The following is a 56,003-nucleotide window of genomic DNA, read 5'->3' on the forward strand; positions in this document are numbered from 1 at the left end:
GGGCCGGGGCGGAAAGACAAGATCGGGCGGGGCGAGCAGCGGCGGGGGGGGCGCCGGGAGCCGCTCCCGCCGGTGCGGCGGGAGCAGCCGCCCGGTGAGGAGGTCGCCCATCAGCATGCCGAGGGAGCCGACGGCGAAGAGCAGCCCGGCGTGCCGGGGCGCATAGGGCACGAAGAGGGACTCACAGCCGACGATCAGCCCGTTGGGCACCCAGAGCGCGTAGTAGACGCGGCGGCGGGGCGCGGAGGACCACAGCCGCGCGTTGACGCGCCAGGTCTCGGCGACCGAGGGCCGTCCGCCGGCCCGCGCCGGACGCCCGCTCAGCCCGAACCGGGCGGTGGCCCCGGCCAGCACATACAGCGCGGCGGCGGTGAGCAGGGTGCCGCGCGCCGAGAGGGCGGTCACCAGGAGGCCACCGGCCGCGTATCCGCCGATCTGCATGGTGCCGCCCGACATGTTGAGCACCGAACGGCCCAGCAGATAGCCGTCCTTGGGCAGGATCTCGGTGAGCAGCCCGTAGCGGACGGCGCCGCCGAGAGAGGCCGCCGCGCCCAGCCCGAACACGATGGCGAGGACGGCCGCCACGGGCAGTCCGGGGATGGCCAACGCGGAGGTCCCCACCGCGAAGAGCGCCGACAGCCCGGACAGCGCGGCGCGCGGCGGCAGCCGGTCGGCCGCCGACAGCAGCGCCAGCGCGCCCGCCACCTGGGCGAGCGAGGGGCCGAACATGCTGAGCGCGGAGAGCAGTGGTGAGCCGGTCGCCGCGTAGACCAGGGTGCCGAGGGCGAGTCCGCTCGCCGTCGAGGCGGCCACCTGGGTGGCGGAGACCAGGAACAGCGGGGTGAACTCCGGGACCCGGAACACTTCTCGATACGTGCGCATGACCTTCAGACTCGGGAGTCGCCGCGCGGCGGCGTTAATGTTTCGCGCGGACGCGAAACAACGCGAAACAACGAAACAACGAGGCACGACACGCGACGACGCAAGGCGACGCGCGACGACACGCGACGACGCGCGACCACGGGGTGGCGGCGGGGGTGGCCAGGTGGGGCTGTGGCTGGTGGACGCGGATACGCTCGCGGGCGGCCGGTTCGTCCGCTCCGCCCTGGCCGAGACCACCGCCGCCCTGATCACCCTGGAGCGGGCGAGCGCCGCGCACCCGGGCGAGCGGGCCTGGCTCGACGCCCATCTGCCCGCCTACCGGGCGCGGTTGGCCGACGACCCGGTGACCGCGCTGCTCGTACGGGCCGCGCTCGGCCGGACCTGGCTCGCGGACTTCCTCACCCAGGCGCCGCCCGGCGAGGGCGAGCCGTCCTTCGAGGAGGAGCTGGCCCGGATCCGTACGACGGCCCCCGCCGCCGCCCGCCGCGACCTCACGGTCTCCCTGGGCCGCACCCCGCTCCCGCCCGCGCTGCGCCGCGACGATCTGCCGGGGCGGCTCGCGGAGCTGCTGGAGTGGGTGTGGACGGAAGCCGTACGGCCCACCTGGCCGCGCCGCCGCCGGATCATCGAGGCCGATGTGGTGGCGCGCACCGGCCAGGTGAGCCAGGGCGGCTGGGCGGCCGTCCTGGACGGTATGCGGCCGGGGATGCGCTGGCTGGGCGGCAGCCGACTCCAGATCAACGCCCACGACAACCCGCCCCGCGCGGTCCACGGCGCCCAGTTGCTCTTCGTCCCCGTCACGCCCGCCGCCGGATGGGTCTCCTGGGACGCGCCGCACCGCTACGCCGTGGTCTACCCGTGCGCCGGTGCCCTCGCCGGGTCCGATCCGCGACCGGCCGCCGGCCCCCTGGCCCGTCTGCTCGGCCCGGCCCGCGCGAGCGTTCTGCTCCTCCTCGACACCCCGAAGAGCACCACCCACCTGGTGGCCCTCACCGGCCAGACCCTGGGCTCGATCGGCCGCCATCTGCGCGTCCTGCGCGAGGCCCACCTGGTCCGCAGGCACCGGGTGGGGCGATCGGTTCTGTACAACCGGACGGCGGCGGGCGAGGTCCTGGTGAAGGCGCAGCGCGGCGCCGGGTAGTGCGGACGTCGCAACGAACATCCCGATAGCCATGTTGTCCAGCGAGATGATCGGTCATGATGGTTCTTGATCGGTCGTGATGGGTTGTCACGTTCGAACGTCATTCGACGCACAACCATTGACACCCCTGACGGGCCCTTACTACCGTCACGTCAAGATTTCGAACGAGTGACGAAATATCGAACACCGCGAAGGGTCGATTGCTGTGCGCATCACCGGTATCAGTACGCATGTCGTCGGCACCCCCTGGCGCAATCTCACCTATGTGCAGGTCCATACGGACGAGGGGATCACCGGCGTCGGCGAGACCCGCATGCTCGGGCGGACCGATGCGCTGCTCGGCTATCTGCGTGAGGCCGAGACCAATCACCTCGCCGGGTCGGACCCGTTCGCGGTGGAGGACCTGGTCCGGCGGATGAAGTACGGCGACTACGGCCGGGCGGGCGAGATCGTGATGTCCGGCATCGCCTGTGTGGAGATGGCCTGCTGGGACATCAAGGGCAAGGCGCTCGGGGTGCCCGTCTGGCAGTTGCTCGGCGGAAAGGTGACGGACCGGGTCAAGGCGTACGCCAACGGCTGGTACACGGTCGAGCGCACGCCCGAGGCGTTCCACAAGGCGGCCTCCACCGTGGTCGAGCGCGGCTACCGGGCGCTGAAGCTGGACCCGTTCGGCACCGGCCACTTCGAGCTGGACCACGCCGAGACCCTGCACTCGCTCTCCCTCGTGGAGGCCGTACGGGACGCGATCGGCCCGGAGACCGAGCTGCTGGTGGAGATGCACGGGCGGTTCAGCCCGGCGACGGCCGTAAGGATCGCGGGCGAGCTGGAGCGGTTCCACCCGTCGTGGCTGGAGGAGCCGGTGCCGCCGGAGAACCTCAAGGCGCTCGCGAAGGTCGCGGAGAAGACGCGGCTGCCGATCGCCACGGGCGAGCGCATCCACGACCGGATCGAGTTCCGCGAGCTCTTCGAGTCGCAGGCCGCCGACATCATCCAGCCCGACGTCGGCCACATAGGCGGCATCGGCGAGACGCGCAAGCTGGCCGCCACGGCCGAGACCCACTATGTGCTGATCGCCCCGCACAACGTGGGCGGCTCGGTGCTGACCGCCGCGTCGCTGCAGGTCGCCGGCTGCACCCCGAACTTCAAGATCCTTGAGCACTTCAACGACTTCGCCGACGCGGAGATCAAGAAGGTGGTCAAGGGCGCCCCGCAGGTCGTGGACGGCTACTTCCAGCTCTCCCACGAGCCCGGTCTCGGCGTGGAGCTTGACACCGAAGCGGCGGCCGAATTCCCCCAGCAGCAGGCCCACTTCGACCTGTGGGCCGAGGGCTGGGAGAAGCGCAATCCCTCCGGGGGGCGAGGGGAATGAGCGCCGTGGCACGTCGCGCCGCCGCCGCGATACGGCCGTCCGCGGCCGGGGCCGCCCGGCTTCGCCCCGTCGGCACGCGTCCCGTCTCCGGGCCGAGCGGCCGAGCCACGAACGGGCCGGAGGCGCGCAGTACCGAGGGGAGCCGATGCATATGAGCCGCACGGAAGACGTCCTGGTCCTCGAGGGGCCCGGCAGCCACCGGTTGGGGAGCCGGACGGTCGCCGCGCCCGGCCCTCGTGACGCGCGGGTGCGGGTGCACGCCTCCGGGATCTGCGGCAGCGACCGCGAGCTGTACCAGGGCAACCGGCCCGAGGGCTACGTCCGCTACCCCGTCACCCCCGGCCATGAGTGGTCCGGGACGGTCGAGGCGGTCGGCGCGGGCGTCCCGGAGGCGCTCGTCGGCCGTAAGGTCGTCGGCGAGGGGTTCCGCAACTGCCAGGTGTGCGACCGCTGTCACGCCGGGGACACCACGCTGTGCACGGCCGGGTACGAGGAGACCGGCTTCACCCAGCCCGGGGCGATGGCCGACACCCTGGCCCTGCCCGCCCGGCTGCTGCACCCGCTGTCCGACGACGCCGACCTGGGCGCGGCCGCCCTGCTGGAGCCCGCCGCGTGCATCGCCGCCGCCGCGCTCAAGGCCCGGACCCAGCCCGGTGAGCGGGTCGCGGTGGTCGGCACCGGCACGCTCGGCATGATCGCCGTGCAGTTCCTCGCCGCCGTCTCCCCGGAGCGGCTGCTGGTGGTGGGCACCCGCCCGGACCGGGAGCAACTGTCGCTGTCCTTCGGCGGCACCGAGTTCCGCACCCGGGACCAGCTGTCCGACCAGCTCTCGGGCTACGACGTGGTGATCGAGACCGCCGGGTCGGCCTCCGCCGCCCGCACCTCCGCCTCCCTGCTGCGCCGGGGCGGCCGGCTGGTGCTCACCGGCATCCCGGCGGCGGGCGCGGAGGGTCTTGACCCCACCGATCTGGTGGTCCGCCAGATCGAGGTGCAGACCGTCTTCGGGGCCGCGCCCGCCGCCTGGTCGCACGCCGTACGGGTCTTCGACGCGGGGCTGCTGAGCCTGCGGCCGCTGATCACCCATGAGCTGCCGCTGACCGACTTCGCCTCGGCGATCGAGCTGGTCGGCAGCGGGGATCCGGCCGTCGGCAAGGTGCTGCTGCGTCCGCGGGGCCCCGACAGCGCATGAGTGGGACCGCGCCGTGTCAAGCCTTCCGCCCCCGACTCCGGTCGTCCCACCAGCCTTTGGGAGCCGACTCCAGTCATCCCACCAGTCCTCCGGCCCGTCTCTAGTCATCACCCCAGCCCCACCCGGACAACGATGTCCTGGGCAGCACCAGCCGGACGCCGAACCACCGGCCATCACTCCACAGGGAGCACCGTGACCGCCGCCTCACCCGCCTCTTCCGGCCCCCGCCGCCCCGCCGACGCGGCCCTCGCGTCGCTCGGCCACGCCGCGCCCGCCCCCGACCCCGCCGACGCCTCCGCGCACACCTTCCCCGACGGCGGCACCTGGCGCACCGAGGTCCCCTCCGTCGAGGGCCCGGAGGCACTGGCCGCCGTGTTCAAGGAGGCCGGACGGCTGGATGTGCCGATCCACCGGATCAGCCAGGGCAGCGGCGTCTGGATGCTCACCGATGCCGAGATCACCGAGATGGTGGAGTGCTGCGCGGAGCGGAACGCCGAGCTGTGCCTGTTCACCGGGCCCCGCGGCACCTGGGACATCGGCGCCGCCACCCGCTCCGACTCCGGCGGCGGGGGCCTGCGCGCCCGTGGTCATGACGCGGTGGCCGGTTGTGTGGAGGACGCGCTGCGCGCGGTCTCGCTGGGCGTGAAGTGCCTGCTGGTGGCCGACGAGGGGGTGCTGTGGCTGCTGAACCGGCTGCGGGCGAGCGGCGAGCTGCCCGCGGACATCACCTTCAAGCTGTCCGCGCTGGTCGGCCCGGTCAACCCGGCCTCGTTCGCGGTGTACGAGCAGCTCGGGGCCGACTCCATCAACATCCCCTCGGACCTGACGCTGGAGCACCTCACCGAGATCCGCCGGGTCTCCCGCGCCCCGATGGACTTCTACGTCGAGGCCCCGGACGACCTCGGCGGCTATGTACGGCTCTATGACGCGGCGGAGCTGATCCGGCGCGGTGCCCCCATCTATCTGAAGTTCGGGCTCAGCAAATCCCCTGGGATCTACCCGTACGGCGCCCAGCTGCGGGACGTGGCGCTGAGCAGCGCCCGTGAGCGGGTGCGCCGCGGGCGGCTCGTGCTCGACCTGCTCACCCGGCTGGGCGCGGACGGCGGGATGTCCCCGCTCGGTTCCCGGCTGCCCGGTCCGCTGCGGCGTTTCACCGCCGGCACGGACCACCCCAGTTCCTGAAGCAACGACGCCCCAGGGAAGGACCCAAACACCATGCGCACGGTAAGAGGAGCACGAGCCGCGGCGATAGGCGCCGGCCTCCTCGCGCTCTCGCTGACCGCCACGGCCTGTGGCCAGGAGGCGGTCGGCGGCAGCCGGTACAAGAGCAAGGAAAAGGGAGGCACGATCGGCATCGCGATGCCGACGAAGTCCTCCGAGCGGTGGATCGCCGACGGCCGGAACATGGCCAAGCAGTTCCAGGCCGCGGGCTACAAGACGGACCTGCAGTACGGCGAGGACGACGTCCGCACCCAGGTGTCCCAGATCGAGAACATGATCACCAAGGGCCATCGGCTGCTGGTGATCGCGCCGATCAACGGCGGGGCCCTCTCCGATGTCCTGAAGCAGGCCCATGAGGCCAACATCCCGGTGATCTCCTACGACCGGCTGCTCCTGGGCACCAAGAACGTCGACTACTACGCGACGTTCGACAACGAGAAGGTCGGCCGGCTCCAGGGCCAGTACATCGCCGACAAGCTGGGGCTGTCCAAGGGCCGCAAGGGCCCGTTCTCCATCGAGCTGTTCGCCGGGTCCTCGGACGACAACAACACCAAGTACTTCTTCAACGGCGCCATGAAGGTGCTGAAGCCGTACATGGACAAGGGCGAGCTGGTCGTCCGCTCCAAGCAGACCAGCCTCAACCAGCTCTACACCGAGAAGTGGAGCGGCAGCGCCGCCCAGGACCGGATGGAGGACCTGCTCAACAAGGCGTACAGCAGCCGCGACGTGGACGCCGTGCTGTCGCCGTACGACGGCATGTCCATCGGCATCCTCTCGGCGCTCAAGGGCGTCGGCTACGGCACCAAGTCCAAGCCGTACCCGGTGGTGACCGGACAGGACGCCGAGCTGGCCTCCGTGAAGTCCATTTTGCGGGGCCAGCAGATGCAGACCATCTACAAGGACACCCGCAAGCTGGCGAAGGCCACCGTGGCGATGGCGAAGGCGGAGCTGACGGGCGGCAAGCCCCCGGTCAACGACACCAAGTCGTACGACAACGGCGAGAAGGTCGTGCCGACCTACCTGCTCAACCCGGTCAGCGTCGACAAGTCCAACACCCAGGTGCTGGTCGACCAGGGTTACTACACCGCGTCGCAGCTGAAGTAGGGCGGTACCGGGCTATGAGCACCATTCTCGAATTGCGCGCCATCACCAAGACGTTCCCCGGCGTCAAGGCGCTCTCCGACGTCAATCTCCGTATCCGCCAGGGCGAGATCCACGCCCTCTGCGGGGAGAACGGCGCGGGGAAGTCCACCCTGATGAAGGTGGTCAGCGGGGTCCATCCGCACGGCAGCTACGAGGGCGAGATCCTCTTCGACGGCGAGGCGTGCGCCTTCAAGGACATCCGCGCGAGCGAACAGCGCGGCATCGTCATCATCCACCAGGAACTGGCGCTGATCCCCTATCTGTCCATCGCCGAGAACATCTTCCTCGGCAATGAGCACTCCCGGCGCGGCCTGATCAGCTGGAACGAAACCCTCAGACACGCCACCGCGCTGCTCAAGCGGGTCGGTCTGACGGATTCGCCGCAGACCCGCGTCACCGATATCGGCGTGGGCAAACAGCAGCTCGTGGAAATCGCCAAGGCGCTCTCCAAGGAGGTGAAGCTGCTCATCCTGGACGAGCCGACCGCGGCGCTCAACGACGAGGACAGCGGAAAACTCCTCGATCTGCTGCTGGAATTCAAGGCGCAGGGCATTTCCTGCATCCTGATCTCCCACAAGCTCAATGAGATCCGCCGGGTCGCCGACTCCGTCACCATCCTGCGCGACGGCCAGACCATCGAGACCCTGACCGTCCGGGAGACCCCCGAGGCCGACGCCGAGATCTCCGAGGACCGCATCATCCGCGGCATGGTCGGCCGCGACCTCGACCACCGCTTCCCCGACCGCACCCCGTACGAGGGCGAGGACTCCTCCGAGGTGGCCCTGGCCGTCGAGGACTGGACCGTCCACCACCCCATCGACCAGCAGCGCAAGGTCGTGGACGGGGTGTCGCTGAACGTGCGGCGCGGGGAGATCGTCGGCATCGCCGGGCTGATGGGCGCCGGCCGCACCGAACTCGCCATGAGCGTCTTCGGGCGGGCGTACGGGCGCTATGCGGGCGGCCGGGTGTTCCGGGACGGCCAGGAGGTCCGTACCCGCACCGTGCCGGAGGCGATCGACCACGGCATCGCGTACGTCACCGAGGACCGCAAGCACTACGGGCTCAACCTCGAGGACACCATCAGCCGCAATGTCTCGCTCTCCTCGCTGACCAAGGTGGCGCGCCGCGGCGTGGTCAACGAGCACGAGGAGTCGCGGGTCGCCGAGCGGTTCCGCACCACCATGAACATCAAGGCGCCCACGGTCTTCGAGCAGGTCGGCCGGCTCAGCGGCGGCAACCAGCAGAAGGTCGTCCTCAGCAAGTGGATCTTCGCGGGTCCCGAAGTGCTCATCCTCGACGAGCCCACGCGTGGCATCGACGTCGGGGCCAAGTACGAGATCTACACGGTCATCAACGATCTGGCGGCCCAGGGCAAGGCCGTCATCTTCATCTCCTCCGAGCTGGGCGAGCTGCTGGGGATGTGCGACCGGATCTACACGATGGCGGCCGGGCGGCTGACCGGGGAGGTTCCCCGGGCCGAGGCGACGCAGGAAGTTCTGATGCGCCACATGACGAGGGACAGAGGAGACGAAGGATGAGCACGGCCACCCAGAAGACCGAGAGCCCGGCCCCACCGCCGGCCGAGGGCTCGCCCAGCGTCGGGACGCTGCTGCTGCAGGGCCTGCGGTCCAATATGCGGCAGTACGGAATGCTGGTCGCGCTCGCCCTGATCATCGTCATCTTCCAGATCTGGTCGGACGACATCCTGCTGCGGCCGCTGAACGTCACCAACCTGGTGCAGCAGAACGGCTATATCCTCATCCTCGCGATCGGCATGATGATCGTGATCATCGCGGGGCATATCGATCTGTCGGTCGGCTCGCTGGTCGCCTTCATCGGCGCGGCCGCCGGCGTCATGATGATCAAACACGATATGCCGTGGGGCCTCGCGGTCGTCCTGTGTCTGCTGCTCGGCGCGGTGGCCGGGGCCTGGCAGGGCTTCTGGATCGCCTACATAGGCATTCCGTCCTTCATCGTCACCCTGGCCGGAATGCTGGCCTTCCGCGGCGGCACCCAGATCCTGCTGGACGGTCAGTCCCTGTCGCCGTTCCCCGACGGCTTCGAGAAGATGAGCACCGGCTTCATCCCGGAGATGGGCCCGTACACCCAGTACCACAACCCCACGATGGTGATCGGTCTCGTCGTCTGCGCCGCCGCCGTCTGGCAGGAGTGGCGCGCCCGGCAGCAGCGGACCGCCTATGAGCTGGACGTGGTGCCGCTGGGGCTGTTCTTCGTCAAGTGTGCCGCGATCGTGGCCGCGGTGATGGCGTTCACCATGACGCTGTCCAGCTGGCACGGGGCGCCGTACGGGCTGCTGATCCTGGCCGTGCTCTTCGTGCTGTTCAGCTTTGTGATGCGCAACACCGTGGTCGGACGGCATGTGTACGCCCTCGGCGGCAACCAGCCGGCGGCCAAGCTGTCGGGCGTCCGGGACAAGCGCGTCACCTTCCTGGTCTTCGTCAACATGGGTGTGCTGGCCGCCCTCGCCGGTCTGGTCTTCGCCGCCCGGCTGGGCTCCGCCACCCCCAGTGCGGGCCTCAACTTCGAGCTCGAGGCCATCGCCGCCGCGTTCATCGGCGGCGCCTCGGCCAGCGGCGGTGTGGGCACGGTGCTCGGCGCGATCATCGGTGGTCTGGTGCTCGGCGTGCTCAACAACGGTATGTCGCTGGTCGGCATCGGTACCGACTACCAGCAGGTGATCAAGGGTCTGGTGCTGCTGGCCGCGGTCGGCTTCGATGTCTGGAACAAGCGCAAGGTCGGGTCGTAACCCATCAGCTGTCCCTCATGGATCTAGCCTTATGGAGCCGCATATGACCACGAGCAGACGCACGGTGATCACGGCGGCGGCGGCCGGACTGGCGGCCTCGGCCGCCACGACCGGCACCGCTCACGGAGCCGGCGGAGGGGACTCCGCGGGCAAGGGAGGCGCGGTGAAGGAGCACTTCGGCACGCTCGCGGACGGTACGCGGGTCGACCGCTGGACGATCGAGAACGGCCGCACCCGGCTGCGCGTGCTCAGCTACGGCGGCATCGTGCAGGCCCTGGAGATCCCCGACCGCCACGGCCGCCGCGCCAATGTGTCGCTCGGCTTCGACGACCTGGACTCCTATGTTGCGGACAGCCCGTACTTCGGCGCCCTGATCGGCCGCTACGGCAACCGCATCGCACGCGGCACCTTCACGCTGGACGGCAAGAAGTACCAACTGCCGATCAACGACGGGCCGAACAGCCTGCACGGCGGCGACAAGGGCTTCGACAAGCACGTCTGGTCCGTGGAGCCGTTCCGCAAGGGCGCGGACGTGGGGCTCACCCTGCGGCGGGTGAGCCCCGACGGGGAGATGGGCTACCCCGGCACGCTCACCGTGCGCGTGGACTACACGCTCACGGCGGCGGGCGACTTCCGCATCGACTACGAGGCCACGACCGACAAGGCGACGGTCGTGAACCTCACCAACCACACGTACTACAACCTGGCCGGGGAGGGCAGCGGCTCCGTCTACGACCACCGTCTCGAGATCGCCGCCAGCCGCTACACCCCGGTCGACAAGACCCTCATCCCCACCGGCGAACTCGCCCGGGTGGCCGGGACCCCGTTCGACTTCCGCCGTGCCAAGGAGATCGGCCGGGACATCCGGGAGGCGCACCAGCAGGTGCTCTACGGGCAGGGGATCGACCACAACTTCGTGCTGGACAAGGGCATCACCAGCCGTCCGGAGGACTTCCTGACGGTGACCGAGCCGGAGTCCGGCCGGGTGATGCGGATCGCCACGACCGAGCCGGGTGTGCAGTTCTACACCGGCAACTTCCTGACCGGCACGTTCGCGGGCACGTCGGGTCGGGTCTACCGGCAGGGCGACGCCTTCGCCCTGGAGACCCAGCACTTCCCGGACTCGCCGAACCAGCCGTCGTTCCCCTCGACGGTGCTCCGGCCGGGGCAGACCTACCGGTCGACGACGGTGCACTCGTTCTCGACCCGCTGAGCGGCTCCGCTCTCCTCCTCCCGCCCCGCATCCGCGCGGGGCGGGAGGTTCGTCGTTTTCCCCGCCGCCTTTCCGCCGCCTTCCGCCGCCCCTCCGAGAGGACTTCGTATGAGACCGATACACACCCTGGTCGCCGTGGCCGCCGTCGCCCTGGCCCTCGCCGCGCCGACGACGGCCGCGGCCGGCACCACGGCCGCCCCCACCGTCGAGGAGCAGCGGCTCGACCAGGCCGCGCCCCAGGAGATCCTGCGCCGCAGCGGGTTCGACGGCGTGGCACCGGACTTCGCCCGCGCGCTGGCGGGCGTACGGTCCCCCGCCGAGGCCGAGCGGGTGATCGCCCGCGAGGGCGGGCGGCTGTGGAAGCGCGCCGTGGACCGCGTACAGGGCCGGGGGCCCGCGGGCGGGGACCTCAGCCGGGACGACGACCGGCCGCTGTACTGGGCGCGGCTCGGGATGACCCGCGCGCTCGGCCAGTGGCGGCCGGGCTTCCCGCTCACCGACGCCCGCCGCGCCGCGCTCCTCGACACGCTGGAGCGCACCTCACGCGGGGAGGACTCGATCGACCTCCCGGCCGGTAGGGCCGGTCAGCGCGTCAAGCGCATCGTGGTCACCGGCTTCGACCCGTTCCAGCTGGACGCCGATGTCCGCCGCTCCAACCCCTCCGGCGCGGCGGCGCTCGCACTGGACGGGACGACGATCCGCACGGACAGCGGCCCGGCCCGCGTCGAGACGGCCGTCTTCCCGGTCCGCTGGGGAGACTTCGCGGACGGCACGGTCGAGCGGACGCTGCTGCCCGCCTTCCGGTCGGGACCGCGCCGGGTGGACGCGTTCCTGACCGTGAGCCAGGGCCGGGTGGGCCGGTTCGACGTCGAGCGCACCAACGGCGCCTGGCGGGGCGGCTATCCGGACAACGCGAAAGTCTCCCGTACCGAGACCGTGCCGGTCCCGGCCGGTGTGCCGACCCCGCACCCGCAGCCGCAGTGGACGACGACCACCCTCCCCTACGAGAAGATCGTCGCGGCGAACACCGGCCCGGTCCCGGTCTACGACCACACCGAGGTCACCGAGATCCCGGCGGGCGGCACCACCCCCGTGATCCGCCCGGACGGCCCGACCCCCGGCTCGACGGCCCGCGCGGGCGGTGGCGGCGACTACCTCTCCAACGAGATCGCCTACCGCGCCACCCTGCTGCGCGACGCGGTCGGGCTGAAGGCCCCGGGCGGCCATCTCCACACCCCGGTCCTGCGGTTCGGCCCGGACAACACCGACCCCGCCACGGGCCAGGTCACCGACCCGGACTTCGTCCACAACCGCGAGGCCATCACCGCCCAGGTGCGCTCAATCCTCACGGTGGTCGCAGACACGGCCCGTTGAGGCCCCGGTACCCCGATCGGCGAGCAACACGGCCAAGGGCCCGGCCGGAAGCAGAAAGCGGCCCTGCGCGACCGCGTCGATCACGTCGCCCATCGACCACCAGGAAAGCTTGAAGTCCTGCTCAGTAGGGGTGAGTTGCTGAGGCCCGACGGTCAGCCGCCGGGCCTCGAAAAGATGCACGCGCGCCGTGGAGCCGAGAGTCATCGCATACGACCCCAGCGAACGCCACGTCTCCGCCATGACCCCCGCCTCCTCCCGCAACTCCCGCCGCGCACACTCTTCCGCCGTTTCCCCCGCCTCCCTGCGCCCGCCCGGCAGGAACAGGTACTCACCGCCATGGCGGGGGAAATCCGCGCTCAACACGGCCACCAGCCCATCGGCGTCGCGGGCTACTACGACAGAGGCGTCACGGACCGACCCATGGCCCTGGATATCGTCGCTCATGGCCGGCGAGCGTAGCGGCCGTCACCGCACCATCGCCGCGTACGGCACATTCATCACGACGGGATGAGCGATTCCCCGGCCCTGAAATCCGTCATCGCCGAAGGCGTCCCCGTGATCGGCACACATGATGATCAACCAGCGTTGCTTCGCCGTGAGCATGGTGATCAGACGTCCCAGGTGTTCGTCCGCGTACGCGAGTGCGGCACGCTGCGAGGCGCAGGTATCGCGGCTCTCGCCGATGTAGTGACCGTGGGGGACGTGAGTGGCCGAGACATTGACGAAGAGAAATAGCGGACGATGCTCGTATCTCTCGGCGACCTCCAGGGCACCGTCGACCTGGTGCCGGGTCGAATCCATCTCCGGTGAGCAGAACTCGGGACGCCAGTGATCCTCGTCAAACAGGTCGGGCAGGACGGAACCAAGCGGTGTCTCGCGCGAAAAGTACGTGACGCCGCCCACGCAGACGCTTCGATAGCCATGTCCGGCAAGGCCACGAAGGAGGTTGGGTGCTTCAAAGACGAACGTCTCCTCGGCGACGGCTTTGAAGGCGGGTGGACGGCATTCCCACAGGCGAGGCGGTTGCTCGGGCTGTGGCAGCTTGGGCAGGAACCCGGAGAAGAACGCCATGTGTGCCGGGAGCGTGAAGCTGCCAGGGGTGTGCCGACGCTCCCAGCCCCCTTCCGGTAGCAGGCTCTCCATATATGGGGTGAGGCCGTCGTCATACGCAGTGCGGGCCACGTCGTACCGCAGTGAGTCGAGAGTGACGAACAGAATGCTGGTGCCGGCACGGATGATCTCTGCCGCGCTGATCACTCCGCTGCCCCTCCTCCGGCTGCTGACGACCGATACCGTTCCACTCGCCCCCTGGCCTGTTCGTTGACGGGAATCGGAACCCGATCCTCAGCGATCATGTCGCGAATGGCAGCCACCCCGGATTCTTCGCCAAGCGGATGCCCTCCGCCGTCGTACAGCGAGATCCTGACCGTCTCGACGCCGTCTCCAGTGGTGGTGATCAGGGCGCCGGGCACCGCGCCGAATTCCTGCCTGGCCCGCATCAGCCCGGACTCGTCGGTGACGAGGAGGTCCACAACAGCGCAGCCGAAGTGTCGGGCATTGACAGCACCCCGGCAAAAGCGCTCGTGGAACCTGGAGCTGGTCGGATGACCGTCGTGAGCGACCACGATCCGGTCAGCTCGGGTGACGACGACGAGGCCGGCACCCATCCACCAGGCAACCCCTTCGTGGATCTCGTCTGGGAACCGGCCGATCGCACCACCGTCACGGATGACGGCTGCGACGTCGATGGGATTGAGCACCCTACGCCTCCAGCTGAGCGATGATCTGGTCGGCCAGGTCGTCGGGCGTCCTGCCATCTGTGTCGACCAGTGCGGCTGTGGGATCGGAGTCGGCGAGCTGCTCGAAGTTGATCAGCAGGCGAGCCAGACGACCCGGAACGGCAAAGAGTTCTGTGTCGTCCTGCTTCACGTCGTCCTTGCTCGCCATCCGCTCCCGAAGAGCCGTCTCCGAGCAGCGCAGGTAGAAGGTGCGCATCGGAGTTTCCAGATAGGAGCGGAAAGGTTCGAGGAGAGTGGCGACCGTCTCAATCTCGACACCGTGCACGGCGGCGTGACACGCGATCACCGACGAGACATAGCGATCGGCGACCACCGGCCCGATCGCCCCGCAATGGCGGATCGAATCGGAAGCGTGCAGGAGGCCGGAGAGGTAGAACGCGAACTGCGGCAGAGAGCGCAGTCGGGAATTCACCGCAGCAGACCAGCCGGAATGCGGGCGGGGCAGAGTGTGCAGCACCGTCCCGCCGAGTCGCCTGGTCAGCGCTTGGGCGAGCGTCGACTTGCCGATCCCGGAGACACCTTCGAGGACGACGAGCGGGCCTCGAGGTCCACCCGAGCCGAGGGGTTGATAGGCGAATGGCAGGCTCACAGTGTGCCCTCCGTGAACGAAGCGATGTGCCGGGCCACGACCTCGGCGAGCCGCGCGGGATCGGCCAGGCTCTCCATTACGTCCAGACGCAGGTCGTCCCGAAGCAGGCAGGGCTGGAGGCCGCCGTCATGGTCAACCCGTAAGGCCCAGAGGCCCTCGACGCACTTGGAGCGCAGTGGACAGGTTCCACATTGGCCGACGTGGTGGCGGCCCAGGTTCCGATGGATGACGTCGATCTCGACACCATCGATACGAAAGACACGGCGGCCCTGCCCTACACCGGCCACCTCGGTGTGCTCGTCGGCGGTGAGTGTGCGCAGATGCGCGATGATCGCGTCAGCGGGCACCGCCGAGGAGGCTCGGCTCTCATTGAAGTCAGTGCCGACGAGTTCGATGAACTGCACCGGCATCCGCCGCTCCAGCGCGAAGTCCAGGATCTGTCGGACCTCATGAGCGTTCTCCCTCTGCAGGAGCGTATTCAGCTCGACCCGCTCAAAGATCTCCCGTGCTGTTTCGATCCCGTCGAGGACCGCTTTGATCCCCACACGCGTCCCCGCAATGGCGTGCAGTGACTCGTCGGAGAAGTAATGCAAGGACACCTTCACCTTGTCCAGCTGGGTCTTGGCGAGCCATGACCGATGTGTGCGGACACGAGTGCCGTTGGTGATCAGCGTGTACGAGACATCGGGGCCGGGCTCGGGAAGCCGCGCCAATACGGGGCGGGCCAGGTGCGAGGTCAACGGCTCGCCGCCGGTGAAGTAGACCCGTTTCATCCCCGCCCGCATCAAAGCGGTGATCAGGGTCAGGTACCCATCCGCGTCAAGACGGCGGGGCCGCGGTTGCCGCGAGCGATCCACACGGGTCAGCGGGGGCGGGACGTCACCCTCGTTGTGGCAGAACCAGCAGGCGATGTTGCAGCGAGGGCCGAACGAGACCCTCAACTGACCGCGAAGAGCGGCGAAGTTCTGTAAGGCGGTCCAGTCGACGTCGGACGCGGCGAGCGGGGCAGGCGTGTGGGGCACGACAACCTCCATAAAGGTGGGCGGACTCAATGGGGGCGCAGAGGAGGATGGACAACCGCTCCTTGCGGATGATGAGGGTCCGGTGCGCCCTCGACGATCGGCAGGAAGACCGCAGGGCGTGCATGCCAGATGAAGGTGTACGGCCCAGCGGTCATACGAAGCGTGAAAGCCTCGCCCCGCTCCAAGGCCTCTGCGGGCCCACGCCACGCATCGGACAGCAGGTCCCAGAAGTAGCCGACGGCCGGTACTCCCATAGCGACCGCGACGACGCGCCCTTGAACGCGCGCCCAGTGGATCGCCGCGTCCGGCGATGGCGATGCGTTCGAGGCGAGCCGTGTGCCGTCACCCGAGCGCCACTCGCACCAGAACCCCGGCGACATTGCGATGGGGTCTGGCGCGGCGATCGTGCACCAGGTGAGGGTGCCATCCAGGCTGGTACCCCAATTCTTGGCAAGGGCGTCGATGATAAGCATCCCGCGGCCGCTTTCCTCTCCCAGGTTCGGGCGTTTGACCATGGGGTGGCCGGGACTGCCGTCACTCACCTCAATGCGGAGTTCGTTCCTCCAGCGGGAAACGGAGAAGCCGATCTCATCCGCCTCTCCATACCGAACTGCGTTGGTGACAAGCTCGCTGATGAGTAGCTTCGCCGTCTCAACACAGTCGTGCAGCCCCCACGATCTGAGATGCGCAGCTCCAAGGCGACGTAACCGCGCCACCTGCTGAGGTGTGCGCGAGCAGGACACGACGAAGCGTTCGGGCTGGTCCATGGCCCTCTCCAGGCATTTTGCTTGCGGTCTTGTTACGCGCCAAGGTGACTACGGTCAGTCGCCATTCGTGCACGTTACGAGGTACTGGACCGAGCGTCGCAACCACTTCCGGTGCAGATCCACCATCAGACCGCCGTCAGTCTGGGGTAGCCGCATGAACGCATTTGAGCAGACTCCGGTCAGAGTTGGGTCAGAGTCGCTGACTTACCGGTGAGCACGCGACGTCGCGGGAACAACGGCCGTACCGTCGCTACACGGGCTTGGGAACCACGGCACAAGGGGGCTCCGATGACAACGCTCCTCCGGGTCCTGTTGGACGAACAGGGCTGGAAGGACTACGCGGCCTTCGCACATCAGTATCGGCTGGCTGCTCGAAGTCTGGCCCACGAGACAGGAGAGTCGTCCCTGGCCACGCTCACCCTCTCAGAAAGCACCTTCGAACGCTGGTACTTCGGAAAGGTGACGCCGCAAAACGACGCGCGACGTGTACTCAGTCATCTTTTCAAACGGCCAATCACCCAACTCCTCGCCGAAGTAGCGCCCGCGGTCGAACCCGTACCTCCCGAGCGCGGGCGCATCGCCGCCAGCCCGCAGCACGTCGAATGCCGCGTCGGTCCCGACGCGGACCTTCCCTGGATGGAAAGGCACGCAGCTATGGCCGCAAGGCGCGCAATCCGATTTGCCATCGGTGCGGAGCGAAACGAAGTAGGACAGGAAACGCTGGCGCATCTCCAGGACGAGGTTCACCGCATCGCTGAGATCTACGTTCGTGTCCCCCTTGGAATGATCCTGGATGATCTCACCCACATGCAGGACGAGACATTCCGTCTGCTGGAGAGCGGCCACGCCAGGCCCTCGCAGATCCGTGACCTGTACCTTCTCGCTTCACTCCAGTCGGGAATGCTGGCCAAGGCGGCACACGACCTCGGTGATCCCCAGTCGGCCATGATGCAGGCCCGAACCGCCGCCGTCTGCGCCGACCAGGCCGAGCACCAAGGAATGGCCGCATGGGTCCGAGGGCTCCAGTCGTTGATCTCCTATTGGGCTGATCGCCCCGAGGACGCCCTGCACTATGCCCGAAAGGGAACCTCCACAGGAGGCAACCTACGCGGCAGCGTCAACGTGTGGCTGGCGGGCTTGGAAGCGCGAGCAGCGGCCTTGCTGGGCGATGCGGAATCCGTCCACGCGGCGAACCGCCGCGCAGAGGACCTGCGGGAACGCACCCTGCCGGACGACTTGGACGCGCTTGGCGGGAACTTCTTTTTTCCACAGGTCAAGCAGGCTTACTACGAAGTCGAAGCGTGCGTGCTGCTCGGTGACGGCAACGCACATCTCGTTGCCCGTGCCGAGGAAGCCGTGCACGGCTTCAGCGACCCCAATGACCCGTACTGGGCATTCGGCGACCTGGCCGGAGCGCAGTCGGACCTGGCTCTCGCTCGCCTCTCCACGGACGACCTGGACGGAGCCGTCGAAGCGGTCCAGCCAGTACTCGACCTCCCGCCCAACCAGCGCAACGCCGGCATCATCGGCTCCGTTCAGCGCGTGCGCTCATCGCTCATGCGCGGAATGGTCCGGGACGCCGCTGCGGCGCGAGAGTTGCGTGCGGAGATCGCGGTCTTCAGTAGCCGTCCCGCGCTCGCCCTGCCCAGCTGAACGGCCAGAGGTAGAGTCCCGCCATGTATCCGGTCCTTCGCGACGACGCTCGCCTCTCGCTGCGCGAACTCACCATCGATGACGTGGATGCCGTTCTCGCGATTTACGGCAGCCCGGACGCCACCGAGCACCTGAGCTTCACACCCCGCTCGCGTGCCGAAGTCGGAGGCATCGTCGCGCGTTCCATTGCCTCGGCGTCGGCGACCCCACGCGACGAGTACGCGCTCGCGGTGGCCGCGCGCAGCGGCAGCGAGCTGGTGGGCTTTGCCCGCCTTGCGCTGGACCCCCATCAACAAAGCGCCGCAACCATCGGATTCGCCCTGCGTCCGGACACCTGGGGAGTGGGGTACGGACGGGAGACAGTCGGCCTTCTCCTCGGCCTCGCCTTCGTCGATCTCGGCCTTCACCGGGTCTGGGCGGCTCGGGCTCCTCTCAATGTCGCCTCGGAGAAGACACTGCTCGCGGCGGGCCTGACGGAAGAGGGACGCATTCGCGGCCATGTCCACGTGCGCGGCGCATGGCGCGACTCCATCGTCTATGGGGTTCTTCGCGAGGAGTGGGGCGAGCAGGACGGCAAGCGCACGTGAGCGCCGTCCGGCACGCCGCGTGATGAGGAGGACGGCAGGGGCCGCCGACTGGGCTGGTCCCGCTCGCTCAGCCGAAGAAGCCCACGATGCGGGCGATCCGGTTGTCCGGGGTGAACTCGACGAAGTCGAGTTCGGGCAGCTCCCGGCCGTGGTTCACGCCTGCGGCGATGATGGGATCAGGTGCGCTCATCAGCCAGCTGAACCTGCCGACGCCGTGGTGGGTGTCCAGGCCGCCGGTGGGGCGCAGGGTGTGACCGGGATATCGCTCCGCCGTGCTGAGGACGAGCTGGACCATGCCTTCGATGCCGACGGTGGTGTCGGTCATCGTGTTGGTGTAAGTGCCGCCCGCCGCGCCGCGCTCCTCGACACGCTGGAGCGCACCTCACGCGGGGAGGACTCGATCGACCTCCCGGCCGGTAGGGCCGGTCAGCGCGTCAAGCGCATCGTGGTCACCGGCTTCGACCCGTTCCAGCTGGACGCCGATGTCCGCCGCTCCAACCCCTCCGGCGCGGCGGCGCTCGCACTGGACGGGACGACGATCCGCACGGACAGCGGCCCGGCCCGCGTCGAGACGGCCGTCTTCCCGGTCCGCTGGGGAGACTTCGCGGACGGCACGGTCGAGCGGACGCTGCTGCCCGCCTTCCGGTCGGGACCGCGCCGGGTGGACGCGTTCCTGACCGTGAGCCAGGGCCGGGTGGGCCGGTTCGACGTCGAGCGCACCAACGGCGCCTGGCGGGGCGGCTATCCGGACAACGCGAAAGTCTCCCGTACCGAGACCGTGCCGGTCCCGGCCGGTGTGCCGACCCCGCACCCGCAGCCGCAGTGGACGACGACCACCCTCCCCTACGAGAAGATCGTCGCGGCGAACACCGGCCCGGTCCCGGTCTACGACCACACCGAGGTCACCGAGATCCCGGCGGGCGGCACCACCCCCGTGATCCGCCCGGACGGCCCGACCCCCGGCTCGACGGCCCGCGCGGGCGGTGGCGGCGACTACCTCTCCAACGAGATCGCCTACCGCGCCACCCTGCTGCGCGACGCGGTCGGGCTGAAGGCCCCGGGCGGCCATCTCCACACCCCGGTCCTGCGGTTCGGCCCGGACAACACCGACCCCGCCACGGGCCAGGTCACCGACCCGGACTTCGTCCACAACCGCGAGGCCATCACCGCCCAGGTGCGCTCAATCCTCACGGTGGTCGCAGACACGGCCCGTTGAGGCCCCGGTACCCCGATCGGCGAGCAACACGGCCAAGGGCCCGCCAGTTCGGGGCAGTGGCGGCGCAGGACGCGGGCCGACACCCTTTCGCATTCAACTACCTTACGAACGCCCGCACTTGACTCGCCTTCACGAATCTTTCACATAATCGCCTCTCGCTTGCCGTGCCCATGGCAGTACTGTGCCGATGCGCTCAATTGGATCGATCCAATGAGTGATTCCATTGGACAGCTTCCGCTAACTCCCTTTAGAGGAGGGCAAGTTGACCCACCCCCCACCATTCTCCGTTCCGCGCAGACGCGGCACCCACTTGGCTCAGGCTGTGGCCACCGTGGCTCTGGCCTCGGCACTGACCGTTCCGGCCCACGCCGCGTCGGCCCAGCCTCTCGGGCCGCCCGCCAGCACCAATGCGGTTCCGGCTGCGGCGGATGTGCCGGACGGTGCCAGGAAGGTAGACATCACCGGTGACTCCTACTCCGCGGGTGAAGGGGCCCGCCACTACTTCGATGCCAATGATCCCCGGCACCGGTCGCCCTACGCGGCCGGAGCGCAGGCGATGCAGCGGGTCCAGGACGCCAATCCGAATGTGACGCTGGACGGTGCCACGGGCGCGTCCTCGGGCGCCGTCACCAAGGACTTCTTCACGTCTCAAGAGCCCGAGTCGCCCGGGGACCCGAAGGTCAACACTCCGCAGAAGAACCTGATCCGGCCCGACGCGGATGCCGTGATCGTCGGTTTCGGGGGCAACGACGCCCTGTTCGCCAAGGTCCTGACCGATGCCATCACCTCGGGCACCGGCAAGGCGTTCGAGCAGACGCTCAAAGACCTCACCCCCATGCTCAACTCACAGCTGAGCCCCAAGGAGTACGAGGACCAGGCGGCGAACTCGGCACCGGGCCAAGCGCCCACGGTGACCGCGCGGCTGCTGCAGGTCTACAAGGCGTTGCAGCAGCGGGCTCCGCACGCCAAGCTGGTGGTGCCGAACTATCCGCTGGCCATCGACCCGAAGGTCAAGGCGCCCTACTACAGCGGCTTCAGCAAGCACGAACTGGAACGCATCCAGGAGTTCGGGAAGCAGCTCAACGCCGCGATCGCCAAGGCGGTAGCGGTGTGCGGTTGCGCCGAACTGGCCGACGTCTCCCACGCGATGGACGGCCACGAGGTCTACACCGATGATCCCGGGCTCACCGATCTGGGTGTGATCTTCTCCGGTAGCCCCGACCACTGGAGCAAGCACGAGCCGTTCCACCCGAACTCCAAGGGTGCGGCGCGGATGGCCGACATCATCGCCAAGGCGCTGGCCAAGGCGCTCGGGGTGAAGTCGCCGTCGGCACTCGGCGACAAGTTGACGCCGTTCGGCAAGCTGCGCGAGTTGGTGCCGGACGTCAATGGCGACGGTATCGACGACCGCGCCGTCCGGACTCACAAGAAGCCCAAGAAGTTCCAGTCCAGTCCGCTTGGCAGGGTGCCCCTCGGGGCGAGCCAGGCTCCGGCACCCGGCACGGCTGCGGGCCAGGACACGGACACCGGCACGACCCCGGGCAAGGCCAAGGGCTCCGGCTCGACCCCGAGCAAGGGCACGGGGTCGGGCACGGGGTCGGGCTCTGGTTCGGCTCCGGGCAAGGGCAAGGGGGCGGGTTCGGGCTCTGGTTCGGCCCCAGGCAAGGGCACGAGCACGGGCTCCGGCACGGCTCCGGGCAAGGGCACGGGTTCGGGCTCCGGTTCAGCTCCGGGCAAGGCCACGAGCACGGGCTCCGGCACGGCCCCGGGCAAGGCCACGGGTTCGGGCTCCGGTTCAGCTCCGGGCAAGGGCACGAGCACGGGCTCCGGCACGGCTCCGGGCAAGGGCACGGGTTCGGGCTCCGGCACGGCTCCGGGCAAGGGCACAGGCTCGGGCTCCGGCTCGACCCCCGCCCCGGCTCCGGCTCCAGCCCCGGGCGACGGCTCGGGCTCCGGCTCGGCCCCCGCCCCGGCCCCGGCTCCGGCCCCCGGCTCCGGTTCGGCTCCGGGCAGGGGTGCGGCCACCGGCACGGCTCCCGCTCCGGCCCCCGGCTCCGCTTCCGGCTCGCTTCCGAGCAGGGGCGCGGCGGTCGGCGCGGCTGACGGCGGTTCGTCGGCCGCCTCGCAGCCCGCGAGCACGCCGGGCCCGATCCCCGGCCTCGACCCGACCGCGGGGCTGGCTCCGGCCGGCGGCGCCATCAACCCGGCGCCGACTCCGCAACCGGCTCCCGCCGCCTGGAGCACCATCCCCGGCAACATGCCCGGAACCGGCTCCCCCAGCGGCCTCGGGAGCAGCATCATCGCGAGCTCCGGCGCCTGGAGCAACATCCCCGGCAACATGCCCAACGTGGGGACCAGCTCTCCCGGCAGCAGCGGCATCGGCGGCGGCTACGGCACCGTCAACCCCGGTGCGTACGGCGGTGGCTTCGGCTCCGGCAATACCGGTGGCTCGGCCGTCAGCAGTGGCGGTTCCGGCATCGGAGTCAGCCCCGGCGGAAGCAGCCCCGGCAGCTCCGGCACCTCCGGCAGCCCCGGCCCCGCCGGCGGTGGCGGCGTGGGCGGCTGCGGCGCCTGCTCCTAGGCCGTAGCCTCTCCGGGTTCCGGCCTTCGGCCCGGCCACCTCCGCGGTGGCCGGGCCGAGTATCTGCCGGCGTTTCTCGGCCTGGCCGCTGGGTCACCGGCTCGTCCGCGACCCCGGCCGAGCGGGCCGGCCGGTGGCCCCGCGCCCGAGATGGCCTGGTAGCCACTCGGGCGTACGCCGTTACGACCCGCCGTTGGCGCCGTTGAAGGCGTCCGCCGCGGTCTCGCCCCGCGGGGCCGCGGGCTCGTCCTCGCCCGTGAGGTCGCGTACCAGCAGTGTCGCGCCCGCGACCGCGCCCGGCATCAGGAAGACCGCGACCAGCGGGATCAGGAAGAGGACGGACAGCGGGACGCCGAAGCCGAGGGAGAGCAGGCGGCGGGAGCGGAGCAGGCGGCGCCGCTCCTTCAGCAGGATGCCGCGGCGCAGCAGGGCGATCGAGGTCAATTCCTCGGTGAGGAAGAAGGCGGTCACGCAGAAGGCGAGGACGGGGATCACGGTCTGGCCGACCCCCGGGATGAAGCCGAGCGCGAAGAACAGCACGCTCCAGAGGGTGACGCGGATGAGCAGCGCGATGGCCTCGCGCAGCCCTATCCACAGCTCCGCCCAGGTGGACAGGCCGGACTCGGGCACCGCGCCGCCCTCGGAGCGGTCGACCGCTTCGGAGAGCGACTCGTAGAAGGGCTGGCCGACCAGCAGCGTGACCGCCGTGAAGGTGATGATGGCGAGGAAGAGGCAGGTGGCGGCGAAGAGGATCGAGAGCGCGCCGCGGAAGACGCCGAGCCAGGGCGAGGACCAGTCGTCGGCGAAGGGCGTGGCCCATGCGATGACATCATCGGTCCAGAAGAAGAGGGCGACCAGGGCCGCCGCGTATCCGACGAGGGTGATCAGGGCGGGAATCATCCCGAACCCCCACCATCTCCCGTGCCGGGCCGCCCAGCGTTGCCCCTTCATCAGATAACCGAAGCCACTCACAAGATCACGCATGGGCCGAAGCCTACTGGCCTAGCGTGGCCCGAAATGGACGCCGGGTTGACCGGCCCGCCAGGTGAAGTCGACGGTGTGCGGATAGTGGTCGGACAGCGGTTTGCCGTCGGCGTCGAGGAAGGCCGTGTGCGCGTTGTGGTAGCGGGTGGCGGTGAGGGAGAGCCGCGGGCCGGAGCGGTAGAGGACCTTGTCCACGACCTCGCAGGCGTCGGTGACGTGGTCCGGGTCGCAGACGAGGGCGTCGGAACCGGCGGGCGGGGCCGAGCCGCCGCGTACCAGGTCCACCCAGGCGTCGGTGAGGCCGTTGCGGGTGGTGAGGTCGCGGATGTTGTCGGCGGTGCGGGTGTAGCGGGTGTTGGTGTCGCCCATGACGAGCACCGCGTTGCCGGCGGAGTGGGCGGCGATGTAGTCGGAGAGCTGGGTGATGTTGGCGCGGCGGGCGGCCAGGTCGGCGTCGGTCGTCCCCGCGTTGGGGTGCAGGTTGTACAGGTCGAGGTAGGCGCCCTCGGCGAGCCGCACCCGGGCGTAGGCGAAGCCCTTCGGGGTGAGGCAGTCGGTGCCGTTGCAGCGCTTCCACTTCACCCGCTCGAAGCCGTCGTACGGCAGGTCGGAGAGGGTGTTCAGACCGTCGCCGAAGACGGCGGGCCCGCTGGTGGGGGTGCGGTACGGGTGGTCGTCACCGGCGTAGAGCGCGGCGTGGTAGTTGAAGTCCTCCTGGACGTTGACGATGTCGTACGCGCCGAGCCGGGGCGATATCAGCGGGGTGTTCTTGGCGGGGTGGCCGGAGGACAGGCCCTCGGGGAGCCCCGCCACGTTGTAGGTGAGCACATTGAACGTGCCCGAGGCGGCCCGGTGGGTCCCGGTGTCCGCCGCGGCGGGCGCGGCGCCCGAGGTGATCGCGGTCGCGCAGAGGGTGAGCGCCGCCGCGGCGGCGACGGCTAAGCGTCCGATGAGTCTCAAGGAGGTGTCCTCTCGGCTGATGAACCGCTGACGATGGGCTGTTGGGCTCGCGGTGTTCGGCTGGTGTTCAACCGCGGTCCTTACCTTCGCGCTCATGGCCCCTGGACATCACCACCCTCACGATGAACTCGCGGTGCACAGCCTGCCCCCGGCCCTCGACCTGTCCGTACGGGGCGAGGAGCTGACCCCCGATCAGCTCTCCCGGCGCTCGATGCTGCGCCGCGCGGGGCTGCTGGGCGCGGGGCTCGGCGCCGCGAGCGTGCTGGACGGCGGCACCGCGCACGCCGTCGCGGCGGACGGCGCGGTGACGCCCGGCTCCCGGCACGGCGGCGGCTATCTGTGGCTGGCCGGGGACCACCACATCCACACCCAGTACAGCAACGACGGCAAGTACCGGGTCATCGACCAGGTGCGGCAGGGCGCCCGGCACGGCCTGGACTGGATGGTGATCACCGACCACGGGAACGTCACCCACGCCCGGATCGGGGTCGAGAAGGTCAACCCCGACATCCGCGAGGCGCGCGAGACCCACCGGGACGCGCTGGTCTTCCAGGGGCTGGAGTGGAACATCCCCGGCGCCGAGCACGGCACGGTCTTCGTCCACCCCGGCCGTGACGAGGTGGCGGTGCTCAAGGAGTTCGAGACCTCCTTCGACGGATCGGTCAAGAACGCCGGGGACTCCACCCCGCGGAACGAGACGCTGGCCATCGCCGGTCTTGACTTCCTCTCCGACGCGGTGCGCCGGCGGCGCGTCAAGGCCGCGCTGATGCTCGCCAACCACCCCGCCCGCAAGGGCCTGGACTCCCCGCACGAGATCCGGGGCTGGCGGGACGCCCAGCCGCAGATCGCCGTGGGCATGGAGGGCGCGCCGGGCCACCAGGCGGCCGGGATCCCGGCCGCCGCGCACGGTCCGGGCGGTGCGCGCGGGCTGTACGAGAACGCCCCGGGGCCGCAGTCCTTCGCCGCGTACCCGGCCGAGTCGTACCGCACCTGGGGCGGCTTCGACTGGATGACGGCCACGGTGGGCGGGCTGTGGGACAGCCTGCTCAGCGAGGGCAAGCCGTGGTGGATCACCGCCAACTCCGACTCCCACAACGTCTACGCCGACACCGCGATGCGCGGCCCCGGCAGCGACTACGAGACCAACGGGCGGCAGAACGACCCGGTGTACCGGGGCGGGCTCGACCTGGCGGAGAACGACTACTGGCCGGGCCAGTACAGCCGCACCCATGTGGGCGCCGAGGACTTCTCGTACGCCGCCGTCATGGACGGCATCCGGGCGGGCCGGGTGTGGGTGGACCACGGCGGGCTGATCAGCGGACTGGACGCGCGGCTCGGCGGCGGCCGGGGCCGTTCGGTCACCCTCGGCGGCACACTGCACGTGGAGCGCGGTACAAGGGTGCGGCTCGAGGTGGACATCGCCCTGGCCAACGGCCCCAACTGGGCCGGTTTCGTCCCGAAGCTGGCGCGGGTGGACGTCATCCAGGGCGAGGTCACGGGCGCGGTGGACGACCGTGACACCTTCGCGGCGCCGCGCACCCGCGTGGTGAAGTCGTATCAGATCGGCCGTACGACGGGAACGGTCCGGCTCTCCTACGACCTCGGCCCGGTGGACCGCCCGCTGTACGTACGGCTGCGCGGCACCGATGGCAACCGCGTGGCGGTGGGCGCGCGGGGCGCGGCGGTGGATCCGCACGGCCCGGCGATGGATGTGCCGGGCGATGCGGATCCGTGGCGCGATCTGTGGTTCTACGCCAATCCCCTGTGGGTGCTGCCCGCCTGACGACCGCCGGGGGCCGGTGCCGGCGCGCTTCAGAGCTTGCCCGCGCCGGCCTGGGCGGTGACGGTGGCCACGACGGAGGACGCCGGTTCCGCCGTGTACGCGTACGGCGGGGTGGTGAAGCTGCCCGTCCGGGAGATCTCGGTGGCCGCGCCGCCCAGGTCGTTGCCGCGCAGCACCGCATAGCCGTCGATGTCGCTGTCCCGGCTGGTGGTGACGGCCACCTCGGTGTCGCGGAAGACGTTGTTCTCGACCAGCGTCTGCGCGCCCATCCGGGAGTGCACACCGGTTTCCGCGCCCTGGACGTAGTTGTCGTAGAAGTGGCCGGTGCCGAAGCGCAGGCTGGGGATGCGGGAGTAGACGTTCGTGAACCAGTTGTGGTGGTACGTCACCTTGAGGTGACCGGTGTCCTCGCTCGCGTTGTTGTCGCTGTGGCCGACCAGGCTGCCCTTGAAGTGGTCGGCGAACTTGTTCCAGGAGACGGTGATGTTGTCCGAGCCGTGGTTGATGTCCAGCAGACCGTCGTAGTAGTCCTTGTCGTGGTCGCGGTCGGCCGAGAAGGTGTTGTGGTCGATCCACACCTTGGTGGACTTCTGCACGGTGATGCCGTCGGACGGCTTCCGGGGCTTGCTGATGTTGAGGTTGCGGACGATGACGTTCGTCGCCTGCTTCAGCCGCAGTCCGCCACCGGTGAGGCCGGAGCCCGAACCCACGCCCAGCACGGTGGTGTTGGAGCCGATGTCCACCTGGCCGGTGAGGGAGATCAGCCCGGAGACCCTGACCACCTTGGCCTGGTCGCCGGTGACGGCGGACTTGAAGGCGTCCAGGGAGGTCACGGTGGTGGCGGTGGCGTTTCCGCCGCCCGTGGTGCCGGCGCCGAAGCCGATGGGGGCGGTCTCGGCGGTGGTCCCCGCGCCGGAGCGTGCGGCGGTGATGTACGCGGAGTCGGGGCGTGCGGAGTCGGAGCGTGCGGAGTCGGCCGAGTCCGCGCCCTGGGCGGAGACCGTGGAGAGGCCGCCGAGGGCGAGCGCCGCGGTGACGCCCGCGGCGACCGCGGTCAGCCGGCGCCGGTCGCGGGCGGTGACGCGGGTGACGTCCATGACATCGCCGTCGTCCGTGGTGCCGTGGTCGTGCGTCGAGCGCATGGGGGAGTCCTCTCATTCGGAGGGTCTCCACACGGGAGGGGTAATCGCTTGCGGGATGAGCGAGGGTGAGCGGCAAGCACGCTGATCACAAAGGCCGGTGGAGATCGCCAAAGGTTGCGGCTCTGACGGTGCGGGGCCCTGGCGCCGGGCGATGTGGTCAGGATCGCCCCGGCGGACAGCGGCCATCCCGGAAGAAGCTAGTAAGCGCTTGTTGTGCTGTCAACACCCGTACGAGTCAAGGGAGTTGGCCGTATCGAGAGTTGACGGGCAGGGACTTTGCCGATCCGCCCCCCATCCCGTCCACGCCCCGCCCGGCACCCCGGGCGGGGCCTTCCCGCCCGGGTGCTCAGGCCAGGCGTATGACGTTCCAGGACATCGGCTCCAGCGTGGTGCGCAGGGCGCCGTCCGCGAGTTCCGTGCCCTCGCCGGGACGCGGGGTGACGCGCTCGGGATCGGTGAGGGTGTTACGGGCCTCGGGGTCGGCGTCGGCGAGGACGGTGTGCTCGACCACGCGGGTCACGGGGAGGGCGGGCAGGGCGATCTCCAGCGGGAGCGGCCGGTGCTGGTCGCGGTTGACCGCGAAGACCGTCACCGCGCCGGTGGACTCGTCGAGGACGGCGGTGGCGTGCAGCAGCGGCACCTCGCCGTAGACGGCGGTCTCGTACGTCGGGCTGTCGGCATCGACCCGCAGCACCCGCCCGCGCCCGTGGGCCGACGCCTGCGCGAAGGGGTAGAAGGTGGTCTGCCGCCAGGCGGGGCCGCCCGGTTCGGTCATGATCGGGGCGATGACGTTGACCAGTTGGGCGAGGCAGGCGACGGTGACGCGGTCGGCGTGGCGGAGCAGGGCGATCAGCAGCGAGCCGACCACGACGGCGTCGGTGACGGAGTAGTTGTCCTCCAGGAGGCGCGGGGCCTCCTCCCAGTTGAGCGGCTCGGCGTTGTGGTAGTGGGTCTGGTACCAGACGTTCCACTCGTCGAACGAGAGGTTGATCTTCTTCTTCGACTTCAGCCGGGCGCCGATGTGATCGCAGGTGGCGACGACGTTCTCGATGAAGGACTCCATGTCCACGGCCGAAGCGAGGAAGGAGTCGCGGTCGCCGTCCCGCTCCTCGTAGTAGGCGTGCAGGGAGATGTGGTCCACCAGGTCGTAGCTCTCGTGGAGGACCGTCGCCTCCCAGGTGGCGAACGTCGGCATCGACTGGTTGGAGCTGCCGCACGCCACCAGCTCCACGCCCGGGTCGATCTGCCGCATCGCGCGGGCGGTCTCGGCGGCGAGCCGTCCGTACTCCTCGGCCGTCTTGTGGCCGGTCTGCCAGGGGCCGTCCATCTCATTGCCCAGGCACCACAGCCCGATGCCGTACGGATCCTTGTCGCCGTGGCCGATCCGGAGGTCTGCGAGGGCGGTGCCGGACGGGTGGTTGGCGTACTCCTGCAGCTCGAGGGCCTCGGCGACGCCGCGGGTGCCGAGGTTGAGCGCCATCATGGGCTCGCCGTCGACCTTGCGGACGAAGTCGATGTACTCGGAGAGCCCGAACCGGTTGGTCTCGGTGGAACGCCAGGCCAGATCGAGCCGCCGCGGCCGCTCCTCGACCGGCCCGACGCCGTCCTCCCACTTGTAGCCGGAGACGAAGTTGCCCCCCGGATACCGGATGACGGTGACGCCCAACTCCCGGATTAGCGCCAGGACATCGGTACGCAGCCCGGCCTCGTCGGCGGCCGGATGGCCCGGCTCATGGATGCCGGTGTAGACGCAGCGTCCGAGGTGCTCGACGAACGAGCCGAAGAGGCGGGGGTTGACGTCGCCGACGGCGAAGGCGGGGTCGAGGGTGAACCGGGCGGAATCGGTCTGCGGCATGACGGCCCATCTCTTCGGGTGTCGCGACTGCGCATGGGCGCGACCACGCGACTATTCGACATATCGACCAGCGCTCGTTTCTTCGAACGCGACCGTAAGATCTCGCCACGGCGTGCGTCAATGGCGGGACGGCGCCGGGTTGTCCGGGCGGGACGGGCGGGCCCGGCGGGCGGGCGCTGGGCCGGGCGGACCTCCGTGGTCGCTCAGTCTGCTCGCTCAGCCTGCTCGCTCAGCCGGTGTGGAGGACCCGGAAGCGCTCGGGTTCCGCCGGATCCCGGTCAACGACCTGGATGGGCGGCCAGGTCCATTGCCAGACGCTGCTCCCCGGCGTACGGGAGAACCGGATCCGCCCGCGGGTGCCTTCGGCCACGACGCGCGGCCAGGACGCGGCGACGCTCGCCCGGTCCGTGCCCCGAGCACGCAGCACCTCGGCGAGGACGGCCACCGTGTCGTAGCCCTCGAAGGCGACGAAGGAGGGCGCCGCGGCCAGCCGCTCGCGGAGGGCCGCCCCGACCCGTGTACCGAGCGGGCCGAGGCGGTCGGGCAGGTAGCGCAGGAACGGGATCGCGGCGCCGTCGGCGCCCAGCGACGTCGCCCATTCGGCGAACTCCGGCTGCCCGGCCGGAGCGCCCATCATGAGCCCGGCGAGGCGCTGGTCGCGGCGGACCGCCGTGACGACCGACACGGCCGGCTCCGGGTGGCCGACCAGAAGGAGGAGGGCTGTCGCGCGCCGGGCGACGAGTTCGTCGCACACGGCCTCGGGGGTGAGCGTGCGCATGTCGAGTTCGACGACGGTGCCGCCGCGTGGGGCGAGATGATCCCGCAGAACGCGGGCCCCGGACGCCCAGTAGACACTCGGCTCGGCCGCCACGGCGATGCGGCTGTGGCCCGCGCCGAGGAGGAAGTCCGCGTAGATCCGCCAGCCGTGGGACTGCGCCGGGGCGAGGCGCGCGACCCGTTCCGTCGGCTGTTCGGTGAGCGCGTCGAGAACCGCTGACGAGCAGAGGAACGGCAGGCCGAGGGCGTCGGCCCGGGTGGCGGCGGCGCGGGCTACGACGCTGTGGTACTCCCCCGCCAAGGCGGCCACGCCCAGCCGGGCCAGTTCATCCACAGCCGCCGCGGCCCGCTGTGGATCGGCCGCGGTGTCCCGGACCACCAGTTCGAGTGGCCTTCCGGCGATCCCGCCGTCGTCGTTGACGTCGCGTACGGCCAGTTCGAGGCCCGCGAGCAGGTGTTGACCCGCCTGGACCCAGCCGGGCCGGGTCAGCGGAACGAGAGCGCCGATCTGTACGGATGATCCATCTCGCCGTGGCGGGCGCGCCTGGGTGACCATGCCGGACATTGCATCCGCCGCCGTCGCCGGAAGGCAACCGATTATGTGTTCGCTGCCCCGCCGGGCACCTCGCCCCGCTGCCTACGCTCCCTGTGCTCCCTGTGCTCCCTGTGCTCCCTACGACGGGCGGATGCCGGTGCTGGACAGCCTCAGCCGGAGCTCCCGCTCCTGGTCGCCCGCCACCGCGCCCTGCTCGCGCACCTCGAAGGCGCGGGCCAGGACGTCCGCCATCCGCCGCACCTGGAGGGGGCCGCCCTGGAGGTCGGCGGTGACGGGGGCCGTCAGGGAGGCCGGGCGCGGCTCCGCGCGCGGGTCGGCCACCTCGAAGACGGACGTCCACACCGTGGGCCGCCCCTCCCCCGCGTCCTGCGGAAGATTCGCCGTCGCCTGGTCGGACGCGTAACACGTGCGCAGCACACCGAAGACGGCCTCGGCGTCGTCCCGCGAGATTCCGCTCACCGCCACCAGCACCTGCGCGGCGGACCGAGGCTGTTCCGGACCGGCCGTCGTGGACATGGGACCACCTTTCCCATCGCTCCGAACTCTTTCGGCTCACCGGGTACCCGCCCACCCCCGGCCCATCACCTTGTGAGCGATCCCTTGACCCGCCTCACCGCCGCCTCTAGCGTGCGGCCGACGTTACGGAAACGTTCCGGAACTTTTCGGAGCCGGGAAGGGAAGTTTTCGTGATCACTTCGGTCCGCACGGCCCTCATCGGCGCGCTCGCCGCCGCACTGCTCCCGCTCACCACACCGTTCGCCGCCGCGGAACCGCTCCGCGGCGGCACCGTGGATTTCGGAAGGCACCTCCAGACCATCGACGGTTTCGGCTTCTCCCAGGCGTTCCAGCGCGCCGATCTGATGCACGGCGCACAGGGCCTGACCCCGGAACACCAGCGCGAGGTGCTGGATCTGCTGCTGAACCGCGGCACGGGCGCCGGGTTGAGCATTCTGCGGCTCGGCATCGGCTCGTCGTCCGACGAGGTCTACGACCATATGAAGTCCATCCAGCCCACCGACCCGGGCGGCCCGGACGCGCCCCCGCACTATGAGTGGGACGGCGCCGACGGCGGCCAGGTGTGGCTGGCCAAGGAGGCGCGGCGGTACGGCGTCAAGCGCTTCTACGCCGACGCCTGGAGCGCGCCGGGCTATATGAAGACGAACGGGACGGACGCGAACGGCGGCACGCTGAAGGCGGAGTGGCGACGGGCGTACGCCGATTACCTGGTGCAGTACGCGAAGTTCTACCGCCAGGAGGGCGTACGCATCACCGACCTCGGCTTCACCAATGAGCCGGACCTCGCCACGTCCTACGCCTCGATGCGGTTCACCCCGGAACAGGCGGTCGAGGTGATCAAGGCGGTCGGCCCCGCGGTGCGGCGGGCCGGGATCAATCTGCTGTGCTGCGACGCGGCCGGCTGGGACGAGCAGGCGTCGTTCTCCGCCGCGATCGAGGCCGACGGCGCCGCCGCGGCCCAGGTCGCGGTGCACACGGGCCATCCCTACGTCACCCCCTCCGACCAGCCCCTGCCGACGACCCGCCGCACCTGGATGTCGGAGTGGAGCCCCAACGGCACGACGTGGAACGAGGCGTGGGACGACCAGAACAAGGCAGGAGCGCGAAGCGCCTCGGTTGAGGGTGATGGTGGGCGACGGGCGGGAGGGTACGACGGCTTCGCGGTGGCGGAGGCGATCCACACGACGCTCGCGGACGCGGGGGCGAGTGGGTATGTGTACTGGTTCGGCGCGTCGGTGGGCGCCACCCGGGGGCTGATCCAGCTGGACGGCCCGGACTACCACGTCTCCAAGCGGCTGTGGGCCCTGGCCGCGTACAGCCGTTTCATCCGGCCCGGGGCGGTACGGGTCGCGGCGGACTCCGGGGCGGACGGCGTGCGGACGACGGCCTTCCGGAACCGGGACGGCCGGCGGGTCCTGGAGATCCTCAACACCGGTGAGGAGCCGGTGCGCGGGGACTACGCGCTACGCGGCGGAGCCGGTGGGGCCGGAGACGCGCGGGGCGCGGTCTACCGGACGGACGAGACGCACTCGCTCGGCCGCGTCGGAACCGCGCGGGTGCGCGATGGACGGCTGGCGGTCGAACTGCCGGGGCGTTCGCTGACGACGGTGGTGCTGGGATAGCCGGGACCGCCCCTGCCGCACGGGTGGCAGGGGCGGCCAGGCCGACCTCGGTCAGTCCTCGAAGGTGACGATCATCTTGCCGGTGTTCTCCCCCCGGAGCATCCCGAGGAAGGCCCCCACCGCGTTCTCCACGCCCTTGACGACGGTCTCGCGGTAGTGCAGCTTGCCCTCGCGGATCCAGCCGCCGACCTCCTGGAAGAACTCCTCCTGAAGGTGCTGGTGGTCCCCGACCAGCATGCCCTGGATCCGCAGCCGCTTGCCGATGACCATCCCGAGGTTGCGCGGGGCGGGGGTCGGCTCGGTGGCGTTGTACTGCGAGATCATGCCGCAGACGGTGATCCGGCCGTGCACCTTGAGGCGGCCGATGGCGGCCTCGAGGTGCTCACCGCCGACGTTGTCGAAGTAGACGTCGATCCCGTCCGGCGCGGCCTCCTTCAGCTGGTCGGCGACCGGGCCGTTCTTGTAGTTGAACGCCGCGTCGAAGCCGTACTCGTCGAGCAGCACCCGGACCTTCTCGTCCGAACCGGCGCTGCCGATCACCCGGGAGGCGCCCTTGAGCTTGGCGATCTGGCCGACCTCGCTGCCGACCGCGCCCGCCGCGCCCGAGACGAAGACCGCGTCGCCCTCCTTGAAGGAGGCGACCTCCAGCAGCCCCGCGTAGGCGGTGAGGCCCGGCATGCCGAGCACCCCGAGGTAGGCGGGGAGCGGGGCGATCTCGGGGTCGACCTTGACGGCGCTCTTGGCCTCCACCGTCGCGTACTCACGCCAGCCGCCGAAGTGCAGGACGTGGTCGCCGACGGAGATGCCCTCCGCGTTGGACGCGACGACCTTGCCGACCGCGCCGCCCTCCATCGGCCGGTCCAGCTGGAACGGCGGCGTGTACGACTTCACGTCGTTCATGCGGCCGCGCATGTACGGGTCCACCGACATGTAGAGATTGCGGACCAGCGCCTGCCCGGGACCCGGCTCGGAGACCGGCGCCTCGCGCAGCGCGAAGTCCTCCGGCTTCGGCCACCCCTGGGGGCGGGCGACCAGGTGCCATTCACGGCCGGTGGTGGGGATGACGGACATGGAAGGGCCCTCTCATACGCTTCAGCAGATGAAACAATCATGCTGCTGGATATTTCATGTTGTCAAGTAAATGGGTACCCTGGTGGGCATGACGTCCCGCATCGACCCGCTGACCCTCGAAGTCGTCGAGCTCATCGGCACCATCGTGGCCCGTTATCACGAGGAATACGAGGAGGCCGCGGCCAAGCATTCCCTGACCGGGGCACAGGCCCGGGTGCTGGGCCTGCTGACCGGCGGCCCGACGCCGATGCGCCGGCTCGCCCAGCAGCTGAAGTGCGAGCCGTCGAACGTCACCGGGATCGTGGACCGCCTGGAGTCGCGCGGCCTCGCCGAGCGCCGCCTGGACCCGGCCGACCGCCGGGTCAAGCTGGCCGCCGCCACCGAGGCGGGCCGCGAGACCTCCGAACGGCTCCGAGGCTCACTCGACTTCGCGCGCGAACCGCTGGCGGAGCTCTCGGACGAGGAGCGGACGGTACTGCGCGACCTGCTCAAACGGATGCTGGGGGCCGAGGAACATCGCCGTCAGATCGCGCCCTGAGCCCGGAGGACGTCACCAGGGGTCCTCCTAGATCTTGCCGGACAGCCATGTGTCGATGGTGTTGGTGGTGCTGTCGGCGTTGCGCTGGAGGGCCAGGTCGTGGCCGGCGCCGGGAATGGACTTCACGTCGACGTCAGGGCTGGCCGGGTAGGCGGCGGTCTCCGCCTTGCGGGTCGTGTTCAGGTCGGCGGGGTCGAAGTACAGGCCATCGTGCCGGCCCACGAGCGACAGGACGGGAACATTGACGTTCTTGCCGTAGGTGTCGTTGCTCTGTTCGTCCGAGAAGGAGGTGAACTCCCCGACGGTGGCGATCTGTTTGACCGCGTCGTCGGCCTTCACGGTGCTCAGGTCTGCGTTGAACGGCCAGTAGAGCAGCTGGCGCATGCCGTCCCGGGTGGTGAGGGAGCCGTCCGGTATCGCGCGGCCGGCGAAGGCGGCGTCTTCGGCGGCGGGGTGCATCGCGGCGTTGAACAACAGCCGGCCGGAGCCGGCATGGTGCATGAATCCGGTGCCGACGACGGCGTCGACGTCCTGGTAGGAAGCGGCTTCCTGGATGGCGACCGCGCTTCCCATGGAGTGGCCGACCAGTGCGACCGGCAGCCCCTTGTGGGCGGCCCTCAGCTTGGTGATCAGTTGGTGGATGGTGGCGGAGTGCGTCGTGCCGTTCAGCTTGTCCGCGGCCGGGCTGCTGGAGTCGCCGGTTCCGAGGCGGTCCACGGCGATGGCGATCCAGCCGTCCTCGGCCGCCTCGCGTGCTTGCGAGATCCAGCCGCGGTCTGTCTTGAGATCGAAGTACCGGTGGTCGTAGGTGACGCCCGGAACCATCACCTGAATACCCTTCACGCGGGCGTGGGTCGGTCGGTACTCCACGGCGCTCAGCGTCTGGTCGGCCGGTCCACTGCCGGTGAGTGAGACCTTCTGGGTGATTGTGTGGCGGGTGAAGCCCGAAACACGCTCGGGGGCGGCGGACGCGCTTTGGGGCGTGACCGCGACGGCGGTGACGAGCAACGCGGCGGACGCCGCGCCCAGGGTGAAGCGGGCCGCGCGGTTCCGGGGCTTGGTCGAGGGCATGGGGAAGTTCCTTGCTGTCTTGGCCGAGACGCAGCCTCGGGTGAAGCGACGCCGTCGACATGCTCGTGGACGCCGGTGTCCTCACCGTGCCGGAGAAGACGGTTGAGGAGGAGAAGGCACACGCGAAAGGGGCCGGGCGGGCGGTGACGGGCGCCGAACCGCTCGGCCCGGCTCGCGCGACAGCCTGAGCGGAAGGGGTCACCTCTCCGAGGACCGGCGCCTCACCGGGTGAGCTGACCCAGAACAGGTCCTAGCGGCCGATCTTGTCCAGCTCGGCGAGTTCCTCGTCGGAGAGCGAGAGTCCCGCGCCGGCGACGTTCTCGCGCAGGTGCGCCACCGACGAGGTGCCGGGAATGAGCAGGATGTTCGGCGACCGCCGCAGCAGCCAGGCCAGCGCGACCGACATCGGCGTCGCCTTCAGCCTGGTGGCCACGGCGGAAAGCGCCGTGGACTGCAGCGGGGTGAAGCCGCCGAGCGGGAAGAACGGCACGTAGGCGATGCCCTTGACGGTGAGGTCGTCGATCAGCTCGTCGTCCTGACGGTAGGCGAGGTTGTACAAGTTCTGCACGCACACGATCGGCGCGATCGTCTGTGCCTCGGCGACCTGTTCCGCCGTCACGTTGCTCACCCCCAGGTGCCGGATCAACCCTTGCTGCTGGAGTTCGACGAGGGTCTCGAAAGGCTCGGCGAGTGAACCGGGCCGGGGGCCCTGGGCGTCGCCGAGCCGCAGGTTGACCACATCGAGCGCGTCGAGGCCGAGGTCCTCAAGGTTCTCGTGGACGGCGCGGCGCAGGTCCTCGGGCCGCCGGGCAGGGGGCCAGCCGCCCTGCTGATCGCGGACCGCGCCGACCTTGGTCACGATGTGCAACGACTCGGGGAAGGGGTGCAGCGCCTCACGGATCAGCTGGTTGGTGACGCGTGGCCCGTAGGCGCCGGCGGTGTCGATGTGGGTGATGCCGAGGGCGGCGGCCTCGCGCAGGACGGCGAGCGCACCATCGTGGTCGGCGGGCGGGCCCATGACGCCGGGGCCGGCGAGCTGCATGGCGCCGTAGCCGAAGCGGGTGACGGTCAGATCGCCGAGGGTCCAGGTGCCGCCGGGCAGCAGTGCGGAGGGTGTGTTCATTCCTGTGTCATTTCTGTTGGGCCGGATGCTGCGGAGCGTCACGTGTCAGGGAGTCGTTCGTTCGCGGCGTCCCTGGTTCGCGCGGTTCACCGGCGCGATTTTCGCTCATGCCGTCGATGTTCGCTCGCGGACGACCGGCGCATCCAATACTGATGCGGTGCCCTGTCATACCTGGGGGGTATCACCGCCGAGGTAGGCTGGGCCGATGGACCCTTTGGAGACCCGTGAGCTGCGGTACTTCATGGCCGTCGCCGAGGAACTGCACTTCGGCCGCGCCGCCGAGCGTCTGGGCATGGCCCAGCCGCCGCTCTCCCGGGCGATCCAGCAGCTCGAGCGACGCCTCGGCGTCTCCCTTCTGAAACGCAACCGCCGCGGCGTCGCCCTGACCGGCGCCGGAGAGATGCTGCTGCACGAGGGCCGCGCGGCCCTCGACGCGATCACCGCCGCCGCTCGCCGCACCCGTCGCGCCGGTGGCGCCGACAGCTCAGGAGGCACCCGCAACCGCATGGTGCTGGCGGTGAAGGCCGGCGCATCCCACGATCTGCTGCACAAGCTCCTCGACGCCTACGCGGCCGAGCCCGACGCCGCCGAGATCGAAGTGCTGCCGAGCGGTACGTGTGAGCAGGGAGAGATGCTGCGCGATGGCCGGGCCGATGTGGCGCTCATGCACAAGCCGTTCAACTCCCTCACCGGCTTCGACAGCGAGGAACTGATGACCGAGGGTCAGATCGCCATCCTGCCCGCCGGACACCCCCTCGCCGCACACAAGACTTTGTCCCTGGCCGACGTCAGCGACATCCCCGATCTTCCGCTCGCCCGCTGGTCCCGTGACGGCACGTACCCACCCGGTCCGGGCCCCGAGATCCACGATCAGACGCAACTGGCCCAGCTGATCGCCCTCGGACGCACCGTGGCCGTCTTCCCCGACTCCGCCCGCGCCTGGCTATGGGCCGAGCACACCGCCGTCCCCCTGACCGACGCGCCCCCCGTCGTCACCCACATCGCCTGGCCCGCCCACAGCCGCTCGCTCGCCCTCGCCGGGCTGCTCCGCACGGCCACACGGCTATGACCCTCTCGTGTCTTCCCACCGCGCCGTCACCCTGACGCCCTCCGCCTGGCCGTCGGCCCCCGCACTTCACCGCCGCCGCCACCAGCCTGTGCGCGGTGCTGCTGCCGGAGGCGTGCAACGTCGGGTTCACCCCGGTCATCAAGCCGGGCGTGCGCGGGCGACATCGTCAGGGTCGCCCGCGCACCGCGCGCTCAGTCCTTTTCCTGGAACAGCTCCTTGGCTCGGGCCGTGACCAGCGGGCCGGCCTTCTCCACGCTGCCCGCGTCGAAGGGCGGCTGCGGGTCGTACTCCACCATCAACTGCATGGCCCGCGCTGTCACCTGGTCGGTGAGCAGCTCCGCCAAGCGCAGAGCCATGTCGATCCCGGAGGAGACGCCAGCGGCAATGATGGTCCGCTGCTCCAGGTGCTCGACCACTCGGGTGGGGGTCGGAACGGCACCGAGCTCGGTCAGCTTGTCCATGAAGGCCCAGTGCGTGGTCGCTTCGAGACCGGGCAGCAGTCCTGCGGCCGCCAGGAGCAGAGATCCGGTGCAGACCGAGGTGGTGAAGCGGCTGGTGGCGTGGACCGACCGCAGCCAGTCCAGCAGGACCTTGTCCTCCAGCACGTCGAGAACGCCGATCCCACCGGGCACGATGACCACATCCGGCGCGACGACCTCGTCGAAGGTCTTGTCGACGGTCAGGCCGAGGTATCCGTTTTCGGTCCGGACCTCTCCGCGCTGATGGCCCACGAAGGTCACCGTGGCGCCAGGCAGTCGCTGCAACGTTTCGTAGGGCCCGACCGCGTCCAGGGCGGTGAGGCGAGGGAATAAGACGACGGCGATGTTCACTTGGGGATTCTTTCGTGTTCGGCCGGATCGATGTCGGCAGCTGTCAGGTGACGTACGCGAAGTCCCGGGACTGGCGCGGGGCAACGCTTGTCCCGCGGTCGCAGGGGCTGCGACCGCCCGAGAGGAGAAAGTTGTACGACGCGCTTCGTAGTACGACGGGGACCGTACCACGGATAGGCTGGGTAGGGTTGACCGCATGCGAACGCTGCCCCATCCCGCGACGGAAGCGGTCCGGCTTGACACGGTCCTCGCCGCGCTCGCCGACCCCTTGCGCCGACGCATCGTGCGTCAGCTTTCCGAAGGGGACGAGGCGCAAGCTTGTGGTGCGTTCGACCTGCCGGTCACCAAATCGACGTCGACCCATCACTTCCGGGTGCTCCGCGAGGCGGGCGTCATCACGCAGCACTACCGCGGCAACAAGATCCTCAACCAGCTGCGTGCAGACGACTTGGAAACCCGCTTCCCGGGCCTGTTGCAAGCGATCCTGGCCGCAGAGCAGGTGACCGTGGTCCCCACTCACCGGGGCTGAATCCGGCAAGGCGTTCATCGTCGCGGCCCCGGAGAGGTGCTGTCCACCGTTGCCTGGGCGGCCAGTCCATCGCCGGTCCGGCCCGCGACCACCATGTCAGCCGCGGCGCCATCCGTACAGCCGTCGCCGACCTCATGCCAGAGCACACCCACGATCGCCAGGACGCCCCAGCCCGCCGCGGGCGGTGCGGTCCGCCAGGCCCTAGGTGCACCACCACAGGAAGCGCTGGCAGGTCTCCGTGGGCGTCGGGGTCGGCGTCGGTGCGACGGTCGCCGCGTCGGTGGGCCCCGGCTTTGGCGGGGTGGTGGCCGGATGGGTCGCCCCGGAGCCACCCGGGGCCGAGGTGGAGTCGTCCGACGGGTCGGAGGACGAGGCGTCGTCCGGATCCGCCGAGGTGTCGTCGTCCCCGCCCTTGGACTTCCCGCCGTCCTTGTCTTTGTCCTTGCCCTCGCCCTTGTCCTTGTCCTTGTCCTTGTCCTTGGACGACTTTCCGTCCGCCGCCGAGGGGCCCGCGCTCGGGCCGTCCGTGCCCTGGACGATCGTCTCGGCGGACTCCGTCACCCCGCCGTCGCGGTCGGCCACCGGCTGCTGCCGCCTGGGCGCCGGGGAGGACTCCCGCCAGTGCCCCTCGGTGGCCAGCTCGGCCACGAACACCGCGACCAGCACCGGGCCGAGCACCGACGCCAGGATCGCCACCCGGCGTCCCCGGCCCCGGCGGGCCCGACGGGCCCGGCGGCCGAAGATGCCCCGGGACTTGGCCTTCCGGCGCGAGGCGCGAGTGGTGCCGGAGGCGTCGGCGGTGCCGGTGGCACGGGAAGCCTGGGCCGTACGGCGGCCCGCCCGCCGTTCCGCCCGCGTGGTGGGCGCCTCGGCCCCGCCCCCGTCCACCCCGTCCGCCGGGGCGGAGGGCAGCCCGAGGTCCTCGGCGGGCCTCCCGCAACCAGGGCAGGAGAAGGCACCGTTGAGATGGCGGCGGCAGGGAGAGCAGTAATCCATTTCGCCGGGCAGGTTATGTGACCAACAGGCAGGTCAGCAGGACGCGGAGTGTGAGGATCCTGTGCAAAGAACCCTACGAAAGCCCTCGTCAGGCCCCTGTCCCGGCGAACCGGCGACGGCCGGGGTCCGTCCGCCCGGCCCCACTCAGCCGCCGGAGGCCCCACTCAGCCGCCGAAGGCGGGCTGCGCCAACCCCTGCCCCGCACCCGGGATGACCAGCAGCGACCCGGCGAGCGGCGGCGCGGAGGCGCCGAGTCCGACGCGTGCCGAGGTCAGATACAGATCGGTGAGGTCCGCACCGCCGAAGGCACACGCGGTCGGGCGCGGGAACGGCAGCTCCACCACCCGATCGAGTGTCCCGTCAGGGGCGTAGCGGCGGATCGCGGCGCCGTCCCACAGGGCGACCCACACCGCGCCATCGGCGTCCACGCACAGCCCGTCCGGGAACCCCGCCCCCTCCTCGACCTCGGCGAACGGCCGCCGCGCCGAGACCGCCGGGCCATCGGGGTCCTCGACGTCGAAGACGTCGATACGGCGGGTGGGGGTGTCGATGTAGTACATCAGACGGCCGTCCGGGCTCCAGCCGATGCCGTTGCTGACCGTCACCTCCGGCAGGAACTCCGCATGGGAGCCGTCGGACCCGATCCGGGAGAGGGTGCCGCCGCCGACCCCCTCGTCGTAGCGCATGGTGCCCGCCCACAGCGAGCCGTCGGGCGCGACGGCGGCGTCGTTGCCCCGGCGCCCGGGGACCGCCTCGCGCAGCAGCCAGTCGAAGCCGCCGTCAGCGCCGTACACCCCGATGCCGTCGCGGAGGTTGACCACCAGGCCGCCGCCCGCGCGGGGCTTGGCCGCGCCGACGTGCTGCTCGGTGCCCAGGGTGGTGCGGCGGCCGGTGGCGGGGTCGTAGGTGTGGACGCGGGAGGAGAGGATGTCCACCCAGATCAGCCGCTGGGCGGCGGGGTCCCAGGTGGGTCCCTCACCGAGCACGGCGCTCGCGCGCACCGCGATCTCGAGCGATGGCCGTGTGCTCATACGTCCCACCTCACACTCATGCGTTCCGCCTCGTGCTCATACGTTCCGCCTCCGATGTCCCAGCCGCACCGACAGTTCACCCGCGCCCTTGGCCGCCAGCTCCTCCAGCTCGGCCTGGCGCTCATCGCTCCAGCGGATCGTCGGCACCGAGATCGACAGCGCCGCGACCACCTTTCCCGTGGTGTCCCGTACGGGAGCCGCCACGCAGTTCACATCCGGGTTGGACTCCCGCTGCTCGACCGCGATGCCGCGCTCGCGCACGGTGGCGAGGTGGCGGCGCAGCTCGGCGGGGTCGGTGCAGCTGTTGTCCGTCATCGCGGCCAGCGGCTGATCGCCGGACAGCCGCGCGGCCAGGGCGTCCTCCGGGAGGGACGCGAGCAGCATCTTGCCGACCGAGGTGCAGTGGGCGGGCAGCCGGCGGCCCGCGGCGGAGACCATGCGGACGGCGTGGGTGGAGTCGACCTTGGCGATGTAGATGACGTCCATGCCCTCGAGGATCGCGACATGCACGGTCTCGTCGCAGGTCTCCGCGACGCTCCGGGCCACCTGCTGGCCCTCGGCGGCCAGGTCGAGCTGCTCGGCGTAGCGGCTGCCCAGCTGGTACGGCCGCACCCCGAGCCGATAGCGGCCGGGCTGGTCGGGAACCTGGACCAGATAGGAGCGGGCGGCCAGAGTGGTCACCAGCTCATGGACCGTCGTACGGGGCAGTCCGAGCCGACGGGTGATCTCGGGTGCGGAGAGCGTGCCGTCCCCGTCCAGGAAGAGCTCGAGTATGTCCAGAGCCCGTGTCACCGCGGGCACCAGGCGTCCCATAGTGCTCGCCCTCCCCTTCTGGTTCAGATGGCAAGCGTTCGAGATTCCGGCCGGTGGCCGGTATCGCGAACACAGGTTATGCGGAGGGGACTTCGCTCGGCAATGGTCCGGCAAAGGCGCGATGCGAGGGGAAGCGCTTGCACCACCGCACGAGAACGTACCCGTACGCCACAGCACGGCGAGCCCGTACGCCACGGCACGGCGAGCCCGTACGGCACGGCGAGCCCGTACGCCACAGCACGGCAAGCCCGTACGCCACGGCACGGCGAGGCCATACGCCACCATAGAAGCCATGGATTCCGCGCCCGGCTCATTCGCTCAGCCCGACTCGTTCCCGGCCCCCTTCCCCTTCGTCCTCGTGCTGCTGCGCCGGATGGCCGACCATCAGCCGGGGCTGGTCGAGGACGCGCTGCGCGAGCTGGGGGTCGGGCGCGCGGTAATGCGCGAGGCCAATCGCCGCTGGCAGGCCATGCAGCGCTCGCCGCGGCGGCGCTCGGCGGTGGCCCGCTACCGCTCCGTGCTGGGCCCGCCCGAGTCCACCGCCACCCGCCGGATCGGCGATCTGACCTGCGAGGCGCTGAGCTGGTCCGTGCCGCTGTGGCCGGATCTGCGGTTCGAGGTGCTCACCGCGCCGAACGGGGCGGTGTGGAACGAGTGGCTGGTGCGTGCGCCGGGCGCGCCCGGACCGCGGTTGCGTACGGCCGCCGATCTGCTGCCCTGGTCCTGCACGGTGGACGAGGTGGCACGCGCCTTCGCGCCCGCGCGGCCCATGGAGGGCTCGGCGCCCACCCGCTGGCGGCTCGCCTTCGACGCGCCGGAGGCGGAGAACGGTGAACCCCGCCACTATGTGGCGGAGTTCACCTGGGGACTGCTGCAGCGTATGGAGGACGTCAGGCCAGCTTCGCCGACAGCGTGATCTCCGTACCGGCGAGCGCCTGGCTCACCGGGCAGTTCTTCTTGGCGTCCTCGGCCGCTGCGGTGAACGCGGCCTCGTCAAGGCCCTCCACCGTGCCCTCGACGGTGAGGTGGATACCGGTGATCCCGGTGCCGGGCTGGAAGGTGACCTCGGCCTGGGTGGTCAGCTGGGTGGGCGGGTTGCCCGCCTGGGTGAGGCCGTGCGAGAGCGCCATCGAGAAGCAGCTGGAGTGGGCCGCCGCGATCAGCTCCTCGGGGCTGGTCTTGCCGTTGGCCTGCTCGGCGCGGGACGGCCAGGAGACCGCCTGCTCGCCGATGCCGGAGGAGTCGAAGGTGACGGTCCCCTTGCCCTCGGCCAGATTGCCCTGCCAGACGGTGTGCGCGGTACGCGTCGTAGCCATGCTCGCTGTTCCCTGCTTCCTGTCGGACGTGCGGTATGCGAATACGGTCGGAGATGATCACCCGGCGTGGGTGCCACCGCTTGCGGTGGCACCCTGTCCGGAGATCGCCTCCGAGCCTACGTTCCAGGCGACCATGGCCGGGCGACCATGCTCAGTTCCCAGTCGACTGACGGTCGCGGTGTCGAGCCGGAAGAGCGCTCCGGCGGACGGGGGCAGTCCCAGCCGCCGGGCGGTGAGCACCCGCAGGACGTGGGCGTGCGCCACCAGCACCACATCGGCGCCGTCCGCCGCCTCCAGCTCGGGGGCGATGCGGGCGAGCACCCGGTCCACCCGGGCCCCGATCCGCTCGGGTGACTCGCCGGGGTGATCGGATGAGGCCGACGGGACGCCGTCGGTCCACAGGTTCCAGTCGGGGCGGCTGCGGTGGATCTCGTCGGTGGTGATGCCCTCGTAGCCGCCGTAGTCCCATTCGCGCAGGTCGGGCTCGACGGTCAGGTCCTCGAGCCCGGCGAGCCGCGCGGTCCGCACGGCCCGGTCCATCGGGCTGACCAGGATCAGCCCGATCTTCCGCGCGGCGAGCGGCCGGCGCAGGGCGCGGGCCTGCTCCTCACCGAGCGGAGTCAGGGGCAGATCGGTCCAGCTGGTGTGCCGGTGCGACCGGCTCCACTCGGTTTCGCCGTGCCGGACCAGCAGCAGCTCAGCCACGGTTGCCGGATGCCTTCTCCTCGCCCGCGAGGCCCTGCTCCTTCTCCTCGTCGATGGCGTGCTTCTCGTTCGCCGCGGCGGCGATGGAGGCGCGCACCGTGTCCATGTCCAAGTCGCGGGCCTGGCCGATGAGGTCCTCCAGGGCCGGCTCGGGGAGGGCGCCGGGCTGGGCGAAGACCGCGATGTTCTCCCGCACGATCATCAGCGTGGGGATGGACTGGATGTCGAAGGCGGCGGCCAGCTCGGGCTGGGCCTCGGTGTCGACCTTGGCGAACAGCAGGTCCTGGTGGCGCTCGGCGGCCTTCTCGTAGATGGGCGCGAACATCCGGCACGGCCCGCACCAGGAGGCCCAGAAATCAATCAGTACGAATTCGCTCCCGGACACGATCTCGTCGAAGTTGTCCTTGGTGAGCTCGACGGTGCTAGTGCTCATGCCTGCGTTACCCGCTTCCGTACGTCGGCAGATGCCACATGCACGGTAACCCCGCCACCGTCCGCGGTTATTCCGGGCAGGTGGCGGGGGCGGCGGCCGCCGGGACGGCTAGCCGGTCCGGAAGCGTATGCCCAGGTCGGCAGGGGTGAAGTGGCGTACGTCCCTGGTGGAGAGCCCGTCGCCGGTCCCCCGGAAGACCCAGAAGCCGCCCGTCCTGCCGTGGCCGTAGCCGGGCGCGGCGGCGACCACGTCGTCGTGTCCGTCCCCGTCGACGTCGAGCAGCGGGGGCTGCGGGGCGAAGGCGTCGAAGCCGTACGGGGTGTGGCGGCCGGGCACCCCCGGGGTGTCCAGGTCCAGCGACTGGACCCGGCCACGCTCCCGGCCGTGCTCCCGGCCGCGCTCCCCGTCGTGCTCCCGGTCGTGCTCCCCGTGGGGGCTCTTGGCCGGGTCGGGGGAGTACTCGCCGCCGCGCCCGTGCCGTGAGCCGGGCAGCAGGGTGAGCCGGCCGTTGCCGTTGTTCTTCTCCGGGATGGCCACGACGAGGTCGGGGCGGCCGTCGCCGGTGATGTCGCCGACGGCCGGGGAGCCGCCGAAGCCGTCGCCGCGCCGTGCGTCGCCGGGCATGCCGGGGCCGGACTGGTCGACGGTGAGATCCGCACGCCCCCGGCCCAGGCCGGGCTTGGCGCCGTGGACGACGGTCAGCCGTCCGGAGCCGCGGTGGCGGCCGGGGCCGAGGGTCCCCTGGCCGGGCGCGAGCAGATCGTCGATCCCGTCGTGGTCGGCGTCCCCGGCCGCGGGCTCGCGCGGGCCGTCCTCGGTGCCGAGGGCATGGGCCAGGCGCGCCTCGGGCCGCCTGTCCCGCACCAGGCCCTTGGGCCCGCCGCGGTAGTGGGCGACGGGGGTGTCGAGGGGGGCGGTGTCGCCGGGTTCCGGCTGGTCCGCCTGGCCGAGGCCGTAGCGGTAGGTCAGCACCACATCGGTGCGGTGGTCGCCGTTGAAGTCCCCGGCCGTGGCGGTGGCGGGCGCGGTACGGCGGGGCCGGTCGGTGGGGCCGGTGGGGAGCGGGGCGGTACGGGCGGGCTGAGCCTTGGCGCCGAACGGCCCGTACAGCACGCGTACGGCACCCTGGCCCTCGCCCTGGTCATCGCTCTGGCCGTCGCCCTGGCCCTCGCCCTGGCCATCGCCGCGGCCCTCGCCCTGGCCCTCGCCCTGGCCGTCGCCGCGGGCGTCCGCCGCCGAGGCCAGCAGGTCGGCCGCGCCGTCCCCGTCGAAGTCCCCCACGGCCAGCGCCAGGAATCCGGCCGCGCCGCCGCCGAGCGGGCGCGGCGCGGCGAGCCCCCGGGGGCCGCCCCGCAGCACCACGGTCTCCCCCGTCCGCTCGGCCCGCGGCGAACTGCCGTGCCGGAAGCGTGCCGTCACCAGGTCGGTGAACCCGTCCCGGTCGAGATCGGTGCGCAGCAGGGGTCCCACGTAGTCGTCCTCGGCGCCGCTCACGACGAGGCGGTGCCGCGGGTCGAGGCCATGCGGCCCGCCGTAGACCACCGCGAGCCGGGCGGGCAGCGGTCCCCGGGAGGCGCTGGTGGGGCGGATGGTGGTGGCGAAGTCGTCGTAACCGTCGCCGTTGAAGTCCCCGAGCGAGGCACCGGCGGCCCCCTTCGTGGCCCCCTCCGTCGGTCTCCGCCCCTCGTGGCCGCCCTCACTGCACCCGGCGAGCAGCAGCACGGACACGGCCACGGCGGCGACGGGAACGGACGAACGCACGGCGACACCTCGCAAGGCGGATCGAGCTGACACGGACGGCGGGCGGGCAGGGAGGTACGAACACGGATACGAACGAGGGCTTCACCGCTCAAGGACTCCAGGGAGCGTGCTCGGGTTGCCTCGCGGCCGTCCCCGCCAAATACCCGCGACATCGGGCGCCGAGCTTGCGATCATGACGCCTGAACTCTGAACTCTGGCCTCTGGCCTCCGACCCCTGGCCCCTGGCCTCCTCGACGAGAAAGGGCGATGCGCGATGCCGGCCATACCCGCCGACCCGACCGTGCTGCACCCGATGCCCGAGCAGCCACGGGTGGTGCTGCTCAAGCCGCTGATCACCTCGCCGCTGATCGAGGTCGGGGAGTTCTCGTACTACGACGACCCGGATGAGCCCACCGCGTTCGAGACCCGCAATGTGCTGTACCACTACGGGCCGGAGCGGCTGGTCATCGGGAAGTTCTGCGCACTGGGCGAAGGCGTGCGGTTCATCATGAACGGCGCCAACCACCGCATGGACGGACCCTCCACGTTCCCGTTCCCCATCATGGGCGGCTCGTGGGCCGACCACTTCGACCTGATCACCGGCCTGCCGGGCCGGGGAGACACGGTGGTGGGCCATGACGTCTGGTTCGGATACCGGGCGATGGTGATGCCCGGCGTCCGTATCGGCCACGGCGCGGTCATCGCCTCCGGGTCCGTGGTCGTGGACGACGTTCCCGACTACGGCATCGTCGGCGGCAACCCGGCCAAGCTCATCCGCCGCCGCTACGGCGACGAGGACATCGCCCGGCTGCTGGCCCTGGCCTGGTGGGACTGGCCGATCGAGCACCTCACCGCGCATATCCGCACCATCATGTCCGGCAGCGTGGCCGAGTTGGAGGCGGCGGCTCCTCGGTAGGAGGTGCCCAGCGGGTCTTGGCACCTGCGGCGGGCCGATCCCCTCCCCGAAACACGGATCGTGACGCCTGCGGCGGGCTGTTCCCCTCCCCGCCCCCTTTCCCGAAACACGGATCCCGCCGCCCGCAGCGCGGGCTCCACAGCGGGCGCGGCGTCCGGCGCGAACTCGAGCCGGGGCTTGAGTTCACGTACCTGGAACGCCTCGATCAGCTCCTTGACGTCCCGGGCGGTGGGCCGGGCGCCGGGAAGAGGGGTCGCGTAGTTGATGTACGGGCTGGTGGTGCCGGGATCGAACGCCGCCACAAAGCCCCCGGTTTCGACAAGCACGGGGCGGCGGCGGAGGTTGGCTAGGGCAAAACTCTGGACGTCAGTGCCCATGGTTTTCGCGAGGCGGAGCGAAAGACCGCCACCGCAGCCACCGCACCCCACCGACCCCGACCCCGAACCCGACCCCGAACCCGAACCCGAACCCGTCCGGAGGATTGACGCGGACACACCACGTCTCTACCGTCTCGTCACATCTCGGCGTTCACAACGAAACACCAACTTCATATACATGGACGCCGGTCCATACCAACCCCCCACGGGAAGGCATTCCCATGCGCATGCGTACGCTGCTCACCGCGCTGGCGACCGTGACCACCGCCATAGGTGGCCTGGCCCTCGCGGGCCCCGCCGGCGCCTCCCCCACGGCCGCGACCTTCGCCGACCCGTCGAAGGCGCCGGGCGGCAACTTCGACCTCTCGGTGTGGCAACTCCAGGAGCCGGTCGGCTCCCCCGGCAAGCCGACGACCATCCCCTCGTCCCGGCTCCAGGGAGCGAACGGATTCCAGGACGACTACTTCTACACCGACAAGCGCGACGGGGCGATGACGTTCTGGGCGCCGGAAAAGGGCGTCACCACCCCGAACTCCAACTACGCCCGCTCCGAGCTGCGCGAGATGAACCGTAACGGCGGCGCCGCGGACTGGTCGCTCGGCGGCTCGCACAAGCTGCGGGCGACGCTGCGCGTGGTGTCGGTGACCAAGAACGTCTGCGTCGGTCAGATCCACCTCGGCTCGGGCGGCTCCTCCACGAAGCCGCTGGTGGAGCTGTACTACCGCGCCAACGGCGACATCGTCCTCGGCACCGAGAACTCCCCCGACGGCGGCCAGACGCTGCACAACGTGGGCCATGTGTCGGTCGGCAAGACATGGAACTACACGATCGCCGTCTCCGGCGGCGACACCATCGACCTGACGGTCAACGGCAGCACGACGCACTACGACATCCCGTCGTCGTTCTTCCCGTACAAGCAGTACTTCAAGGCGGGCTCGTACAACCAGTCGTCCTCCGACAGCACGACGAACGGAGCGCGCGTCGGCTTCTACGGGCTGACCGTCTCCCACGACTGACCGTCTCCCACGACTGAGCTCCCCGGGGGCTCCCCGGGGAGCCCCCAGGGAGCCCCCAGGGAGCCCCAGGCCCGGCGGCCGGGGCGGCCGCCGGGCCCCGTCGTCGCTAGGACGTGCGGCCGCCGAAGACCTCGGCCACTTCGGGGATGCGGTCGACATAGCCGTCGAGCAGCTTGCGGCCGACGCTCACCGAGTCGACCAGCGGGTGGAGCGAGAACGCCTTCGCGGCATCGGCCCGGGAGCCGGTGACGGCGGCGCTGATGGTGAGCCGTTCGACCGCCTTGACCTGCTGCATCAGACCGGTCTGGTGGAGGTCGGGCTGGGTGATGGTGAGCGGGTGGACGCCGTTCGCGTCAACCGTCACGGGCACCTCGACGACGGCGTCGTGCGGAAGGCCGGCGACGGTGGTCCCGTTGCGCACATTGAGGATCATCGTGGCGCGTTCATTGCGGCTGATCGCGGCCATCACCGCGAGGGCGACCCCGGCATACCCCTGGTGCGCGGGGTCCGGCCGGAAGTCCTCGGCCGGTTGGGCCTCTCCCTGGACGGCGCCCTTGGCCTCGGCCATGTAGTTGGCGCTGCGGTCGGCGATGGTCTTCCGCCACAGCGACACGGCCGAGCCCTCGGCGGCCTCCGTCACCCGCTGGTAGAACTCCCGCTGCTGGCGGGCGAGGAACTCGCCGCGGGTCTGCGGGGCGTCGAGGATGGACCGTACGGCCTCCCGGTTGAAGTAGTAGTAGTACAGGTACTCGTTGGGGATCACTCCGAGGTCGCGCAGCCACTCGCGCCCGAAGACCACACCCTCCTCCAGCTCGCCGAGGCGCTCGTCGGCGAGCAGCCGGGGCAGGATGTCCTCGCCGTCGTGCAGCACCCGGCGCATCCAGCCGAGGTGGTTGAGACCGACGTAGTCGAACTGGGCCCGGGACGGGTCGAGGCCGAGGGTCGTGGCGATGCGACGGCCCAGACCCGACGGCGTGTCGCAGATGCCGAGGACCCGGTCGCCGAGGACGCTCTGCATCGCCTCGGTGATCATCCCGGCCGGGTTGGTGAAGTTGATGACGTAGGCGTGCGGGGCCAGCCGCCGCACCCGGTGCGCGATGTCGAGCATGACGGGGATGGTGCGCAGCCCGTAGGCCAGACCACCCGGGCCGGTGGTCTCCTGGCCGAGGACGTCGAGGTCGAGGGCGACCCGCTCGTCGCACACCCGTCCCGCCAGCCCGCCCACGCGGATGGCGGCGAACACGAAGTCGCTGCCCTCCAGGGCGTCGTCGAGCGATGTGCTGACCGTCACCCTGGGCGCGTCGGCATGGCCGTCGGCGAACTGGGCGAGCACCTCGGCCATGGCCTTGAGCCGGGCCGGGTCGTTGTCGTACAGCCACACATCGTCGATACGGGGGGAGCCCTGATCACGCAGCAGGGCCTGGTAGACGTAGGGCACGCGGAATCCGCCGCCACCGAGGACGGTCAACTTCATGCGAGTATCACCTTTCCGTCCGCCTCGCGGCAGAGCTGGAGCGTGTTGGGGTCGGCACCGCTGGTGGTGATCAGGACGTCGATGTCGGAGAACGAGCACACGCGCAGCGATCCGGTGCCGGGGAACTTGGTCTCGGCGGCGACCAGGACGACCTTCCCGGCCGTCTCGACCATGGCCTGTTTCAGGGGGGCCTCGACGGCCATGTTGTCCACCACATGGCCGTTGGGCCGCACTCCGGTGCAGCTCAGGAAGAGCAGGTCGGCGCTGACCTGGCGGAGTGCCTGTTCGGTGAGGGAGCCGACCAGGGACTGGTAGTTGCGGCGCAGCACACCGCCGAGCATCACCAGCCGTACGGCGTCGTCGTCGCGGAGTACGTCGAGCACCGGCAGGCTGCTGGTGATGACGGTGACGGGACGGCCCCGCAGCCGGCGAGCGATGGCCAGGGGGGTGGTTCCGATGTCGAGGACGATCACGCTGTCGTCCTCGACCAGCTTCACGGCCTCCTCGGCGATCGCGTCCTTCAGCGCCTGGTGGCGCGACATGACCACGTCGAGCGGAATTTCGCGGTCCGCCTCCGTCTCGGCGGCCTCCGCGGACCCGCGCGGCAGGGCCGCCCCGCCGTAGGTGCGGACCAGCTCGCCGTTGCGGTCGAGGAGGATCAGGTCCCGGCGAATCGTGGACTCGCTGACCTGGAGGTTTTCGGCGAGCTCGCGTACCGAGGCCACTCCGGTCGACCGGAGTGACTCGACGATCTGCGCATGTCGTTTGCGTGAAGTCACGCATTGACGATAGCACCGCATGACTGAAGTCAGTCATCAAGACAAGAGATGTTCTTGTTGCTGATCGACTCTTGTCATTCCGCAGAGGCGGTGCTCATAGTTGAGCACTTCACCGTGGTCGCACCGGAAAGAGGCGGTCCCCGTGCTCGACGTGCTCTTCGCCGGCGAGGTCTTCTGCGACCTCGTCTTCGGCGGCATCCCCCACCTGCCCACCCCAGGAACCGAGGTGTACGCCGACCGGTTCGCCGTCTCCCCCGGGGGAACCGCGACCCGCGCCGTGGCCACCGCCCGCCTCGGACTGCGGACCGGCATCCTGGGGGTGATCGGCACCGACCTCTTCGGCGAGCACCTCGCCGCCCGGCTCGAAGCCGAGCAGAACCTGGACCCGACCTGGCTGCGCCGCGATCCCGCCGTGCACACCCCGGTCACGGTCGCGGCAACCCAGGAACACGACCGCGCCTTCCTCACCTACGAGGAGAGGGGGGCGCTGCGCCCCGAGGTGTGGGAGGGCGAGCTGCCCGCCGTCCGCTTTCTGCAACTCGGGATCGGACGGCCGCTGCCCGTCTGGGCGGCCGAGTTCCGCGCCCGCGGCACCCGTGTGCTGGGCGGCGTCGGCTGGGACCCCACCGGCCAGTGGTCACCGGAGCTGCTCACCCGGCTCGCCGAGGTCGACGTGTTCGTCTGCAACGCCGTCGAGGCGACGAGCTACACCCGCACCGGCACGGTCGAGGAGGCCGTGAAGGTCCTCGCCGACCATGTGCCCGACGTCGTCGTCACCGATGGCGGGAACGGCGCGGTCGCGGTGGACGGCGCCACCGGCGAGCTGGTCCGGGTCGCGGTTCCCCGGGTGCCGGCCGTCGATCCCACGGGCGCCGGTGATGTGTTCACCGCGGGGCTGATCACCGGCCTGAACCATGGCTGGCCCCTCACCACCCGGCTCCGCTTCGCCGGACTGTGCGCCGCCCTGTCGGTGCAGAGCCTGGGCGGCGCGAACAGCGCACCGCGGTGGGAGGCGATCGACGCCTTCCTCGAACGCACCCCCGGGATCCCGGACGCGGACCTCATCCGCATCCGTGCGATCAAGCCCTAGCTCCTGCGATCCGGTCCGATCCGGTCCAGTCCGACCCGATCCGGTCCAGTCCGACCCGATCCGGGACGGGCGAAGCCGGGCCGGACGACCGCGACCCCCGCCACCTTCCGACAGCCACCGCCCCAGCCCCGGGCGGCCGCACCCCCAGCACCGACCGCACCCCCAGCACCAGGAGGACCAGCCCATGGCCGAGAGAACCCCACGGCGCCCCCGTCGGCGCCTCATAGCCGCGGCGGCGCTCGCCACCGGTGTCCTGACCGGCGTCGCGGCCTGCTCCCCCGGCCCCAGCGGCGAGTCGGCCACCAGCGCGAAGACCTCCGGTCCGGTCTCCACCGACCCCGCCAAGGCCGGGAAGGTCACCCTCACCGTGTGGGACCAGAACACCGACCAGGGCGCCAACGCCTCCACCGAGGCGCTCAACAAGGCGTTCATGGCGAAGTACCCGAACGTCACCATCAAGCGCGTCTCCCGGTCCTTCGCCGACCTCAAGACCACGCTGAAGCTCGCGCTGTCCTCCGCCAACCCGCCCGACGTCGTCCAGGCGAACCAGGGCTACCCCGACATGGGCGCCTTCGTGAAGGCCAAGCTGCTGCAGCCGGTGGACCGCTACGCCAAGGCCTACGGCTGGGACACCGCCTTCCCGTCCCAGTTGCTCGACCTCAACCGCTTCTCCCCCGACGGCAAGACCTGGGAGACCGGCAATCTGTACGGCGTCTCGCAGACCGGTGAGATCATCGGCGTCTACTACAACAAGGCCAAGTTGAAGTCGCTCGGTCTGCCCCCGCCCACCACGCTCACCGGCTTCGAGACCGCGCTGGCCAAGGCCAAGGCGTCGGGTCTGCAGCCCCTTTCCTACGGCGACGCCGACAAGAGCCCCGGGATCCACATCTTCGGCGTCGTCCAGGCCCTCGCCGCCGGCAAGTCCGAGGTACGCAAGCTCGTCTTCGACGAGGGCGACGCCAAGTGGACGGACTCCGGCACCCTCAAGGCCGCGACCACGCTGCGCCGCTGGGCCGACAAGGGATACCTGGGCTCCGGCTTCAACGGCAAGAGCAAGGACCAGGCCGTCGACTCCTTCGGCCAGGGCAAGTCCCTGTTCCTCCTGGAGGGCACCTGGCAGTCGGCCGTCCTCGCCCCGAAGATGAAGAAGAACGTCGGCTTCACCGCGCTCGGCCCCACCGCCGGGCAGCCCCCGGTCACCCAGGGCGGCGAGGGCCTCGCGTGGTCCGTGACCTCCAAGTCCAAGCACTCGGACGTCGCCGGCGCGTACATCGACTTCCTCGTCAACAAGAACGGCATGAAGGCCGCCGCCACCCACGGCAATCTGCCGGCCCTTCCCCCGGCCGACTACAAGCCGGCACCCGGCACCGTCGACGCGGACATCCTCACCCAGTGGAAGGCCGTGAGCGAGAAGGACGGCCTGCTCCCCTACCTCGACTACACCACCCCGACCTTCTACGACACCCTCACCGCCGCCGTCCAGGAGCTGACCGCCGGACACCTCACCCCCAAGGCGTTCACCAGCCGACTCCAGTCCGACTACTCCTCCTTCCAGAACAGCAGGTAGACCCCAACGTCATGGCCGCCACCGCACACCGCCCGACGGCACGCAAGCGCCCGGCCGGCGCCCCCACCCGGGAGCCGGTCCGGCGCCGCGGCCGCGTCATCCAGTGGAAGGGCTACCTCTACGCCCTCCCCGCCCTGGTCGTCCTCACCGTCTTCCTGCTGGTCCCGCTCGGCCAGCTGGTGCAGATCTCCCTCTTCCACTGGGACGGGATATCCGTCTCCACCTGGGCGGGGTTCGACAACTACACCGAGATCGCCCGCGATCCCCAGCTCCGCGCGGGCTTCCTCCACTCCTTCGTCCTGATCCTGTTCTTCTCCGTCATCCCGATCGCGCTCGCCCTGGTGCTCGCCGCGGTCACCACGCGGGCCGGCCGGCTGCGCGGCGTCTCCGTCTTCCGCGCGATGATCTTCCTGCCGCAGGTGGTCGCCATGGTCGTGACCGCCACCGCCTGGACGGCGATCTACGCTCCCGACGGCGTGCTCAACACCGCGCTGCGCGCCATCGGACTTGAGGCGGTCGCCCGCCCCTGGCTCGGCGACTTCTCCACCGCCCTGCCCGCCGTCGGACTCATCGGCACCTGGCTGGAGATCGGCCTGTGCCTGGTGCTGTTCATCGCCGGCATCGGGCAGATCCCGGCGGAGCTGTACGAGGCGGCGAAGCTGGACGGGGCGGGCGCGGTACGGGAGTTCTTCGCCGTCACCCTGCCCGGACTGCGCGGGCAGATCACCGTCGCGCTCACCCTCACCGTGATCGCCGCCCTGCGCACCTTCGACCTGGTGTACGTCGCCACCCACGGCGGTCCGGGCAACGCCACCAGCCTGCCCGCCTACGAGGTCTACAACCGGGCCTTCGGCACCGGCCAGGTCGGCTCGGCCTGCGCCATCGCCGTCACCCTGACCGCGGTGATCCTGCTTCTCACCTTCCTGATCACCAAGGTCCAGCCACAGGAGGACGAGACGTGATCTCCGGCCGCGAACGGGCGTTCAACTACGCCATCCTCACCCTCTTCGCCGCACTGGCCCTGCTGCCGCTGATCGGCGTGGTGTCCTCCGCGCTGACCCCCGCCGCGGAGTCCGGGCCCTCCTTCACCTGGCCGCGCCACCTGGACCTCGGCAACTTCTCCACCGCCTGGCGCCAGGGCCACTTCGCCACCTATCTGACCTCCAGCCTGCTGGTCGCGATCTCGGTGGTGCTCCTGACGGCCGTCCTGGCGATCCTGGCGGGCTTCTCCTTCGCGCACTTCGACTACCCCGGCCGGTCGGTCCTCTTCTACGTCACCCTCATCGGGCTGATGGTGCCGCCCGAGGCCTTCGTCATCCCGCTCTACTTCAATCTGCGCGACACCGGACTCACCGACTCCTACTGGTCGCTGATCCTCCCGCAGACCGCCCAGTCCCTCGCCTTCGGCGTCTTCTGGATGCGCAACTTCTTCCGCTCGGTGCCGGTCAGCGTCATCGAGGCCGCGCGCCTGGACGGGGCGTCCGACTGGCGGCTGCTGTGGCGGATCCTGGTGCCCACCAGCCGTCCGGCGCTGCTGACGATGGCGATGCTGGTGTTCATGTGGACCTGGAACGAGTTCCTGCTCCCTCTGGTCATGATCACCGACGAGAGCAAGCGCACGGCGCCGCTCGGCCTGGCCTTCTTCCAGAGCGAGCACACCACCCAGTACTCCGTGCTGGCGGCCGCGTCCATCATCGTCGCGCTGCCGGTCGTCGCCTCGTACATCTTCCTGCAGCGGCACTTCATCTCCGGCATGCTGTCCGGCGCGGTGAAGGGCTGACGGGGTGAGGTGGCCGTCCAAGGCCACCTCACCCCGTCAGTCCACCGGAAACCGAGCCACCCAACGCCGCTGCCACGGCGTCTCGACGGCCCGGGGGTGATGGTGGGTGCGCGCCCAGGTGACGGCGTCGGCGGGGGCCACCCCCGCCAGGACGGCCAGGCAGGCGACGACGGTCCCGGTCCGGCCGACCCCGCCCCCGCAGGCGACCTCCACGGGCGTGCCCGCCCGGGCCCGCTGGTGCAGTGCGCGAATCTGCCGTACGGCCAGGTCACGGTCGCGGGGCAGCCGAAAATCGGGCCACTCGACCCATGTACGCTCCCACTCCAGCTCCCCGTCATGCCGCTCACGCAACCGGGCGGACCCCAGATACAGCCCGAACCCCGGCAGCGGCCCCTCCGGCCGCGGATACCGCAGACCGCGCCCCCGAACCCAGCACCCGTCCGGCAGCCGCAGGGCACCCCGCAGTGGTGCGTCACTCATCCCGTCCCGCCCCCGCTCACGCTCACGCTCCGAAGATCTCCATCCGCCGACGCGCCCATCTCACTCATGAGGGCCTCACTCATGAGGGCACCGCCCACACCCGTACCGTCTCGCGACTGGCGCCGACCAGCAGCCGCCCGACAGGTGAGAACGCCAAGCGCCCGCGTCCTGGCCTGAACGGATGAACGGGAGCCCCCGCGTCAGCGCGGCGACTCCCGTTCATATGCCTTCGCAGGCCAGAATGGGTCCTGCCCGCGTAGTGCCCTGGTGGGGCGGGTGGGACTCGAACCCACGGCCGACGGATTATGAGTCCGCTGCTCTAACCGGCTGAGCTACCGCCCCGTAACGGCGCGTCGTACACATCTGCGCACGCCGTCTGCCGCAGCATAGCCGCTCATACGATCTGCTGCTTCGGAGGGCCGGTGCCGGGTGGCCCCCTGGCTGCGATCATGACGTAGATCACGCCCGGAGGGGGCCGGAAATGAAAAAGGACCCCTTGAGGGGTCCTCCTCCCTGCTCCCCCGACTGGACTCGAACCAGTAACCCTCCGG

The 56,003-nt window shown here is 70.4% G+C and carries 52 protein-coding genes, 2 tRNA genes and 2 pseudogenes (1 of these 56 running past the window's edge); 26 read left to right on the forward strand and 30 right to left on the reverse strand.

Annotated features, from left to right (window positions below):
• On the reverse strand, positions 1–882 hold an 882-nt coding region (locus NP777_RS40800; RefSeq protein ID WP_256655238.1), incomplete at its 3' end, for an MFS transporter.
• Between the two features lie 163 nt (positions 883–1,045).
• Here NP777_RS40800 and NP777_RS40805 point away from each other — a divergent pair.
• The 9 genes from NP777_RS40805 to NP777_RS40845 all read left to right on the forward strand — a co-directional run bounded on the left by NP777_RS40805 (position 1,046) and on the right by NP777_RS40845 (position 12,299).
• Positions 1,046–2,023 carry an ArsR/SmtB family transcription factor gene (locus NP777_RS40805; RefSeq protein ID WP_256655239.1) on the forward strand — a complete coding sequence of 326 codons (978 nt, stop codon included), beginning with the start codon at positions 1,046–1,048 and terminating at the stop codon, positions 2,021–2,023.
• A 205-nt stretch (positions 2,024–2,228) separates the two neighbouring features.
• Entirely contained in the window at positions 2,229–3,392 is a 1,164-nt protein-coding gene (locus NP777_RS40810; RefSeq protein WP_256655240.1) for a mandelate racemase/muconate lactonizing enzyme family protein, read from the forward strand.
• A 151-nt stretch (positions 3,393–3,543) separates the two neighbouring features.
• Positions 3,544–4,581, forward strand: coding sequence for a zinc-dependent alcohol dehydrogenase (locus NP777_RS40815; RefSeq protein WP_256655241.1), 1,038 nt, complete (start codon positions 3,544–3,546; stop codon positions 4,579–4,581).
• Between the two features lie 192 nt (positions 4,582–4,773).
• The gene (locus NP777_RS40820) at positions 4,774–5,763 is read left to right on the forward strand and encodes a hypothetical protein (RefSeq protein WP_256655242.1); all 990 of its coding nucleotides are present in this window, start codon (positions 4,774–4,776) and stop codon (positions 5,761–5,763) included.
• Positions 5,764–5,796: 33 nt separating this feature from the next.
• Entirely contained in the window at positions 5,797–6,906 is a 1,110-nt protein-coding gene (gene chvE / locus NP777_RS40825; RefSeq protein ID WP_256655243.1) for a multiple monosaccharide ABC transporter substrate-binding protein, read from the forward strand.
• 14 nt (positions 6,907–6,920) lie between these two features.
• Entirely contained in the window at positions 6,921–8,483 is a 1,563-nt protein-coding gene (gene mmsA / locus NP777_RS40830; RefSeq protein WP_256655244.1) for a multiple monosaccharide ABC transporter ATP-binding protein, read from the forward strand.
• Positions 8,480–9,712, forward strand: coding sequence for a multiple monosaccharide ABC transporter permease (gene mmsB / locus NP777_RS40835; protein ID WP_137977806.1), 1,233 nt, complete (start codon positions 8,480–8,482; stop codon positions 9,710–9,712). The genes mmsA and mmsB overlap by 4 nt, the downstream gene beginning before the upstream one ends.
• 43 nt (positions 9,713–9,755) lie before the next feature.
• Complete coding sequence (locus NP777_RS40840) at positions 9,756–10,925, forward strand: aldose epimerase family protein (protein WP_256655245.1); 1,170 nt, start codon at positions 9,756–9,758, stop codon at positions 10,923–10,925.
• 108 nt (positions 10,926–11,033) lie between these two features.
• The gene (locus NP777_RS40845; protein ID WP_256655246.1) at positions 11,034–12,299 is read left to right on the forward strand and encodes a pyroglutamyl-peptidase I; all 1,266 of its coding nucleotides are present in this window, start codon (positions 11,034–11,036) and stop codon (positions 12,297–12,299) included.
• Here NP777_RS40845 and NP777_RS40850 read toward each other — a convergent pair.
• Genes NP777_RS40850 through NP777_RS40875 form a run of 6 tightly spaced genes read right to left on the reverse strand, consistent with a single transcriptional unit; the run spans position 12,264 to position 16,476 of the window.
• Complete coding sequence (locus NP777_RS40850; protein WP_256655247.1) at positions 12,264–12,743, reverse strand: NUDIX hydrolase; 480 nt, start codon at positions 12,741–12,743, stop codon at positions 12,264–12,266. The genes NP777_RS40845 and NP777_RS40850 overlap by 36 nt on opposite strands.
• A gap of 21 nt (positions 12,744–12,764) precedes the next feature.
• Positions 12,765–13,556, reverse strand: coding sequence for an STM4013/SEN3800 family hydrolase (locus tag NP777_RS40855; RefSeq protein ID WP_256655248.1), 792 nt, complete (start codon positions 13,554–13,556; stop codon positions 12,765–12,767).
• Entirely contained in the window at positions 13,553–14,059 is a 507-nt protein-coding gene (locus NP777_RS40860) for a hypothetical protein (RefSeq protein WP_256655249.1), read from the reverse strand. The genes NP777_RS40855 and NP777_RS40860 overlap by 4 nt, the downstream gene beginning before the upstream one ends.
• 1 nt (position 14,060) lies before the next feature.
• Positions 14,061–14,687: a dTMP kinase gene (locus NP777_RS40865; RefSeq protein ID WP_256655250.1), complete on the reverse strand. Its 627-nt coding sequence runs from the start codon at positions 14,685–14,687 to the stop codon at positions 14,061–14,063.
• Positions 14,684–15,709, reverse strand: a complete 1,026-nt coding sequence (locus NP777_RS40870) for a radical SAM protein (protein ID WP_256655251.1) — start codon at positions 15,707–15,709, stop codon at positions 14,684–14,686. The genes NP777_RS40865 and NP777_RS40870 overlap by 4 nt, the downstream gene beginning before the upstream one ends.
• A gap of 26 nt (positions 15,710–15,735) precedes the next feature.
• Positions 15,736–16,476 carry an ATP-binding protein gene (locus NP777_RS40875; protein ID WP_256655252.1) on the reverse strand — a complete coding sequence of 247 codons (741 nt, stop codon included), beginning with the start codon at positions 16,474–16,476 and terminating at the stop codon, positions 15,736–15,738.
• Between the two features lie 288 nt (positions 16,477–16,764).
• Between NP777_RS40875 and NP777_RS40880 the strand changes: the two genes are divergently transcribed.
• Positions 16,765–18,129 (forward strand): hypothetical protein, encoded by a 1,365-nt coding sequence (locus NP777_RS40880; RefSeq protein ID WP_256655253.1) that lies wholly within the window; start codon positions 16,765–16,767, stop codon positions 18,127–18,129.
• A gap of 23 nt (positions 18,130–18,152) precedes the next feature.
• Positions 18,153–18,716 (forward strand): GNAT family N-acetyltransferase, encoded by a 564-nt coding sequence (locus NP777_RS40885; RefSeq protein WP_256655254.1) that lies wholly within the window; start codon positions 18,153–18,155, stop codon positions 18,714–18,716.
• A gap of 67 nt (positions 18,717–18,783) precedes the next feature.
• Here the strand turns inward: NP777_RS40885 and NP777_RS40890 are convergent, their stop codons facing one another.
• The gene (locus NP777_RS40890; protein ID WP_256655297.1) at positions 18,784–19,041 is read right to left on the reverse strand and encodes a hypothetical protein; all 258 of its coding nucleotides are present in this window, start codon (positions 19,039–19,041) and stop codon (positions 18,784–18,786) included.
• Between the two features lie 9 nt (positions 19,042–19,050).
• Here NP777_RS40890 and NP777_RS40895 point away from each other — a divergent pair.
• Both NP777_RS40895 and NP777_RS40900 read left to right on the forward strand, forming a co-directional pair.
• Positions 19,051–19,932 (forward strand): annotated as a pseudogene (locus NP777_RS40895) (pyroglutamyl peptidase); the annotation flags it as partial.
• Positions 19,933–20,254: 322 nt separating this feature from the next.
• The gene (locus NP777_RS40900; RefSeq protein WP_256655255.1) at positions 20,255–22,513 is read left to right on the forward strand and encodes a GDSL-type esterase/lipase family protein; all 2,259 of its coding nucleotides are present in this window, start codon (positions 20,255–20,257) and stop codon (positions 22,511–22,513) included.
• A gap of 180 nt (positions 22,514–22,693) precedes the next feature.
• Here NP777_RS40900 and NP777_RS40905 read toward each other — a convergent pair whose 3' ends face one another.
• Entirely contained in the window at positions 22,694–23,497 is an 804-nt protein-coding gene (locus NP777_RS40905; protein WP_256655256.1) for an EI24 domain-containing protein, read from the reverse strand.
• A 57-nt stretch (positions 23,498–23,554) separates the two neighbouring features.
• A pseudogene (locus tag NP777_RS40910) lies at positions 23,555–24,457 on the reverse strand (jacalin-like lectin); the annotation flags it as partial.
• 94 nt (positions 24,458–24,551) lie between these two features.
• On the opposite strand from NP777_RS40910, the gene NP777_RS40915 reads away from it, so the two are divergent.
• Positions 24,552–26,240 carry a PHP domain-containing protein gene (locus tag NP777_RS40915; RefSeq protein ID WP_256655257.1) on the forward strand — a complete coding sequence of 563 codons (1,689 nt, stop codon included), beginning with the start codon at positions 24,552–24,554 and terminating at the stop codon, positions 26,238–26,240.
• Positions 26,241–26,269: 29 nt separating this feature from the next.
• On the opposite strand, the gene NP777_RS40920 is transcribed toward NP777_RS40915, so the two are convergent.
• The 4 genes from NP777_RS40920 to NP777_RS40935 form a co-directional block, all read right to left on the reverse strand.
• Complete coding sequence (locus tag NP777_RS40920; RefSeq protein WP_256655258.1) at positions 26,270–27,382, reverse strand: pectate lyase family protein; 1,113 nt, start codon at positions 27,380–27,382, stop codon at positions 26,270–26,272.
• Positions 27,383–27,728: 346 nt separating this feature from the next.
• On the reverse strand, positions 27,729–29,237 hold the full coding sequence (gene arfA, locus NP777_RS40925) for an arabinosylfuranosidase ArfA (protein WP_256655259.1): 1,509 nt from the start codon (positions 29,235–29,237) through the stop codon (positions 27,729–27,731).
• A gap of 229 nt (positions 29,238–29,466) precedes the next feature.
• Positions 29,467–30,579, reverse strand: coding sequence for an ABC transporter substrate-binding protein (locus NP777_RS40930; RefSeq protein ID WP_256655260.1), 1,113 nt, complete (start codon positions 30,577–30,579; stop codon positions 29,467–29,469).
• A gap of 108 nt (positions 30,580–30,687) precedes the next feature.
• Positions 30,688–31,086, reverse strand: a complete 399-nt coding sequence (locus NP777_RS40935) for a hypothetical protein (protein ID WP_256655261.1) — start codon at positions 31,084–31,086, stop codon at positions 30,688–30,690.
• 170 nt (positions 31,087–31,256) lie between these two features.
• Here NP777_RS40935 and NP777_RS40940 point away from each other — a divergent pair, with 170 nt between their 5' ends.
• The gene (locus tag NP777_RS40940) at positions 31,257–32,708 is read left to right on the forward strand and encodes a glycoside hydrolase family 30 protein (protein WP_256655262.1); all 1,452 of its coding nucleotides are present in this window, start codon (positions 31,257–31,259) and stop codon (positions 32,706–32,708) included.
• A 51-nt stretch (positions 32,709–32,759) separates the two neighbouring features.
• On the opposite strand, the gene NP777_RS40945 is transcribed toward NP777_RS40940, so the two are convergent.
• The gene (locus NP777_RS40945; RefSeq protein ID WP_256655263.1) at positions 32,760–33,779 is read right to left on the reverse strand and encodes an NADP-dependent oxidoreductase; all 1,020 of its coding nucleotides are present in this window, start codon (positions 33,777–33,779) and stop codon (positions 32,760–32,762) included.
• 88 nt (positions 33,780–33,867) lie between these two features.
• On the opposite strand from NP777_RS40945, the gene NP777_RS40950 reads away from it, so the two are divergent.
• Complete coding sequence (locus NP777_RS40950) at positions 33,868–34,317, forward strand: MarR family winged helix-turn-helix transcriptional regulator (protein WP_256655264.1); 450 nt, start codon at positions 33,868–33,870, stop codon at positions 34,315–34,317.
• Between the two features lie 27 nt (positions 34,318–34,344).
• On the opposite strand, the gene NP777_RS40955 is transcribed toward NP777_RS40950, so the two are convergent.
• Positions 34,345–35,388, reverse strand: coding sequence for an alpha/beta hydrolase (locus NP777_RS40955; protein ID WP_256655265.1), 1,044 nt, complete (start codon positions 35,386–35,388; stop codon positions 34,345–34,347).
• A gap of 59 nt (positions 35,389–35,447) precedes the next feature.
• Here NP777_RS40955 and NP777_RS40960 point away from each other — a divergent pair, with 59 nt between their 5' ends.
• Positions 35,448–35,576, forward strand: coding sequence for a hypothetical protein (locus NP777_RS40960; protein WP_256655266.1), 129 nt, complete (start codon positions 35,448–35,450; stop codon positions 35,574–35,576).
• 62 nt (positions 35,577–35,638) lie between these two features.
• On the opposite strand, the gene NP777_RS40965 is transcribed toward NP777_RS40960, so the two are convergent.
• On the reverse strand, positions 35,639–36,511 hold the full coding sequence (locus NP777_RS40965; RefSeq protein ID WP_305890644.1) for an aldo/keto reductase family oxidoreductase: 873 nt from the start codon (positions 36,509–36,511) through the stop codon (positions 35,639–35,641).
• 205 nt (positions 36,512–36,716) lie between these two features.
• Here NP777_RS40965 and NP777_RS40970 point away from each other — a divergent pair, with 205 nt between their 5' ends.
• Positions 36,717–37,580 (forward strand): LysR family transcriptional regulator, encoded by an 864-nt coding sequence (locus NP777_RS40970; protein WP_256655267.1) that lies wholly within the window; start codon positions 36,717–36,719, stop codon positions 37,578–37,580.
• 191 nt (positions 37,581–37,771) lie between these two features.
• Here NP777_RS40970 and NP777_RS40975 read toward each other — a convergent pair whose 3' ends face one another.
• A complete protein-coding gene (locus tag NP777_RS40975) occupies positions 37,772–38,410 on the reverse strand; it encodes a DJ-1/PfpI family protein (RefSeq protein ID WP_256655268.1) in 639 nt (212 codons plus the stop codon).
• Positions 38,411–38,606: 196 nt separating this feature from the next.
• On the opposite strand from NP777_RS40975, the gene NP777_RS40980 reads away from it, so the two are divergent.
• The gene (locus NP777_RS40980) at positions 38,607–38,939 is read left to right on the forward strand and encodes an ArsR/SmtB family transcription factor (RefSeq protein WP_256655269.1); all 333 of its coding nucleotides are present in this window, start codon (positions 38,607–38,609) and stop codon (positions 38,937–38,939) included.
• 201 nt (positions 38,940–39,140) lie between these two features.
• On the opposite strand, the gene NP777_RS40985 is transcribed toward NP777_RS40980, so the two are convergent.
• The 3 genes from NP777_RS40985 to NP777_RS40995 all read right to left on the reverse strand — a co-directional run bounded on the left by NP777_RS40985 (position 39,141) and on the right by NP777_RS40995 (position 41,779).
• A complete protein-coding gene (locus tag NP777_RS40985) occupies positions 39,141–39,935 on the reverse strand; it encodes an SCO2400 family protein (protein WP_256655270.1) in 795 nt (264 codons plus the stop codon).
• 164 nt (positions 39,936–40,099) lie between these two features.
• On the reverse strand, positions 40,100–40,966 hold the full coding sequence (locus tag NP777_RS40990) for an SMP-30/gluconolactonase/LRE family protein (protein WP_256655271.1): 867 nt from the start codon (positions 40,964–40,966) through the stop codon (positions 40,100–40,102).
• A gap of 36 nt (positions 40,967–41,002) precedes the next feature.
• On the reverse strand, positions 41,003–41,779 hold the full coding sequence (locus NP777_RS40995) for an IclR family transcriptional regulator (protein WP_256655272.1): 777 nt from the start codon (positions 41,777–41,779) through the stop codon (positions 41,003–41,005).
• 292 nt (positions 41,780–42,071) lie between these two features.
• Here NP777_RS40995 and NP777_RS41000 point away from each other — a divergent pair, with 292 nt between their 5' ends.
• On the forward strand, positions 42,072–42,695 hold the full coding sequence (locus NP777_RS41000) for a hypothetical protein (protein WP_256655273.1): 624 nt from the start codon (positions 42,072–42,074) through the stop codon (positions 42,693–42,695).
• Here NP777_RS41000 and NP777_RS41005 read toward each other — a convergent pair.
• The 4 genes from NP777_RS41005 to NP777_RS47905 form a co-directional block, all read right to left on the reverse strand.
• Positions 42,670–43,095: an OsmC family peroxiredoxin gene (locus tag NP777_RS41005; RefSeq protein WP_256655274.1), complete on the reverse strand. Its 426-nt coding sequence runs from the start codon at positions 43,093–43,095 to the stop codon at positions 42,670–42,672. The genes NP777_RS41000 and NP777_RS41005 overlap by 26 nt on opposite strands.
• Positions 43,096–43,152: 57 nt before the next feature.
• Positions 43,153–43,800: a histidine phosphatase family protein gene (locus NP777_RS41010; protein WP_256655275.1), complete on the reverse strand. Its 648-nt coding sequence runs from the start codon at positions 43,798–43,800 to the stop codon at positions 43,153–43,155.
• Positions 43,793–44,233 (reverse strand): thioredoxin, encoded by a 441-nt coding sequence (trxA, locus tag NP777_RS41015; RefSeq protein ID WP_256655276.1) that lies wholly within the window; start codon positions 44,231–44,233, stop codon positions 43,793–43,795. The genes NP777_RS41010 and trxA overlap by 8 nt, the downstream gene beginning before the upstream one ends.
• Positions 44,234–44,341: 108 nt before the next feature.
• Positions 44,342–45,994, reverse strand: a complete 1,653-nt coding sequence (locus NP777_RS47905) for an FG-GAP and VCBS repeat-containing protein (protein WP_308405365.1) — start codon at positions 45,992–45,994, stop codon at positions 44,342–44,344.
• A 253-nt stretch (positions 45,995–46,247) separates the two neighbouring features.
• Between NP777_RS47905 and NP777_RS41035 the strand changes: the two genes are divergently transcribed.
• Together NP777_RS41035 and NP777_RS41045 are read left to right on the forward strand one after the other, a co-directional pair.
• Positions 46,248–46,889: a CatB-related O-acetyltransferase gene (locus NP777_RS41035; protein WP_256655277.1), complete on the forward strand. Its 642-nt coding sequence runs from the start codon at positions 46,248–46,250 to the stop codon at positions 46,887–46,889.
• Between the two features lie 598 nt (positions 46,890–47,487).
• On the forward strand, positions 47,488–48,282 hold the full coding sequence (locus NP777_RS41045) for a polysaccharide lyase family 7 protein (RefSeq protein ID WP_256655278.1): 795 nt from the start codon (positions 47,488–47,490) through the stop codon (positions 48,280–48,282).
• A 106-nt stretch (positions 48,283–48,388) separates the two neighbouring features.
• On the opposite strand, the gene NP777_RS41050 is transcribed toward NP777_RS41045, so the two are convergent.
• Both NP777_RS41050 and NP777_RS41055 read right to left on the reverse strand, forming a co-directional pair.
• Complete coding sequence (locus NP777_RS41050) at positions 48,389–49,756, reverse strand: 6-phospho-beta-glucosidase (RefSeq protein WP_256655279.1); 1,368 nt, start codon at positions 49,754–49,756, stop codon at positions 48,389–48,391.
• A complete protein-coding gene (locus NP777_RS41055) occupies positions 49,753–50,535 on the reverse strand; it encodes a DeoR/GlpR family DNA-binding transcription regulator (protein ID WP_256655280.1) in 783 nt (260 codons plus the stop codon). The genes NP777_RS41050 and NP777_RS41055 overlap by 4 nt, the downstream gene beginning before the upstream one ends.
• Before the next feature lie 142 nt (positions 50,536–50,677).
• Here NP777_RS41055 and NP777_RS41060 point away from each other — a divergent pair, with 142 nt between their 5' ends.
• The 4 genes from NP777_RS41060 (at position 50,678) to NP777_RS41075 (ending at position 54,972) form a co-directional block, all read left to right on the forward strand.
• Positions 50,678–51,625, forward strand: a complete 948-nt coding sequence (locus NP777_RS41060) for a carbohydrate kinase family protein (protein ID WP_256655281.1) — start codon at positions 50,678–50,680, stop codon at positions 51,623–51,625.
• Positions 51,626–51,809: 184 nt separating this feature from the next.
• The gene (locus NP777_RS41065) at positions 51,810–53,192 is read left to right on the forward strand and encodes an extracellular solute-binding protein (RefSeq protein ID WP_256655282.1); all 1,383 of its coding nucleotides are present in this window, start codon (positions 51,810–51,812) and stop codon (positions 53,190–53,192) included.
• Positions 53,193–53,203: 11 nt separating this feature from the next.
• The gene (locus tag NP777_RS41070) at positions 53,204–54,154 is read left to right on the forward strand and encodes a carbohydrate ABC transporter permease (protein WP_256655283.1); all 951 of its coding nucleotides are present in this window, start codon (positions 53,204–53,206) and stop codon (positions 54,152–54,154) included.
• Positions 54,151–54,972 (forward strand): carbohydrate ABC transporter permease, encoded by an 822-nt coding sequence (locus tag NP777_RS41075; protein WP_256655284.1) that lies wholly within the window; start codon positions 54,151–54,153, stop codon positions 54,970–54,972. Before NP777_RS41070 ends, NP777_RS41075 begins: the two co-directional genes overlap by 4 nt.
• Before the next feature lie 36 nt (positions 54,973–55,008).
• Here the strand turns inward: NP777_RS41075 and NP777_RS41080 are convergent, their stop codons facing one another.
• From NP777_RS41080 to NP777_RS41090, 3 genes are all read right to left on the reverse strand, one after another.
• Positions 55,009–55,452, reverse strand: a complete 444-nt coding sequence (locus NP777_RS41080; protein WP_256655285.1) for a protein-tyrosine phosphatase family protein — start codon at positions 55,450–55,452, stop codon at positions 55,009–55,011.
• A gap of 265 nt (positions 55,453–55,717) precedes the next feature.
• A tRNA-Ile gene (locus NP777_RS41085) sits at positions 55,718–55,794 on the reverse strand.
• Positions 55,795–55,968: 174 nt separating this feature from the next.
• Positions 55,969–56,003, reverse strand: a tRNA-Asn gene (locus NP777_RS41090) (it continues 38 nt past the right edge of the window).

The organism is Streptomyces rugosispiralis (assembly GCF_024505145.1).
Lineage (GTDB): Bacteria > Actinomycetota > Actinomycetes > Streptomycetales > Streptomycetaceae > Streptomyces > Streptomyces rugosispiralis.

Excerpts from the sequence above, each read along its gene's own strand:
- NP777_RS40960 (WP_256655266.1), top strand. The coding sequence starts at position 35,448 with ATGCTCGTGGACGCCGGTGTCCTCACCGTGCCGGAGAAGACGGTTGAG.
- NP777_RS40875 (WP_256655252.1), bottom strand. The coding sequence starts at position 16,476 with ATGGACCAGCCCGAACGCTTCGTCGTGTCCTGCTCGCGCACACCTCAG.
- NP777_RS40885 (WP_256655254.1), top strand. The coding sequence starts at position 18,153 with ATGTATCCGGTCCTTCGCGACGACGCTCGCCTCTCGCTGCGCGAACTC.
- NP777_RS40815 (WP_256655241.1), top strand. The coding sequence starts at position 3,544 with ATGAGCCGCACGGAAGACGTCCTGGTCCTCGAGGGGCCCGGCAGCCAC.
- NP777_RS41005 (WP_256655274.1), bottom strand. The coding sequence starts at position 43,095 with ATGGCTACGACGCGTACCGCGCACACCGTCTGGCAGGGCAATCTGGCC.
- NP777_RS41035 (WP_256655277.1), top strand. The coding sequence starts at position 46,248 with ATGCCGGCCATACCCGCCGACCCGACCGTGCTGCACCCGATGCCCGAG.
- NP777_RS40970 (WP_256655267.1), top strand. The coding sequence starts at position 36,717 with ATGGACCCTTTGGAGACCCGTGAGCTGCGGTACTTCATGGCCGTCGCC.
- NP777_RS40920 (WP_256655258.1), bottom strand. The coding sequence starts at position 27,382 with ATGCGCTCGACGCACGACCACGGCACCACGGACGACGGCGATGTCATG.
- NP777_RS40880 (WP_256655253.1), top strand. The coding sequence starts at position 16,765 with ATGACAACGCTCCTCCGGGTCCTGTTGGACGAACAGGGCTGGAAGGAC.
- NP777_RS40945 (WP_256655263.1), bottom strand. The coding sequence starts at position 33,779 with ATGTCCGTCATCCCCACCACCGGCCGTGAATGGCACCTGGTCGCCCGC.
- NP777_RS40840 (WP_256655245.1), top strand. The coding sequence starts at position 9,756 with ATGACCACGAGCAGACGCACGGTGATCACGGCGGCGGCGGCCGGACTG.
- chvE (WP_256655243.1), top strand. The coding sequence starts at position 5,797 with ATGCGCACGGTAAGAGGAGCACGAGCCGCGGCGATAGGCGCCGGCCTC.
- NP777_RS41080 (WP_256655285.1), bottom strand. The coding sequence starts at position 55,452 with ATGAGTGACGCACCACTGCGGGGTGCCCTGCGGCTGCCGGACGGGTGC.
- NP777_RS40985 (WP_256655270.1), bottom strand. The coding sequence starts at position 39,935 with ATGGATTACTGCTCTCCCTGCCGCCGCCATCTCAACGGTGCCTTCTCC.
- NP777_RS40935 (WP_256655261.1), bottom strand. The coding sequence starts at position 31,086 with ATGTCCACGACGGCCGGTCCGGAACAGCCTCGGTCCGCCGCGCAGGTG.
- NP777_RS40850 (WP_256655247.1), bottom strand. The coding sequence starts at position 12,743 with ATGAGCGACGATATCCAGGGCCATGGGTCGGTCCGTGACGCCTCTGTC.
- NP777_RS40930 (WP_256655260.1), bottom strand. The coding sequence starts at position 30,579 with ATGTCCGGCATGGTCACCCAGGCGCGCCCGCCACGGCGAGATGGATCA.
- mmsA (WP_256655244.1), top strand. The coding sequence starts at position 6,921 with ATGAGCACCATTCTCGAATTGCGCGCCATCACCAAGACGTTCCCCGGC.
- NP777_RS40980 (WP_256655269.1), top strand. The coding sequence starts at position 38,607 with ATGCGAACGCTGCCCCATCCCGCGACGGAAGCGGTCCGGCTTGACACG.
- mmsB (WP_137977806.1), top strand. The coding sequence starts at position 8,480 with ATGAGCACGGCCACCCAGAAGACCGAGAGCCCGGCCCCACCGCCGGCC.
- NP777_RS41045 (WP_256655278.1), top strand. The coding sequence starts at position 47,488 with ATGCGCATGCGTACGCTGCTCACCGCGCTGGCGACCGTGACCACCGCC.
- NP777_RS41065 (WP_256655282.1), top strand. The coding sequence starts at position 51,810 with ATGGCCGAGAGAACCCCACGGCGCCCCCGTCGGCGCCTCATAGCCGCG.
- NP777_RS40950 (WP_256655264.1), top strand. The coding sequence starts at position 33,868 with ATGACGTCCCGCATCGACCCGCTGACCCTCGAAGTCGTCGAGCTCATC.
- NP777_RS41070 (WP_256655283.1), top strand. The coding sequence starts at position 53,204 with ATGGCCGCCACCGCACACCGCCCGACGGCACGCAAGCGCCCGGCCGGC.
- NP777_RS40990 (WP_256655271.1), bottom strand. The coding sequence starts at position 40,966 with ATGAGCACACGGCCATCGCTCGAGATCGCGGTGCGCGCGAGCGCCGTG.
- NP777_RS40965 (WP_305890644.1), bottom strand. The coding sequence starts at position 36,511 with ATGAACACACCCTCCGCACTGCTGCCCGGCGGCACCTGGACCCTCGGC.
- NP777_RS40955 (WP_256655265.1), bottom strand. The coding sequence starts at position 35,388 with ATGCCCTCGACCAAGCCCCGGAACCGCGCGGCCCGCTTCACCCTGGGC.
- NP777_RS40845 (WP_256655246.1), top strand. The coding sequence starts at position 11,034 with ATGAGACCGATACACACCCTGGTCGCCGTGGCCGCCGTCGCCCTGGCC.
- NP777_RS41000 (WP_256655273.1), top strand. The coding sequence starts at position 42,072 with ATGGATTCCGCGCCCGGCTCATTCGCTCAGCCCGACTCGTTCCCGGCC.
- NP777_RS40890 (WP_256655297.1), bottom strand. The coding sequence starts at position 19,041 with ATGACCGACACCACCGTCGGCATCGAAGGCATGGTCCAGCTCGTCCTC.
- NP777_RS41050 (WP_256655279.1), bottom strand. The coding sequence starts at position 49,756 with ATGAAGTTGACCGTCCTCGGTGGCGGCGGATTCCGCGTGCCCTACGTC.
- NP777_RS40995 (WP_256655272.1), bottom strand. The coding sequence starts at position 41,779 with ATGGGACGCCTGGTGCCCGCGGTGACACGGGCTCTGGACATACTCGAG.
- NP777_RS40905 (WP_256655256.1), bottom strand. The coding sequence starts at position 23,497 with ATGCGTGATCTTGTGAGTGGCTTCGGTTATCTGATGAAGGGGCAACGC.
- trxA (WP_256655276.1), bottom strand. The coding sequence starts at position 44,233 with ATGAGCACTAGCACCGTCGAGCTCACCAAGGACAACTTCGACGAGATC.
- NP777_RS40915 (WP_256655257.1), top strand. The coding sequence starts at position 24,552 with ATGGCCCCTGGACATCACCACCCTCACGATGAACTCGCGGTGCACAGC.
- arfA (WP_256655259.1), bottom strand. The coding sequence starts at position 29,237 with ATGCCGCAGACCGATTCCGCCCGGTTCACCCTCGACCCCGCCTTCGCC.